The organism is Streptomyces sp. CB01201 (assembly GCF_002803085.1).
Lineage (GTDB): Bacteria > Actinomycetota > Actinomycetes > Streptomycetales > Streptomycetaceae > Streptomyces > Streptomyces hundungensis.
Window position 1 is genome coordinate 57672 of record NZ_NNBJ01000007.1, and the last position, 57671, is coordinate 115342.

At 71.7% G+C, this 57671-nt stretch carries 40 protein-coding genes and 2 pseudogenes (2 of these 42 cut by a window edge); 32 read left to right on the top strand and 10 right to left on the bottom strand.

Features of this window, described 5'->3' with window-relative positions; translation table 11 throughout:
- A protein-coding gene (locus tag CG740_RS16290) for a trypsin-like serine peptidase (protein ID WP_199846472.1) crosses the window boundary here: on the bottom strand, positions 1-80 show its beginning. 1144 nt of this gene lie to the left of the window's left edge; the window shows 80 of its 1224 coding nt (coding positions 1-80); the start codon lies at positions 78-80; the stop codon falls past the left edge of the window.
- Between the two features lie 447 nt (positions 81-527).
- Between CG740_RS16290 and CG740_RS16295 the strand changes: the two genes are divergently transcribed.
- Positions 528-1931, top strand: coding sequence for a diaminobutyrate--2-oxoglutarate transaminase family protein (locus CG740_RS16295; RefSeq protein WP_100575865.1), 1404 nt, complete (start codon positions 528-530; stop codon positions 1929-1931).
- Positions 1932-1999: 68 nt separating this feature from the next.
- On the top strand, positions 2000-3868 hold the full coding sequence (locus CG740_RS16300) for an IucA/IucC family protein (RefSeq protein ID WP_100575866.1): 1869 nt from the start codon (positions 2000-2002) through the stop codon (positions 3866-3868).
- A gap of 78 nt (positions 3869-3946) precedes the next feature.
- Here the strand turns inward: CG740_RS16300 and CG740_RS39670 are convergent, their stop codons facing one another.
- The gene (locus tag CG740_RS39670) at positions 3947-4105 is read right to left on the bottom strand and encodes a hypothetical protein (protein ID WP_159030306.1); all 159 of its coding nucleotides are present in this window, start codon (positions 4103-4105) and stop codon (positions 3947-3949) included.
- 567 nt (positions 4106-4672) lie between these two features.
- Here CG740_RS39670 and CG740_RS16310 point away from each other — a divergent pair.
- From CG740_RS16310 to CG740_RS16320, 3 genes are all read left to right on the top strand, one after another.
- Positions 4673-5590: a GNAT family N-acetyltransferase gene (locus CG740_RS16310; RefSeq protein WP_442802830.1), complete on the top strand. Its 918-nt coding sequence runs from the start codon at positions 4673-4675 to the stop codon at positions 5588-5590.
- A gap of 72 nt (positions 5591-5662) precedes the next feature.
- A complete protein-coding gene (locus CG740_RS16315; RefSeq protein ID WP_100575867.1) occupies positions 5663-7576 on the top strand; it encodes an IucA/IucC family protein in 1914 nt (637 codons plus the stop codon).
- A 37-nt stretch (positions 7577-7613) separates the two neighbouring features.
- Positions 7614-9584: an ATP-dependent DNA helicase gene (locus tag CG740_RS16320; protein WP_100575868.1), complete on the top strand. Its 1971-nt coding sequence runs from the start codon at positions 7614-7616 to the stop codon at positions 9582-9584.
- A gap of 190 nt (positions 9585-9774) precedes the next feature.
- On the opposite strand, the gene lexA is transcribed toward CG740_RS16320, so the two are convergent.
- Complete coding sequence (gene lexA / locus CG740_RS16325) at positions 9775-10566, bottom strand: transcriptional repressor LexA (protein WP_100575869.1); 792 nt, start codon at positions 10564-10566, stop codon at positions 9775-9777.
- A 567-nt stretch (positions 10567-11133) separates the two neighbouring features.
- On the opposite strand from lexA, the gene nrdR reads away from it, so the two are divergent.
- Together nrdR and CG740_RS16335 are read left to right on the top strand one after the other, a co-directional pair.
- Positions 11134-11655, top strand: a complete 522-nt coding sequence (gene nrdR, locus CG740_RS16330) for a transcriptional regulator NrdR (RefSeq protein ID WP_100575870.1) — start codon at positions 11134-11136, stop codon at positions 11653-11655.
- Between the two features lie 152 nt (positions 11656-11807).
- Entirely contained in the window at positions 11808-14702 is a 2895-nt protein-coding gene (locus tag CG740_RS16335; protein ID WP_100575871.1) for a vitamin B12-dependent ribonucleotide reductase, read from the top strand.
- Between the two features lie 143 nt (positions 14703-14845).
- Here the strand turns inward: CG740_RS16335 and CG740_RS16340 are convergent, their stop codons facing one another.
- Entirely contained in the window at positions 14846-15376 is a 531-nt protein-coding gene (locus tag CG740_RS16340; RefSeq protein WP_100576072.1) for a TerD family protein, read from the bottom strand.
- A gap of 404 nt (positions 15377-15780) precedes the next feature.
- Between CG740_RS16340 and CG740_RS16345 the strand changes: the two genes are divergently transcribed.
- From CG740_RS16345 to CG740_RS16365, 5 genes are all read left to right on the top strand, one after another.
- Positions 15781-16386, top strand: coding sequence for a YdbC family protein (locus CG740_RS16345; RefSeq protein ID WP_100575872.1), 606 nt, complete (start codon positions 15781-15783; stop codon positions 16384-16386).
- A 158-nt stretch (positions 16387-16544) separates the two neighbouring features.
- Positions 16545-17204, top strand: a complete 660-nt coding sequence (locus tag CG740_RS16350; protein ID WP_100575873.1) for a histidine phosphatase family protein — start codon at positions 16545-16547, stop codon at positions 17202-17204.
- A 12-nt stretch (positions 17205-17216) separates the two neighbouring features.
- A complete protein-coding gene (locus tag CG740_RS16355; protein ID WP_100575874.1) occupies positions 17217-18134 on the top strand; it encodes an ADP-ribosylglycohydrolase family protein in 918 nt (305 codons plus the stop codon).
- 159 nt (positions 18135-18293) lie between these two features.
- Positions 18294-19004 (top strand): ribonuclease HII, encoded by a 711-nt coding sequence (locus tag CG740_RS16360; RefSeq protein WP_100575875.1) that lies wholly within the window; start codon positions 18294-18296, stop codon positions 19002-19004.
- A 223-nt stretch (positions 19005-19227) separates the two neighbouring features.
- Positions 19228-19851, top strand: a complete 624-nt coding sequence (locus CG740_RS16365; protein ID WP_100575876.1) for a hypothetical protein — start codon at positions 19228-19230, stop codon at positions 19849-19851.
- A 177-nt stretch (positions 19852-20028) separates the two neighbouring features.
- On the opposite strand, the gene CG740_RS16370 is transcribed toward CG740_RS16365, so the two are convergent.
- Positions 20029-20670, bottom strand: coding sequence for a hypothetical protein (locus tag CG740_RS16370; RefSeq protein ID WP_100575877.1), 642 nt, complete (start codon positions 20668-20670; stop codon positions 20029-20031).
- Between the two features lie 217 nt (positions 20671-20887).
- On the bottom strand, positions 20888-23059 hold the full coding sequence (locus CG740_RS16375; protein ID WP_100575878.1) for a RecQ family ATP-dependent DNA helicase: 2172 nt from the start codon (positions 23057-23059) through the stop codon (positions 20888-20890).
- 170 nt (positions 23060-23229) lie between these two features.
- Here CG740_RS16375 and CG740_RS16380 point away from each other — a divergent pair, with 170 nt between their 5' ends.
- From CG740_RS16380 to CG740_RS16410, 7 genes are all read left to right on the top strand, one after another.
- Positions 23230-25170 carry a DUF4192 domain-containing protein gene (locus tag CG740_RS16380; protein WP_100575879.1) on the top strand — a complete coding sequence of 647 codons (1941 nt, stop codon included), beginning with the start codon at positions 23230-23232 and terminating at the stop codon, positions 25168-25170.
- A 189-nt stretch (positions 25171-25359) separates the two neighbouring features.
- Positions 25360-27390, top strand: a complete 2031-nt coding sequence (locus CG740_RS16385) for a glycogen debranching N-terminal domain-containing protein (protein ID WP_100575880.1) — start codon at positions 25360-25362, stop codon at positions 27388-27390.
- A gap of 95 nt (positions 27391-27485) precedes the next feature.
- Positions 27486-28250: an NUDIX hydrolase gene (locus tag CG740_RS16390; RefSeq protein ID WP_100575881.1), complete on the top strand. Its 765-nt coding sequence runs from the start codon at positions 27486-27488 to the stop codon at positions 28248-28250.
- 496 nt (positions 28251-28746) lie between these two features.
- The gene (locus tag CG740_RS16395) at positions 28747-30471 is read left to right on the top strand and encodes an ATP-binding cassette domain-containing protein (protein WP_100575882.1); all 1725 of its coding nucleotides are present in this window, start codon (positions 28747-28749) and stop codon (positions 30469-30471) included.
- 160 nt (positions 30472-30631) lie between these two features.
- On the top strand, positions 30632-31516 hold the full coding sequence (locus CG740_RS16400; RefSeq protein WP_100575883.1) for a FadR/GntR family transcriptional regulator: 885 nt from the start codon (positions 30632-30634) through the stop codon (positions 31514-31516).
- Between the two features lie 321 nt (positions 31517-31837).
- Positions 31838-33391, top strand: a complete 1554-nt coding sequence (locus CG740_RS16405; RefSeq protein ID WP_100576073.1) for an RNA polymerase sigma factor — start codon at positions 31838-31840, stop codon at positions 33389-33391.
- Between the two features lie 134 nt (positions 33392-33525).
- Positions 33526-34338 (top strand): S1 family peptidase, encoded by an 813-nt coding sequence (locus tag CG740_RS16410; protein WP_100575884.1) that lies wholly within the window; start codon positions 33526-33528, stop codon positions 34336-34338.
- Between the two features lie 114 nt (positions 34339-34452).
- Here the strand turns inward: CG740_RS16410 and CG740_RS16415 are convergent, their stop codons facing one another.
- Positions 34453-34683 (bottom strand): DUF7455 domain-containing protein, encoded by a 231-nt coding sequence (locus CG740_RS16415; protein ID WP_100575885.1) that lies wholly within the window; start codon positions 34681-34683, stop codon positions 34453-34455.
- A 432-nt stretch (positions 34684-35115) separates the two neighbouring features.
- Here CG740_RS16415 and CG740_RS16420 point away from each other — a divergent pair, with 432 nt between their 5' ends.
- The 6 genes and pseudogenes from CG740_RS16420 to CG740_RS16445 all read left to right on the top strand — a co-directional run bounded on the left by CG740_RS16420 (position 35116) and on the right by CG740_RS16445 (position 42307).
- On the top strand, positions 35116-37233 hold the full coding sequence (locus tag CG740_RS16420; protein WP_100575886.1) for a DNA gyrase/topoisomerase IV subunit B: 2118 nt from the start codon (positions 35116-35118) through the stop codon (positions 37231-37233).
- A 213-nt stretch (positions 37234-37446) separates the two neighbouring features.
- Complete coding sequence (locus tag CG740_RS16425; protein WP_100575887.1) at positions 37447-37962, top strand: DUF1453 family protein; 516 nt, start codon at positions 37447-37449, stop codon at positions 37960-37962.
- A complete protein-coding gene (locus tag CG740_RS16430) occupies positions 37959-39149 on the top strand; it encodes a sensor histidine kinase (RefSeq protein WP_100575888.1) in 1191 nt (396 codons plus the stop codon). The genes CG740_RS16425 and CG740_RS16430 overlap by 4 nt, the downstream gene beginning before the upstream one ends.
- Entirely contained in the window at positions 39146-39859 is a 714-nt protein-coding gene (locus tag CG740_RS16435; RefSeq protein WP_100575889.1) for a response regulator transcription factor, read from the top strand. The genes CG740_RS16430 and CG740_RS16435 overlap by 4 nt, the downstream gene beginning before the upstream one ends.
- 115 nt (positions 39860-39974) lie before the next feature.
- Positions 39975-40436: pseudogene (locus tag CG740_RS40935) on the top strand (DUF485 domain-containing protein); the annotation flags it as partial.
- 272 nt (positions 40437-40708) lie between these two features.
- Complete coding sequence (locus tag CG740_RS16445) at positions 40709-42307, top strand: solute symporter family protein (protein ID WP_234376292.1); 1599 nt, start codon at positions 40709-40711, stop codon at positions 42305-42307.
- Between the two features lie 751 nt (positions 42308-43058).
- On the opposite strand, the gene CG740_RS16450 is transcribed toward CG740_RS16445, so the two are convergent.
- Positions 43059-43742 carry a response regulator gene (locus CG740_RS16450; RefSeq protein ID WP_100575890.1) on the bottom strand — a complete coding sequence of 228 codons (684 nt, stop codon included), beginning with the start codon at positions 43740-43742 and terminating at the stop codon, positions 43059-43061.
- Between the two features lie 163 nt (positions 43743-43905).
- Between CG740_RS16450 and CG740_RS16455 the strand changes: the two genes are divergently transcribed.
- The 3 genes from CG740_RS16455 to CG740_RS16465 all read left to right on the top strand — a co-directional run bounded on the left by CG740_RS16455 (position 43906) and on the right by CG740_RS16465 (position 46766).
- The gene (locus CG740_RS16455; RefSeq protein WP_100575891.1) at positions 43906-44721 is read left to right on the top strand and encodes an ABC transporter ATP-binding protein; all 816 of its coding nucleotides are present in this window, start codon (positions 43906-43908) and stop codon (positions 44719-44721) included.
- On the top strand, positions 44711-45571 hold the full coding sequence (locus CG740_RS16460; protein WP_100576075.1) for an ABC transporter permease: 861 nt from the start codon (positions 44711-44713) through the stop codon (positions 45569-45571). The genes CG740_RS16455 and CG740_RS16460 overlap by 11 nt, the downstream gene beginning before the upstream one ends.
- 202 nt (positions 45572-45773) lie before the next feature.
- Positions 45774-46766 (top strand): ABC transporter substrate-binding protein, encoded by a 993-nt coding sequence (locus CG740_RS16465; RefSeq protein WP_100576076.1) that lies wholly within the window; start codon positions 45774-45776, stop codon positions 46764-46766.
- Positions 46767-46780: 14 nt separating this feature from the next.
- Here the strand turns inward: CG740_RS16465 and CG740_RS16470 are convergent, their stop codons facing one another.
- Both CG740_RS16470 and CG740_RS16475 read right to left on the bottom strand, forming a co-directional pair.
- Entirely contained in the window at positions 46781-47479 is a 699-nt protein-coding gene (locus CG740_RS16470) for a DUF7342 family protein (RefSeq protein WP_100575892.1), read from the bottom strand.
- On the bottom strand, positions 47476-49263 hold the full coding sequence (locus tag CG740_RS16475) for a sensor histidine kinase (RefSeq protein WP_100575893.1): 1788 nt from the start codon (positions 49261-49263) through the stop codon (positions 47476-47478). Before CG740_RS16475 ends, CG740_RS16470 begins: the two co-directional genes overlap by 4 nt.
- 311 nt (positions 49264-49574) lie before the next feature.
- Here CG740_RS16475 and CG740_RS16480 point away from each other — a divergent pair.
- The 4 genes and pseudogenes from CG740_RS16480 to CG740_RS16495 form a co-directional block, all read left to right on the top strand.
- Positions 49575-53881, top strand: a pseudogene (locus tag CG740_RS16480) (discoidin domain-containing protein).
- Between the two features lie 136 nt (positions 53882-54017).
- On the top strand, positions 54018-55025 hold the full coding sequence (locus CG740_RS16485) for a LacI family DNA-binding transcriptional regulator (RefSeq protein WP_100575894.1): 1008 nt from the start codon (positions 54018-54020) through the stop codon (positions 55023-55025).
- Between the two features lie 212 nt (positions 55026-55237).
- Complete coding sequence (locus CG740_RS16490) at positions 55238-56662, top strand: extracellular solute-binding protein (protein WP_100575895.1); 1425 nt, start codon at positions 55238-55240, stop codon at positions 56660-56662.
- 66 nt (positions 56663-56728) lie between these two features.
- Positions 56729-57671 carry the 5' portion of a carbohydrate ABC transporter permease gene (locus CG740_RS16495; RefSeq protein WP_100575896.1) on the top strand. It continues 2 nt past the right edge of the window, so only the first 943 of its 945 coding nucleotides appear in the window; its start codon is at positions 56729-56731; the stop codon is cut by the window's right edge — 1 of its three bases falls inside, at position 57671.

Here is a 57671-nt window from a genome sequence, read left to right on the forward strand (position 1 = left end):
AGGGCGGCGAGGGCCGGCGAGACCCTCCGGCGCGTTCCCTTCCCCGGATGCTCGGCACTCAACGGGCGTGTGGGTCGCATGTCGAATTCCCCCTGGAACTTCGTCTTCACAGCGTCTTTGTCTTCTGAACTCGTCGTCTTCTGAACTCGTCGCACCGGTCGCACCCGTCGCACCTGCCGAGCACGTCGAGCGCGTCCCGTCGAGCACGTCGAGCACGTCGAGCGCGTCCAGCGCGGCACCGGGGCCCGGTGCCGCGATGCGGCCCCCACTATGCCGGTGCCGGTGGAGACGGCCGTCGGCAGGGCCGCGGTTCCGTGCCCGCGGCCCTGCCGTGCGGCGTGCGAACCGTCCGGCCGCTCCGGTAAGGCGAACCTTGCTTCGGTGCAAGGAACTTGCCGTCGGCCCGTGATCCGGCGGTGTCGGCGTCGTTGGTACGTACGGGGGACATCAGCACAGCGTTCAGCGTGGGCGTACGAGCCGCGCAACGGACGCGACACGGAACCGTCACAGCGGGAGGAACAGCAGTCGTGGCCGTCACCGAACCAGCAATGACGGCGCCGCCCGGCGCCCACGAGGGAATCCTGCGCCGGCAGTCCCTGCGGGAGTCGGCGGCCCGCACCTATGCGCGGTCGCTGCCCATCGTGCCCGTGCGGGCGCGCGGGCTGACCATCGAGGGGGCCGACGGGCGGCGCTATCTCGACTGCCTCTCGGGCGCGGGAACGCTGGCGCTCGGCCACAACCACCCAGTGGTGCTCGAAGCGATCCGCACGGTCCTCGACTCGGGGGCGCCGCTGCACGTCCTGGACCTCGCGACGCCGGTCAAGGACGCCTTCACCACCGAGCTCTTCGCCACCCTGCCGCGCGAACTCGCCGAGAACGGACGCATCCAGTTCTGCGGACCGGCCGGCACGGACGCCGTGGAAGCCGCCCTGAAACTCGTGCGCACCGCCACCGGCCGCACCGGCATGCTCGCCTTCACCGGCGCCTATCACGGCATGACCGCGGGCGCCCTCGCCGTCTCCGGCGGGGCCCGCGACGTCCAGGTGACCCGGCTGCCCTACCCGCACAACTACCGCTGCCCGTACGGGATCGGCGGCGAGCGCGGGGCCGAGATCGCCGCCCGCTGGACCGAGAACCTCCTCGACGACCCCAAGGGCGGTGTCCCCGCACCGGCCGGGATGATCGTCGAGCCGGTGCAGGGGGAGGGCGGTGTGAACCCGGCGCCCGACGCGTGGCTGCGCCGGATGCGGGAGATCACCGCGCGCCGCTCCATCCCGCTGATCGCCGACGAGGTGCAGACGGGCGTCGGCCGCACCGGCACCTTCTGGGCCGTCGAACACAGCGGGATCGTGCCCGATGTGATGGTCCTTTCCAAGGCCATCGGCGGCTCGCTGCCGCTCGCCGTGATCGTGTACCGCGACAGTCTCGACGCGTGGAAGCCGGGCGCGCACGCCGGTACGTTCCGCGGCAACCAGCTCGCCATGGCGGCCGGCGCGGCCACGCTCGCGTACGTCCGTGAACACCGGCTCGCCGAGCGGGCGGCCGTCCTCGGGGCGCGCATGCTCGGCCAGTTGCAGGGCCTCGCCGCCGACCACCCCTGCATCGGTGACGTCCGGGGCCGGGGCCTGATGATCGGTGTCGAGCTCGTCGACCCCGAGCGCGAGGACCTCAGCTCCGGCAGCCCGCCGCCACCCGCCCCCGACCTCGCCGCCGTCGTCCAGCAGGAGTGCCTGCGCCGCGGGCTCATCGTCGAACTCGGCGGCCGGCACTCCAGCGTCGTACGGCTGCTTCCGCCGCTCACCCTCACCGACGAACAGGCCGTGGCCGTACTCGACCGGCTCGCCGACGCGCTGGCCGCCGCCCGCGCCCCGCACCCGGGGGCCGCGGAGGCCGGCGCGCACCGCCGCGCCGGGACCGGACCGACGCACTGATCCCGGACCAGCCCACGACCTCCCAGGACCTCCCAGGACCACCCGACGAACACCCGAGGAAGACCGCCGTGAATCGCACCCCCGCACCCGACGCGCACGAGGCCGAAGGCCCCCTCGGCGCCCACCGCGGCCCGGTCGTCGCCGAGTCGACGACGGTGCCGCGCCAGAAGGCCGGGATCCACGGCGAACGACTGACCTGCCTGTCCGAGCCGGACCCGCTGGACGCCGCCGACCCGGAGGCCGCCGCCGAAGCGGCCGCCGTCGAGAACCTGCTGCGCTGCTGGGTGCGCGAGAACGACCTGGCCGCACCCGACGGCCCGCTCCTGCGCATCGCGCTGCCCGCCAGCGGCACCGCCCTGCTCGTGCCCGTGCGGTACTGGTCGCCCACCGGCTGGCACCGGTTCGCCCGGCCCGCCCTGCACGGCGGCGCGGCCGACGCCCCGCCCGCCGACGCCGTCACCGTCGCCGCCCTCCTCGGCCGCGAGGCGGGCGGGAGCGGAGGCGCCGACCTGGTGGGGCGCGTCGCCGACTCGGTCCGCCGCACGGCGGAGTTCATCGCCGACCGACGCACCCGCCCCGGCCCGCGCGCGTGCGCCGACCTCTTCCTCACCGCCGAGCAGTCCCTCCTGCTCGGCCATCCCCTGCACCCCACCCCCAAGAGCCGCGAAGGCCTGTCCGACACCGAAGTGCGCCGCTACTCGCCCGAGTTGTACGGCTCCTTCGCGCTGCACTGGCTGGCGGCCGACCCCGCCGTCCTCGCCTGCGACTCCGCCTGGACCGAGGGCGGCCGTACCATCGGTGCCGCGCAGCTGGCCCTCCGGTTCGCCGACGGCCTCCAACTCCCGCCCGGAACCGTCCCGTTGCCCCTGCACCCCTGGCAGGCCCGCGACGTCACCCAACGCCCCGCCGTCGCCGCCCTCCTCGACGCCGGGCTCCTGTACGACCTGGGCCCGCACGGCGAGCCCTGGCACCCCACGTCCTCGGTGCGCACCGTGCACCGCCCCGGCGCCGACGCCATGCTCAAGCTGTCGCTCGGCGTGCGCATCACCAACTCCCGCCGGGAGAACCTCCGCAAGGAACTCCACCGGGGCGTGGAGGTCCACCGGCTCCTCCGGGCCGGCCTCGGCGAGGAATGGCAAGCCGCCCACCCCTGCTTCGACATCGTCCGCGACCCCGCCTGGCTCGCCGTCGACACCCCCGACGGCGAGCCCCTGCCGGGCCTCGACGTGGTGGTGCGCCACAACCCCTTCGCATCCGGCGACGACGCCGTCTGCATCGCCGCCCTCACCGCGCCGCGCCCCATGCCGGGCCGCGCCGCCATGCACTCGCGGCTCGCCGACATCGTGGGCCGCCTCGCCGCCCGCACCGGCCGCCCCACCACTGCCGTCGGCGCCGAGTGGTTCCTGCGCTACCTCGACCAGGTCGTACGCCCGCTGCTCTGGCTGGACGGCACGGCGGGCATCGCCCTGGAGGCGCACCAGCAGAACACCCTCGTCCTGCTCGACCCGGACGGCTGGCCCGTCGGCGGCCGCTACCGCGACAACCAGGGCTACTACTTCCGCGCATCGCACCGCGCGGCCCTGGAGCGCCGCCTGCCCGGCGTCGGTGCCACCAGCGACACGTTCGTGCCCGACGCCGTCACCGACGAACGCTTCGCCTACTACCTCGGCATCAACAACATCCTCGGCCTCATCGGCGCCTTCGGTGCCCAGCATCTCGCCGACGAACGCGTCCTGCTCGCCGCCCTGCGCCAGTTCCTCACCAAGGCCACCGGCCTCGGCTCGCCCCTGCCCGCCCAGTTGCTCGACAGCGCGACACTGCGCTGCAAGGCCAACCTGCTGACCCGGCTGCACGGCCTCGACGAACTCGTCGGCCCGGTCGACACCCAGTCCGTCTACGTCACCATCACCAACCCCCTTCACACCAACGGGACTTGACCCGTATCCACTGCTGAGAGGAGCGTCGCCGTGCCCCCCACCGATGCGAGCACCGACGCCGGCGCAGGCCCCGGCCCCCTACCGGGGGAGGCGGCCGACGACACCCTGGACCTGGAGCTGCCCGACGAACTGGTCGCCCTGTTCGACGCGGAGAACTCCGAACACTCCGGGCGTCCCGAGCAGCGGGAGCGCCCTGGGCAGGGCGAGCACTCGGGCCACTCCGGGCAGCCCGCGCACTCGGGCCCCTCGGAGCCGCGTGACCCGGACGCGCCCGCTCCCGGCAGCTCCGGGCCACCCCGCCCCGGGACGTCCGGCCCGAGCTGCCCCGAGGAGCCCGGCCCGGACCGGCGCACCGGACTCGCCCCGGCCGCGGAGCCGGCCCCGGAGCCCTTCCGGTTGGCCGGGCCGGGAGCGGGATCCCGGCCGGAATCCGCGCCGAACCGCGCGCCGGATTCGGCGGCAGCGACCAACCCGGTCCCATCACCGGCAACCAGGCCGGGCCCCGTGCCGTGTGGAGGCCCGAGCCGCGCCCCGGACTCGGCGGCAGAAGCCGACCCCCGGCCCGTACCGGCCACCGGTCCGGGCCCTGTTCCGGATGCCGGGGCTAGCGCTATGCCGGGTGCCGGGCCTGGCCCCGTACCGGCCACCGGTCCGGGCCTTGTTCCGGATATCGGGCCTGGCGCTATGCCGGGTGTCGGTCCGAGCCCTCTATCGGCCACCGGTCCGGGTCCTGTTCCGGATGCCGGGCCGAAGTCCGTACCGGTAATCGGTCCGAGCCTCGTACCGGATGCGGGGCCTGGCGCTATGCCGGATGCCGGGCCTGGCCCTGTGCCGGCCACCCGTCCGGGTCCTGTTCCGGATGCCGGGCCGAAGTCCGTGCCGGTAATCGGTCCGGGCCTCGTATCGGATGCGGGGCCTGGCGCTATGCCGGATGCCGGGCCTGGCCCCGTGCCGGCCACCCGTCCGGGTCCTGTTCCGGATGCCGGGCCGAAGTCCGTGCCGGTAACCGGTCCGAGCCTCGTATCGGATGCGGGGCCTGGCCCCGTACCGGCCACCGGTCCAAACCCCGTACCGAATGCCGGACCGGTCCCCGTGTCGGCGCCGGGGTTCCCCGGCGTCGTCCCCCGGCCGGGGGACGACGCCCCGGCGGTGGACCTGCTCGGCTCACCCGGTGACTGGGCCCCGGTCGTCACCTCCCTCGGCTCGTTCGGCCTCCTTCCCGTACGTCTCGAACGTGATCTCGTCCTCCTCGCCCAGTGGATGAACGACCCCGCCGTGGCCGCCTTCTGGGAGCTGGCGGGACCCCCATCCGTCACCGCCGCCCATCTGCGCGAGCAGCTGGACGGCGACGGCCGCAGCGTGCCCTGTCTCGGTGTGCTCGACGGAACTCCCATGAGCTACTGGGAGATCTACCGGGCCGACCTGGACCCCCTGGCCCGGCACTATCCGGCCCGCCCGCACGACACCGGCGTCCATCTGCTCGTCGGCGGTGTCGCCGACCGGGGCCGCGGCGTCGGCACCACTCTGCTCAGGGCCGTCGCCGACCTGATTCTCGACAACCGTCCGCAGTGCCCCCGTGTGATCGCCGAGCCCGATCTGCGCAACACCCCCTCCGTCTCCGCGTTTCTCAGCGCCGGCTTCCGCTTCCACGCGGAAGTCGACCTGCCCGACAAGCGAGCCGCCCTGATGGTCCGCGACCGCGCGCTCAGGAACCTGCTGTGAACGCCCCGCCGCTCCGCATACACCCCCGGATACACCCCCAGCCCCGAATCGGTCCCACCCCGAGGAGTCTTCGTGCCGAACCCTGCTTCCCCCCATGACTCCCGCGACGACTCCCGCGGGCTCCCCGACTCCCCGGTCCCGCCCGGGCTGCTGGCCCCGCCCGAGCTGAACCGCGAGGCCTGGGACCGCGCGGGACGCCTCCTCCTCGCGAAGACGATCGGCGCCTTCGCGTACGAGGAGATCGTGCAGCCAACGGTAGGACCCGCCACTGACAATCCCGGTCCGGCCCGGGAAGGCGCAGGTCAGTACGGGTTCACCCTGGACGACGGCAGCACCGTGACCTTCCTCGCCCGGCGCGGCGCCTACGGCGGCTGGCAGGTGGACCCCGATTCGATCCGGCGGACCGAGCGGGCCGAGGGCGCCGTACCGGCAGGTCCGACCGCCGCCCCCGAGCCCTTCACCGACCCCATCCGGTTCCTCGCGCTCGCCCGCCGGACCCTCGGCGTCGACGGCGCCACCTTCGGCCACCTCGTGCGCGAACTGACCGCCACCCTCGCCGCGGACACCCGGCTCCAGTCGACCGCACTGCCCGTGGCCCGCCTCGCCGACCTCGGGTACGCGGAGCTGGAGGGCCATCAGACCGGCCACCCCTGGCTCGTGCTCAACAAGGGACGCCTCGGCTTCTCCGCCGACGACGCCGCGCGCTGGAGCCCGGAGGCCCGCACCCCGGCCGCACTGCCCTGGATCGCCGTCCGCACCGACCTCGCCGGCTACCGGGGCGTCGCCTCGCTCGCCACCCCGGACCGGCTCTACGCACGCGAACTCGACGCCCCCGTCCGTGCGGCGTTCGCCGCCGCGCTGCGCGCCCGGGGCCTGGACCCGGCGGCGTACCTCTACCTTCCGATCCATCCCTGGCAGTGGACGGAGATGATCCTTCCGCTCTTCGCCCCGGCCGTCGCCGACCAGGCGATCGTGCCGCTGCCCAGCGACGGCGACGTACGCCTGCCGCAGCAGTCCATCCGCACCTTCCTCAACCTCTCGCGGCCCGAGCGGCACACCGTGAAGCTGCCGCTGTCCATCCTCAACACCCTGGTCTGGCGCGGCCTGCCGACCGAGCGCACCGTGGCCGCGCCCGCCGTCACGGCCTGGGTGCAGGGCCTGTGCGAGCGGGACGCCTTCCTGCGGGACGAGTGCCGGGTGATCCTGCTCGGCGAGGTCGCCTCGGTCGCGGTGGAGCATCCGGTGTACGACCGGGTGCCCGAAGTCCCTTACCAGTACAAGGAGTTGCTGGGGGCGATCTGGCGCGAGCCGCTGCCGCCCCGGCTCGCACCGGGGGAGCGGGCCCGCACCCTGGCCGCGCTGCTGCACACCGACCCCGAGGGCCGCTCCTTCACGGCCGAACTCGTCGCCCGCTCGGGCCTCGCCCCCGCGGTGTGGCTGCGGCGCCTGTTCGGCGCCCTGCTGCCGCCGCTGCTGCGCTTCCTCTACCGGTACGGGACGGTCTTCTCGCCGCACGGGGAGAACGCCATCGTCGTCTTCGACGACCAGAACGTGCCCGTACGCCTGGCGATCAAGGACTTCGTCGACGACATCAACGTGAGCGCCGAGCACCTGCCCGAACACGACTCGATGCCCGACGACGTCCGCGAGGTGCTGCTCACCGAGGAGCCCTCCTTCTTGACCCAGTTCATTCATTCGGGGCTCTTCGTGGGCGTCTTCCGGTTCCTGGCCCCCCTGTGCGAGGACCAACTGGGCCTCCCCGAGGCCGAGTTCTGGGGGCTGGTGCGCGAGGAGATCCTGCGCCACCAGTCCCGCTTCCCCGACGAGAAGGAGCGCTACGAGACGTTCGACCTGCTCACGCCCCGGATCGACCGGCTCTGTCTGAACCGGAACCGGCTGCACACCGACGGCTACCGGGACCGGCCCGAGCGGCCGCACGCCACCGTGCACGGGACCGTGGCGAACCCCCTCGCACCTGCGGAGTGATCCGATTGTCAGTGGCGAGCCTTAGGCTGGTCCGGCTATGACGAAGCCTTCACTCCCCGAGCTCCTGCACGCCGCCGTCACCGCCGTCGGCGGCGTGGAGCGGCCTGGCCAGGTCACCATGGCCACGGCTGTCGCCGACGCGGTCGACGACAGCTCCCACCTGCTGGTCCAGGCCGGGACGGGCACCGGAAAGTCCCTCGGCTATCTGGTGCCGGCCCTGGCGCACGGGGAGCGCGTCGTGATCGCGACGGCGACGCTCGCGCTCCAGCGCCAGCTCGTGGAGCGCGACCTGCCGCGCACGGTGGAGGCGCTGCAACCGCTGCTGCGCCGCCGCCCCCAGTTCGCCATGCTCAAGGGCCGCTCCAACTACCTGTGCCTGCACCGTCTGCACGAGGGTGCGCCGCAGGACGAGGACGAGGGGCTCTTCGACCAGTTCGAGTCGGCCGCGCCCACCAGCAAGCTGGGCCAGGACCTGATCCGGATGCGGGACTGGGCGGACGAGACGGAGACCGGCGACCGGGACGCTCTGACGCCGGGCGTCTCGGACAAGGCGTGGAGCCAGGTCTCGGTGTCGTCGCGCGAGTGCCTGGGCGCCTCGAAGTGCGCGTACGGGGCGGAGTGCTTCGCGGAGATGGCCCGCGAGCGCGCCAAGCTCTCCGACGTCGTCGTCACCAATCACGCGCTGCTCGCCATCGACGCGATCGAGGGCGCCCCGGTGCTGCCGCAGCACGAGGTGCTGATCGTCGACGAGGCCCATGAGCTGGTCTCGCGGGTCACCGGCGTCGCCACCGGTGAGCTCACGCCCGGCCAGGTCAACCGGGCGGTGCGGCGCAGCGCGAAGCTCGTCAACGAGAAGGTCGCCGATGGGTTGCAGACGGCCGCCGAGGGTTTCGAGCGGGTCATGGAGCTGGCCCTGCCCGGCCGTCTGGAGGAGGTCCCGGAGGACCTCGGCTACGCGCTGATGGCGCTGCGGGACGCCGCCCGCGAGGTCGTCTCGGCGCTCGGTGGCACCCGCGACAAATCCGTTCAGGACGAGGACGCCGTGCGCAAACAGGCCCTCGCCATGCTGGAGACGGTGCACGGCGTGGCGGAGCGCATCACCAACGGCTCCGAGTGGGATGTCGTCTGGTACGAGCGCCACGACCGCTTCGGCGCCTCGCTGCGGGTCGCCCCGCTGTCGGTGTCGGGTCTGCTCAGGGAGAAGCTGTTCGCGGACCGCTCGGTCGTGCTGACCTCCGCCACGCTCAAGCTCGGCGGTGATTTCAACGGGGTGGGCGCATCGCTGGGCCTGTCCCCGGAGGGCACCGAGGGCGAGGACGTCCCGCGGTGGAAGGGCCTGGACGTCGGCTCGCCGTTCGACTACCCGAAGCAGGGCATCCTGTACGTCGCGAAGCACCTGGCCACACCGGGCCGGGAGGGCTCGCGCGGCGACATGATGGACGAGCTGGCCGAGCTGGTGGAGGCGGCCGGTGGCCGCACGCTGGGTCTGTTCTCCTCGATGCGGGCGGCCCAGGCCGCCGCCGAGGAGCTGCGGGGCCGCCTCGACAATCCCATCCTGTTGCAGGGCGAGGAGACGCTGGGCGAGCTGATCAAGTCGTTCGCCGCCGATCCGGCGACGTGTCTGTTCGGCACGCTGTCGCTGTGGCAGGGCGTCGATGTGCCGGGGCCGAGCTGTCAACTGGTGGTGATGGACCGCATTCCGTTCCCGCGCCCGGACGACCCTTTGATGAGTGCTCGCCAGAAGGCGGTCGAGGAGGGCGGCGGCAACGGGTTCATGGCGGTGGCGGCCACTCATGCCGCGCTGCTCATGGCCCAGGGAGCCGGCCGACTGGTCCGGGCGACCGGGGACCGGGGGGTGGTCGCGGTGCTCGATCCGCGGCTGGCCAACGCCCGCTACGGCAGCTATCTGCGGGCCTCGCTGCCCGATTTCTGGTACACCACGGACCGCAACCAGGCGCGCCGCTCGCTCGCGGCCATCGACGCGGCGGCCAAGGCCGACGGCAAGTAGCCGGCCCGGTGCGGTGCTGCGACGGGCGGGCAGCGACGGGCAGGGAGCGACGGACGGGCAGCGTCCAGCGGGGCCGAGTGCCTCCGGGGCTGCCCCGCCCCCGTGAAGGGGCAGCCCCGGAGGCAGGTATGGCAGGGCCCCGGGACCGGCGCAGGAGGTCCCGGGGCCCGGTTCAGAGCCGGCGGAGGGGTCAGACCCGCCGGAGCACCGCCACGACCTTGCCCAGGATGGTCGCTTCGTCGCCGGGGATCGGCTGGTAGGCGGCGTTGTGCGGGAGCAGCCAGATGTGGTTGTCCTCGCGCTTGAAGCGCTTGACGGTGGCCTCGCCGTCGAGCATCGCGGCGACGATGTCGCCGTTCTCGGCGACGGGCTGACGGCGGACCGTGACCCAGTCGCCGTCGCAGATCGCGGCTTCGATCATCGAGTCGCCGACGACCTTCAGGACGAACAGCTCGCCGTCACCGACGAGCTGGCGGGGGAGGGGGAAGACGTCCTCGACCGACTCCTCGGCGAGGATCGGGCCACCGGCGGCGATCCGGCCGACCAGCGGCACATAGGAGGCGGCCGGCTTGCCTGCGGTGTCGGTGGGCTGGCTGCTGGGCTGGTCGGAGCCGCGGACCTCGTAGGCGCGCGGCCGGTGCGGGTCGCGGCGCAGGAAGCCCTTGCGCTCCAGGGCCATCAGCTGGTGGGCGACGGACGAGGTGCTGGAGAGGCCGACGGCCTGACCGATCTCCCGCATCGACGGCGGGTAGCCACGGCGCTGCACGGAGTCCCGGATGACCTCGATGACCCGCCGTTGCCGATCGGTGAGGCCCGAGCTGTCCGCCCTGATTCCTGGGGGCCGGCCTGGCAGGGAGCGGGCGGGCCTTGTGGCGTCCGCCCCCTGGTTCGTGACTGCGTCGTTCATGGCATGCACCGGCTCAAGTCGGGTCTGGGAGCGGTCCTGGGCAGTGATGGTGGCACTGTCTGCGGTGGTGGTCACGTCGGCCCCTCTCGAATTGGTCTCCCTAGCTGGACAACGGTAGTAGCTTTCGAAAGGTTGCGCCAAACACACGTTCGAGTGAAAAATCGCAGAACGCGCTACGCGGCTCTGAGGGTGGGTGTATGTGCGAGTCCCGATGAGGGGCCCGTCGAACGGCAATTCGGTCCATTACGGTACCCTTCACCGCTGAGGCGGACGCTCGGCGACCTGCCTCCAGGGGACCGTTCCGGCGGCCGCCGCGTGTCGCGTGCGACGACGGCGCCCCGCGGCACAGTCTGTCATCCGGCACCCCGCGATCCGGCGCTGCGACGCGCTTCCCGTAAGGTCCTCGACGGCCGGAAATCGGCGGCCCGGGGTCGTGCCCGAGGTCGGGGGCCCACGACACGCGGTAGGGCCGGATAAGCGGCCAAACCCTAGATCTAGTGGTTGGATTGGTGCAGCCACCCAGAAGTTGTGGTCCTGGTCCTTCAGGTCCGTGGTCATCGCCTATGCTGGTGGTCGCTTCGCGGGTGGATTTCCGGGCCTGGTGAGGCTATTCAGTCGTGCTGTGAAGGAGGGTTGGGAACCATGCACTGCCCCTTCTGCAGGCACCCCGACAGCCGTGTCGTCGACAGTCGTACGACCGATGACGGCACGTCGATCCGCCGGCGCCGCCAGTGCCCCGACTGCTCCCGTCGCTTCACGACGGTGGAGACGGCCTCGCTGATGGTCATCAAGCGCTCCGGCGTGACCGAGCCCTTCAGCCGTACCAAGGTCATCTCCGGCGTCCGCAAGGCGTGCCAAGGACGGCCGGTCACCGAGGACGCCCTTGCCAAGCTCGGCCAGCGGGTCGAGGAGGCGCTGCGCGCCACCGGAAGCGCCGAGCTGACCACCCATGACGTGGGTCTGGCCATACTCGGCCCGTTGCAGGAGCTCGACCTCGTCGCGTACCTGCGCTTCGCGTCCGTGTACCGGGCCTTCGACACCCTCGACGACTTCGAGGCGGCCATCGTGGAACTCCGCGAGCGGCAGCCCGGCGGGGACCAACCCGACGAGTGCGTGGCCGGCGTGACCCCCGAGGTCCCCGTGCCCGCCACCGCTGCCGACTGACCGGGGGGCCCGCGGCCCGCGGTCGCCGATCGGCGGCAATCCAAGACCTGCCAGGGGTGCGTTTCGGCTGCGCCCGTGGCAACAGACAAGCACCGTGCCTTGGGAACATTCAGGCACTTTTGGGCGTTTTTGCCCGCGTATGGGAGGCGGCAATGACAGAGACGGCGAGCGGCCCGGCACGAGGTTCCCGAGCCAAGGGATCCAAGGCCACCAAGGGTCTGCGTATCGAGCGCATCCACACCACCCCCGGCGTGCATCCGTACGACGAGGTGTCCTGGGAGCGCCGTGACGTCGTCATGACCAACTGGCGCGACGGCTCGGTCAACTTCGAGCAGCGTGGCGTCGAGTTCCCCGACTTCTGGTCGGTGAACGCGGTCAACATCGTCACCAGCAAGTACTTCCGCGGGGCCGTCGGCACCCCGCAGCGCGAGACCGGTCTCAAGCAGCTCATCGACCGGATCGTCAAGACCTACACGAAGGCCGGCGAGGACTACGGGTACTTCGCCTCGCCCGCCGACGCCGAGATCTTCGAGCACGAGCTGGCGTACGCCCTCCTGCACCAGATCTTCAGCTTCAACTCGCCGGTGTGGTTCAACGTCGGCACGCCCCAGCCGCAGCAGGTCTCGGCCTGCTTCATCCTGGCCGTCGACGACTCCATGGAGTCGATCCTCGACTGGTACAAGGAAGAGGGCATGATCTTCAAGGGCGGCTCCGGCGCCGGCCTGAACCTCTCCCGCATCCGCTCCTCCAAGGAACTGCTGTCCTCCGGCGGCAACGCCTCGGGTCCCGTCTCCTTCATGCGCGGCGCCGACGCCTCGGCCGGCACCATCAAGTCCGGCGGCGCCACCCGCCGCGCGGCCAAGATGGTCATCCTCGACGTCGACCACCCCGACATCGAGAACTTCATCGAGACCAAGGTGAAGGAAGAGGAGAAGATCCGCGCGCTGCGTGACGCGGGCTTCGACATGGACCTGGGCGGCGACGACATCACGTCCGTCCAGTACCAGAACGCGAACAACTCGGTCCGGGTGAACGACACCTTCATGAAGGCGGTCGAGCAGGGCGGAAAGTTCGGTCTGACGTCCCGTATGACGGGGGACGTCATCGAGGAGGTCGACGCCAAGTCGCTCTTCCGCAAGATGGCCGAGGCCGCCTGGGCCTGCGCCGACCCCGGCATCCAGTACGACGACACCATCAACCACTGGCACACCTGCCCGGAGTCCGGCCGCATCAACGGCTCGAACCCGTGCAGCGAGTACATGCACCTGGACAACACGTCCTGCAACCTCGCGTCCCTGAACCTGATGAAGTTCCTCAAGGACGACGGCCTGGGCAACCAGTCCTTCGAGGTCGAGCGCTTCGCCAAGGTCGTCGAGCTGGTCATCACCGCGATGGACATCTCCATCTGCTTCGCGGACTTCCCGACCCAGAAGATCGGCGAGAACACCCGCGCCTACCGCCAGCTGGGCATCGGCTACGCCAACCTCGGCGCCCTGCTGATGGCCACGGGTCACGCGTACGACTCCGACGGCGGCCGCGCCCTCGCCGGTGCCATCACCTCCCTGATGACCGGCACCTCCTACAAGCGCTCCGCCGAGCTCGCCGCGGTCGTCGGCGCGTACGACGGCTACGCCCGCAACGCCGAGCCGCACCAGCGCGTCATGAAGCAGCACGCCGACGCCAACACCGCGGCCGTGCACGTGGACGACCTGGACAACCCGATCTGGGCCGCCGCCACGGAGGCCTGGCAGGACGTGATCCGGCTCGGCGCGAAGAACGGTTTCCGCAACGCGCAGGCCTCGGTCATCGCTCCCACCGGCACCATCGGTCTCGCCATGTCGTGCGACACCACCGGCCTGGAGCCCGACCTCGCCCTGGTCAAGTTCAAGAAGCTGGTCGGCGGCGGCTCGATGCAGATCGTCAACGGCACGGTGCCGCAGGCGCTGCGCCGTCTCGGCTACCAGGAGGAGGCGATCGAGGCGATCGTCGCCCACATCGCCGAGAACGGGAACGTCATCGACGCCCCCGGCCTGAAGACCGAGCACTACGAGGTCTTCGACTGCGCCATGGGCGAGCGCTCCATCTCCGCCATGGGCCACGTCCGCATGATGGCGGCCATCCAGCCGTGGATCTCCGGCGCCCTGTCCAAGACGGTCAACCTGCCGGAGACGGCGACCGTCGAGGACGTCGAGGAGGTCTACTTCGAGGCGTGGAAGATGGGCGTCAAGGCGCTCGCCATCTACCGCGACAACTGCAAGGTCGGCCAGCCCCTCTCCGCGAAGACCAAGGAGAAGGAGAAGGAGGCGGTCACCGCCAAGGCCGAGGACACCATCCGCACCGCGGTCGAGAAGGTCATCGAGTACCGCCCGGTCCGCAAGCGTCTGCCCAAGGGCCGCCCGGGGATCACCACCTCGTTCACGGTCGGCGGCGCCGAGGGCTACATGACCGCCAACTCCTACCCGGACGACGGTCTGGGCGAGGTCTTCCTGAAGATGTCCAAGCAGGGCTCGACCCTCGCGGGCATGATGGACGCCTTCTCCATCGCCGTCTCGGTGGGCCTCCAGTACGGCGTGCCGCTGGAGACCTACGTCTCGAAGTTCACCAACATGCGCTTCGAGCCGGCCGGTATGACGGACGACCCGGACGTGCGGATGGCGCAGTCGATCGTCGACTACATCTTCCGCCGCCTGGCGCTGGACTTCCTGCCGTTCGAGACCCGCTCGGCGCTCGGTATCCACTCCGCCGAGGAGCGCCAGCGCCACCTGGACACCGGTTCCTACGAGCCGGCCCTGGGCGACGACGAGCTGGACGTCGAGAGCCTGGCCCAGTCCGCCCCGCGCCAGACCGAGCCGCTGAAGGCCGTGGCGGCCCCGAAGGCGGCCGAGACCGAGGCCCCCAAGGTCGCGCACAACTCGGCCGAACTCGCCGAGATGCAGCTCGGCGTCAGCGCCGACGCGCCGCTCTGCTTCTCCTGCGGCACGAAGATGCAGCGGGCCGGCTCCTGCTACATCTGCGAGGGCTGCGGCTCGACCAGCGGTTGCAGCTGACATCGCACCGGCACCTATGGGTGAGCGCACCGCGCTGACCTGAGCACACCGTCCTGAGGGGACCGGCACACGCCGGTCCCCTCAGTCGTGTCAGCTGTGCGCCGTCAGCCGTGCGCCCCCGACGGTGTGCTGCGGGCAGGGACTCAGGCGGGGGAGGCGCCCATGGCGGCGATGAAGGCGTCCGGGTCGAGGGTGAATCCGCGGACATCCCGATGGAACTCCCACGCACCCGAGGCCCCCCGGGCGAACTCGGCGACCGTCGCCGCCCGTGCTTCGGCGACCTCCTCGAAGCCGTGCCGGGACAGCTCGGTGTAGCCCTCGCGGATGCGGATGCCGGGATCGGCCACGTCGCCGAACACGAGGGGCCCGGCTGCCTGCTGGATGACCACGCCGACCACGACGCGCGTGTGCCTCTCGGGCATGCGGCCCAGATCCACGGTCATGACCTCGTCATAGCCGAGGCCCTGGCCCGTACGGCTGTCCCGGTCGAGGGAGATCGTGCCCTCGGGGGAGCGCCGGTCGAAGTACACCGAGTAGGCGGCCGGCCCCCGGGGCGCCGCCGCCGTATAGACCGCTGCCACCAGATCCAGGTCGTGGGCCGGGGAGCCGAGCGGGCTCGGGTCCCATCGCAGTGCCACCTCGACCGTGCCGAGCCCCTTGCCGATACCGCTCATGCCCACGCCCTCCCCAGGTCCGTCGCCGCCGCGCACCTCCATGCTGTCACGCTCCGTACGTCCTGCGGGGCGAAGTGGCCACCGCGTCACCGGGGTTGGCCCGCCGCGCCCGGGGTGCGCCGGGCGCTCGTCCGGGAGGCGCTCACCACCGTTCGTACGGACGGCACCGAAGAGCCCACCGGGTGGCCGCGGCGGAGCTCGCGGGGTGTTGTCAGTGGTCTTCGATATCGTGATGGACCAGGAAGATCTCGTACAACTGGGCTCGTCGGCAGGGGGTTTGGATGACCGCGAGGGCCGTCTTGGTGTTCGGTAGTGGACTGGGGTTCGGGACGCACGGCATATTCCTGCGGACATAGTCCGCCGGAGCCTGACGGGGGTGCGGTGGTGCGCCGTACGATGGCGCGGTGCTGGTCAAGTGGAGTCGCTGCACCGTGGTGGACCGCCGCGGTTTCGAGCGGGGACAGCGGAAATGGGCGGGGCTGCTCGGCGAGCCCGGTTTCCGGGGGCAGGGCGGCGGCTGGAGCCGGCGGCGGCCGGAAGTGGCCCATGTCTTCGGTTTCTGGGAGAGCCGGGCGTTCTACGACTCCTTCATGGCGCGGGCGCACGACCGGCTCGCCGCCGCCCAGTCCGGCACGTACAAGGACATCGAGACGAAGCTCTTCGACCACCGCTTCGACGTGAAGACCGGCTTCGAGCCGCGCTTCAGCGACGCGGACGTGGTCCGGGTCGCGCACTGCACGGTGCACGAGGACCGGGTCGAGCACTTCGCGCTGATGCAGCAGCGGGTCTGGAACCCGGCGATGGCGGGCTCTCCGGGCATGCTGCGCGGGGTGTTCGCCGAGGCCCCGGGCCAGGAGTTCCTGGTGCTCTCCATGTGGCGGTCGGCCGCCGAGCGCGGCAAGTACCGGGCCGACCGGGTGGAGCGGCTGTCCCTGCGCGCGGAGACCGAGACGGACGTCGCGGCCCTGACCGGCGACGTGGTGCAGCTCGACGCGGACTGGACGGTCTGACACCGGCCCCGCCGCAGAGCCGGCCCCTTCCCGCCGGCGGTCCGACCCCGGCCCCGCCGCCCGGAAAGAGGCGGTCCGGGGTGCTGTGTGCGGCGTCTACGCCGGATGGAGGCCGGACAGGTGCTCGATCACGGCGCGGGCGATCTAGGGTTTGTGTCATGGCAAGACCACGGCGCATCGTCCTCGTCCGGCATGGCGAGTCGGAGGGCAATGCCGACGACACCGTGTACGAACGCGAGCCCGACCATGCGCTGCGGCTCACCGAAGCCGGGCTGCGCCAGGCCGAGGCGACGGGGGAACGGCTGCGGGAGATGTTCCAGGACGAGGGCGTCAGCGTCTACGTCTCGCCCTACCGGCGCACCCACGAGACGTTCCGCGCCTTCGGCCTCGACCCCGCCCAGGTGCGCATCCGCGAGGAGCCGAGGCTGCGCGAGCAGGACTGGGGCAACTGGCAGGACCGCGACGACGTCAAGCTGCAGAAGGCCTACCGGGACGCGTACGGCCACTTCTTCTACCGGTTCGCCCAGGGCGAGTCGGGCGCCGATGTCTACGACCGGGTCGGGGCGTTCCTGGAGAGCCTCTACCGCAGCTTCGAGGCGCCGGACCACCCGCCCAACGTGCTGCTGGTGACCCACGGGCTCACCATGAGGCTGTTCTGCATGCGCTGGTTCCACTGGAGCGTGGCCGATTTCGAATCGCTGTCCAATCCGGGCAACGCCGAGACCAGGACGCTGCTGCTCGGACCGGACGGGCGGTACTCGCTCGACCGGCCGTTTCAGCGGTGGCGTGCCCCCGAGCCGTACGGGATCACCGGATAGAGTGGCTGCGCGATGACCGCTGACTCCTCCACAGAATCACTCGACACGCGCTTCGTACGCGCCCTGGACAGCCTGCGCGGCCTGTCCGTCGGGGACGCACTGGGCTCCCAGTTCTTCGTCCCCGCCCACTACCCCCTCCTCAAGCGCCGGGAACTGCCCGAAGGCCCCTGGCAGTGGACCGACGACACCGAGATGGCCTGCTCGGTGCTGGCCGTGCTCGCCTCGCACGGCCGGATCGACCAGGACGCGCTCGCGCTGTCCTTCGCCCACCACCACGACTTCGACCGCGGCTACGGCCCGGCGGTCAACCGGATGCTGCGCCTGGTCCGCGAGGGCGGCGACTGGCGGACGCTGGCCTCCGCCCTGTTCAAGGGCCAGGGCTCCTGGGGCAACGGCTCCGCCATGCGGATCGCGCCGCTCGGCGCCTGGTACGCGGACGATCCCGAACAGGCCACGCACCAGGCCGAGATCTCCTCGTACACCACCCACCAGCACCGCGAGGCGGTCGTCGGGGCGATGGCGGTCGCGGCCGCTGCCGCCCTGGCCGCGGCCCCCGCGGGTCCTCCCGCGCCGGGTGATCTCCTGGACGCCGTGATCGCGCTCGTGCCGCGCAGCGCGGTGGGCGCCGGGCTGCGCCGGGCGCGCGACATGCTCGACTACGACGACGCGGCGACGGTGGCCGCGGTGCTCGGCTCCGGGCGGCGCACCAGCGCGCACGACACCGTGCCGTTCGCGCTCTGGTCGGCGGCGCGCGGACTCGGCGACTACGAGCGGGCGTTCTGGACGACGGCGCAGGTCGGCGGGGACGTCGACACGACCTGCGCGATCGTCGGCGGAGTCGTCGCGGCGGCTCCCGCGGGGGCGCCCCCGGCCACCTGGCTGGAGCGCACCGAGGCCCTGCCGGAGTGGGTCCCGGCCGCCGCGGGCTGAGGACCGGCCCGGGCGGCCGTGCTCGGCCCGAGCGCTGTCTGGGAGCTGCCTCTGCGCTTCCTGGGAGCGCCCTGAGCGCCGGCTGGGAGCCGCTTGCGGGCGGTCCGGGGTGACCTGGGTGTCGCGCGCGGCCCCCGGCGGCGTAACCTTGCAGGCGCCATGCCGTACGAACCACCCACCCACAGCGTCGAGCGCTCGATTCGCGCCACCACCGGCGCCAAGATCGTCGCCGGTGTCGACGAAGTCGGACGCGGGGCGTGGGCCGGTCCCGTCACGGTCTGCGCGGCCGTCACCGGACTGCGCCGCCCGCCGCTCGGGCTCACCGACTCCAAACTGATCAGCCCCAAGCGCCGCACCGAGCTGGCCGCGGTCCTGGAGGGGTGGGTCACCGCCTACGGGCTCGGTGACGCCTCGCCCGAGGAGATCGACGAGCTCGGGATGACCGCGGCCCTGCGGCTCGCCGCCGTGCGCGCCCTGGAGGCGCTGCCGGTGCGGCCGGACGCGGTGATCCTCGACGGCAAGCACAACTATCTCGGCCTGCCCTGGCAGGTCCGTACGGTGATCAAGGGCGACCAGTCCTGCATCGCGGTCTCGGCCGCCTCGGTGATCGCCAAGGTGCGCCGGGACGCGATGATGGCCGAACTGACGGGCGCCGAGGGGGAGTACGCGGGATTCGGCTTCGCCGAGAACGCCGGTTACCCCTCGCCCGTCCACAAGGCGGCCCTCGAAGAGCAGGGCCCCACCCCCTACCACCGGCTGTCGTGGTCGTATCTGGACGCGCTGCCCCGGTGGCGGCATTTGAAGAAGGCGCGGCTGTCCGCTGAGGCGGCCGCACTCGAAAGCGGGGGACAGCTCGGCTTCGACTTCTGACCCCGAGGACGGGCGGGGACCCCTGGGTTCGCGCTCCGTTGTCCGCAGGGTGCGGCCCCGTTCGCGGAGCCTTCCGGTCCGTTTTCCGGACGCGCGAAAGTCCTCTCTCGCGTCCTGAAATCCCTGGACTTTCCCGCCCAGTTGCGGGGAGACTCCGCCACGATCGCACCTTTGTGCCCACCCGCCGGTGACGCCTTCACCGGCATTTGATAGACATCCACTCATGCCTCTCATCCCCGAGGAGCCTCAGATTCACGAGAGTGCCCAGGGTCCCCGCGTCACCCCGGCCGCCGGCCGCACCGCGCAGACCCCTCGCCCCGTACCCGGCCCGCGTACCGCGGCCGCACCGCGTCCCGGACGTCCGGGCCCCGGCCCGGCCCGGCCCACGCCCCCCGCGCAGCGCTCGCACACCTCCGCCGCGCCGACCCCGCCGTCCGGGCCGCCGAGCCCGTCCGGTCCGCAGATCCAGCTGATCCCGGCCCCCGCCGACGGCGCGCTCGACGCCGCGGGCGAGGCGGTGGACCTGCTGCTCGACACCGGCCGTGCGCCGGGCGACATCCTGGTCCTCACCACCGGTGAGCAGCACCCGTGGGCGGCGCACGAGCTGTCCTTCGGCGAGGACGCCTACTGGGCCCAGCACGACGCCCGGGACGACGTCTTCTACGCCGCCGCGGCCTCGGTCGAGCGGGCCTCGGCCCGCCCGGTGGTCGTCGTCGCCGTCAACGGCGACGGGGCCGGGGAACCGGCGGCCCGCGCGCTGCCGCTCGCCCTGGCCCGCGCCGGGACGCTGCTCATCGTGTGCGGCGACCCGCAGCGCGTCAACGCGGCGCTCGGCGCCGGAGTCTGACCGGCGCGACCGGTCGATCGCCGGGCCCCGCGCGCCCGACCGGGCGCGCGGGCCGGCCATTGCGGGCGATCGGGCATGCGGTGGCGAGCGGCTGAACGGTGACCACCGGCCGTGCCGCGAGGTCGGCCGGCCCGATGCGGGGCGGGCCGGGGTTCGCGGCCCCGCTGCCGAAACGGTTCAGCGTGCGGCGGTGCGCCGCAACATGTCCACCGCGGCCGCGCCCGGGCGCAACGGCAGCGGTTCGGCCAGCTCGTTGCCGACGTCCGCCAGGGAGCCGGGCCCCGAGACCGAGCTGGGGCGACGGCCGCCGCGCCCCTCGCCGAGCACCTGCCAGCCATCGCGCGTGAGCGTGATGTAGGCACCACAGCGCAGCCCGTGCAGCGTGCAGGCATCGCGCAGGCCCCACATCCAGGCCCCGTCCTCCTCCGTCCACCGCTCGTCGCCGTCACGGCAGTAGAGCAGTACGGCGGTACGCACCGGGGTCCGGCGGCGCAGATCGTGCGGGATGACCCGGCGCAGCTGTGCGAGCAGCGCGTTGCGGAACTCCCAGCCGTCGGCCGGAGCCGCGCGGCGGGCGAACGACGCGCTGGCGGCGAGCCGTTCCTCATGGTCGAGGACCGCGATGACGGCGGTCGTGGGCGTCGGACGGTGCCGGGCGTGCAGCCCGCTGACGACCTCGCGCGGATTGCGCAGCAGCGGAATGCCGGCGGCGGCCCACTCGGCGGGCTCCAGGATCCGCCCGAAGCGGTTCGCGGAGTCGGCCGATACGCGGGTGGACGCTGCTGCTGAGGCGGCGGACGGAGCGAATCCGAAGGTCACGGTCCTCCCTTCCGAATACGCGCCCACAGTGCGGGCGAAGCCGGGTGGGGGCGCACCACGGCACAGCCCTTCAGGACCACAGGGGGACCGTGCGGGGGCGGCTCCAATTCTTCCCGCCGCGAGGTCGGGCGGCAACGAGCAATTGACGTCGCTGACCTGAATCGACGGGTATGGCACTCATATCCCTGCCCAGCGGCACCCCCGGTCACCCCTGCTCTCACGCCTGGACCGCGAGGACCAGCGGGAACACCCCCTCGGCTCCGGAGCGGCGCAGCAGCCTGGCCGCGACCGCCAGCGTCCAGCCCGTGTCGGACGCGTCATCGACCAGGAGCACGGGGCCGCCGGTTTCGGACAGGGCGGCGGACAGTGCGTCGGGGACGACGAAGGCATGGTGCAACGCCCGCACCCGCTGGGCGCTGTTGGACTGCGCGATCCGTTCGCCCGCCGGGCCCGGCGCGTACTCCAGGGATCCGAGCAGCGGCATCCGGCCGATCTCCGCGATCCGTGCGCCGAGCGAGGAGACGAGCGCGGGCCGCGTGCGCGAGGGGAGCGTCACGACACCGGCCGGCCGGGACGGCGCGTCGGGACCGCCCGAGGCCCAGCCGCCCCTGCCCTTCGCCCAGTCGGCGAGGACGCTCACCACGGCCTGGACCACGTCGTCGGGCACCGGCCCGTCCGGGGCGCCGGGCGCCAGCATCGGGCGCAGCCGGTTGCCCCAGCCGATGTCCGAAAGCCGCCCCAACGCCCTTCCGGAGAAGGCCTGTTCACCCGCCGGGATGCGGCCCTTCAGATCGATGCCGATCGCCGCGAGCCCGGTGGGCCACATCTTGCGGGGCTCCACCTCCACGCCGGGCCGGGTCAGCTCGCCGCGCGCCTCGTCCAGCGCCATGCCCGACACGTCGGCCGTGAAGCGGGCACCCGCGCAGTTGTCGCAGCGCCCGCACGGCGCCGCCTGGTCGTCGTCGAGCTGGCGGCGCAGGAACTCCATCCGGCAGCCCGTCGTGGAGGCGTAGTCGCGCATCGCCTGCTGCTCGGCCGAACGCTGGCGGGCGACCCACGCGTACCGCTCGGCGTCGTACGTCCAGGGCCGTCCCGTGCTCGTCCAGCCGCCCTTGACCCGGTGGACCGCGCCGTCCACGTCGAGCACCTTGAGCATGGTCTCCAGACGCGTCCGCCGCAGCTCCACCAGGGGCTCAAGGGCGGGCAGCGACATCGGGCGCTCGCTGTGCGCCAGCACGTCCAGGGTGCGCCGCACCTGCTCCTCGGGCGGGAAGGCCACCGACGCGAAGTACTTCCAGATCGCCTCGTCCTCGCGGCCGGGCAGCAGCAGGACCTCCGCGTGGTCCACACCGCGGCCGGCACGGCCGACCTGCTGGTAGTAGGCGATGGGCGAGGAGGGCGAACCGAGGTGGACGACGAAGCCCAGGTCCGGCTTGTCGAAGCCCATGCCGAGCGCGGAGGTGGCGACCAGCGCCTTGACCCGGTTGGCGAGCAGGTCGTCCTCGGCCTGCTGGCGGTCCGCGTTCTCCGTCTTGCCGGTGTACGAGGCGACGGTGTGCCCGCGCCGGCGCAGATATGTGGTGATCTCCTCGGCCGCCGCGACGGTCAGCGTGTAGATGATCCCGGAGCCCGGCAGCTCGTCGAGGTGGTCGGCGAGCCAGCCCAGGCGGTGCGCCGCGTCCGGCAGTGAGACCACGTTGAGGCTGAGGCTCTCGCGGTCCAGCGGGCCGCGCAGCACCAGCGCGTCCGAGCCGCCGCCGGTGCCGAGCTGCTCGGCCACGTCCGCCGTCACACGGGCGTTCGCGGTCGCGGTGGTGGCCAACACCGGGACGCCCGGAGGCAGTTCGGCGAGCATCGTACGGAGCCTGCGGTAGTCGGGGCGGAAGTCGTGGCCCCAGTCGGAGATGCAGTGCGCCTCGTCCACCACGAGCAGGCCGGTGGCCGCGGACAGCTTCGGCAGCACGTTGTCCCGGAAGTCCGGGTTGTTGAGGCGCTCCGGCGACACCAGGAGCACGTCCACGGCGCCCGCCGCGACCTCCTCCTGCACGGTGTCCCACTCCTCGGGATTGGCCGAGTTGATCGTCCGGGCCGTGATGCCCGCCCGGGCCGCCGCGTCGACCTGGTTGCGCATCAGGGCGAGCAGCGGCGAGACGATCACGGTGGGGCCGGCGCCCTGGGCCCGCAGCAGCGCGGTCGCCACGAAGTACACCGCGGACTTGCCCCACCCGGTGCGCTGCACCACGAGCGCCCGCCGCTTGTCGGCGACCAGCGCCTCGATCGCCCGCCACTGGTCCTCGCGCAGCCGCGCGGTGCCGGTGGCGTCCCCGACCAGACGGGCGAGGACGGTATCGGCCTCGGTACGCAGTTCCGCGTTGCTCGTGTGCTCCATGCCCCCATACAACAGGACGGGTCCGACAATCGCGGACCGGAGCGTTCCCGAGCGGCCCGAGGAGCTGTGGGAGCGGGGTGGCCGGTACTTGTATGACCAGCACTTTTGTCCTGTGGACAACGTTATCCACAGGGGTGGTGGGAGCTTCGTCGCCGCGCGACCCTCGGGACATGCGAGACATCAACGAGCACGACAATTCCCACGACTCCGAGGCCCCCCAGGACTCCCGGGCCTCCCACGACTCCGAGGCCTCCCGGGCCTCCCGTGACGCCTCGGCCTCTCCTGCCCAGGACTCCGGGCTGCGGGCGCCCGGGCTTCGCGACCCGGAGCAGCCGGGGCCCGAGCCCCACCGCGCCGAGGTCCACGGGCCGCGCGAGGCCGAGGTCCACGGACCTCACGGCGCCGAGGTCCACGGGCCCAGCGGCGTCGAGGGCCGCGGACCTCGGCACTGCGGGCCCGAAACTCCCGAGCCCGCTTTCCACGACCCCGCCGCCCATGGCTCGTCCGCCGAGCCCCGGATCACCCTGCGCGGCCCGGCCGAACTGGCCGACGCGCTGCCGTACTTGCTGGGCTTCCACCCGACCGACTCGATCGTGTTGGTCGCACTGCACGGCGAGAGCGGGCGGTTCGGCGGCCGGGTCAGGGTGGGGCTGCCGGCCTCGCCGCAGGAGTGGCCCGACCTCGCCGACCAGCTCGCCGACTGCCTGGTGACCGGAAGCGAGCGGCGCGGGCCCCGGCCGGACGGCATCGTCGTCTTCCTCTGCCAGGACCCCGCGGCGGACGGTACCGGGCGCCAAGTGATGCAACGGCTGCGGCCGTTGGCCCAGCGGCTGCGCATCGCGTGCGGCAGCCTCGACGTTCCCGTACGCGAAGCGCTGTGCATCTCCGACGGCCGCTACTGGTCCTACTGCTGCCCCGACACCCGCTGCTGCCCCGCCGAGGGCAATGTGCTCGCCCTGCCGGGCACCTCCGTGATGGCGGCGGCCGCGACCTACGCGGGCATCCAAGTCCGGGGATCCTTGCGGGAGATGGAGGAACGGCTCACGCCCTGGCGGTCCCCGGCTGCGGTGGCCGAACAGGAACGAGCACTGGACGCGGCGGCCGCCGCGATGTTCCCCCGCATCCTGGGTGACGGCGACCGGCGGACCGTGGCCGACGAGACGCTGGACCTGGCGTCCCGGCTCATCCGGCGCATCGCGGACGCACCGATGCCGCCCCGCGGCACGGACGCCGCCCGCGCGGTCGGCCGGAGCTCCGGCGCGCTGCTGCTCGGGGGGAACGCGGCGGACGAGCTGGACGACGGGCTCATCGCCCACGACGAGGCGGCGGCCGTCATTCTGGGCCTCCAGGACCGTACGACCCGTGACTGGGCCGCCGAATGGATGGAGGAACCCGACGCCGGGCCCGCCCTGCGCCTGTGGCGAGCACTGGCCCGCCGCTGCGTCGGGCCGTACGGGGACCATGCTGCCGCGCTGCTCACCCTGGCCGGCTGGGTGTCCTGGTCCACCGGCGACGAACCCCACGCCCGGGTCGCCTTCGGCCTCGCGCTGCGGGCCGACCCCGACTACCGATTCGCCTATCTCCTGCATCAGGCCTGCAACCAGGGCCTCGACCCGGAGGAACTGCGCGTCTGCCTGCGGGAGGAACGCGCCGCGCGGCTCGCCGGGCCGGGCGCCCCCGCTGCGTCCGGAGCATCCGGGGTGCCCGGGGGCGGGCACTCTAGGGATGCCGCTCCTGTGGCCGAGGTGCTTTCCGCGCCGCCGGAGGCCGCTCCCTCGTCCAAGGCCACTGCGGAGTCCTCGCCCGAGGCCACTGTGGAGCCCGCGTCCGAGGCCGCCGCACCGTCGGCGGGATCCGGCGCCCGCCCGAGGTCCCGTCCCAAGCCCCGCCGCGACGTCACCGAGGCATCGCGCCACCATGGCTCCAACGGGCAGCGCCAGAAAGGGAGTTCGGGCCGCCCTGTTGGGGCCTCCCGGCCCGACACCTCCCGGCCTGACGCCTCCCGGCCTGACGCCTCCCGGCCCGACGTCGCCGGCCCCCGGCCGGAGAAGGCGCGGGTGCGGGTGCGTCGCCGGGGCGGGGAGCCGGTGGCGGAGGAGGGGACGGGGTGAGCGGTGAACGGCCGGCCGGCCCCGGGGCGGGGGCCGGGAGGGCGACCCGTCCGTGACCCGGCCGTGGCCCGGGGCGTTCACGTGGAGGGCGGCGCGGCACCGGGCACCGCATCGCGCCGACGGACGGCGGCATCCGCGCCCGGCGACCGCCCTCGTCTCCGTCGCCCGGACCGCGCAGAAGGGTACGTAATGGCGCCCACCGCACCTCCCACTCCCGGTAGCGGGGCCCCGCCGGGGCCGCTCGCGGCGAAGCCCGCCGGGCCACCCGGCGAGCTGCCCGCCGTGCACGCCGCCGTGATCTGCGTGGCCCTGCCGGGACTCGCGGTGTCGCCCGAACACGGGCAGCTCACCGGCCACGGCCTCGAAGGCTTCTACCAGCACGGTCGGCGGCTGCTGTCCCGCTGCCAGTTGAGAGTGGCGGGCCGGGACCCGATCGCCGTTCAGGGCAGGCCGATATCGGCCGACCGTGCCCGGTTCCTCGCGGTGGTGCGCACGGCATCGGACGGCGGGCCCGACCCGGAGATCACCGTCGAGCGGATCCGCCAGGCGGACGGCACCGAACGCATCACCCTGACCAGTTCCTCGGCACGGCCACTGCGGCTGCCGGTGGAGATCGCGCTCGGCAGCGACCTGGCCGACCTCGGTGCGGTCGCCGCGGGGCGCGCCGGACCCGAACTACCCGCCAGCGTGCACGACTCGGGCATGCGCTGGACCTCGGGCACCGCGCACTGCACGGTGACCGCGCAGCCGCCGCCGACCGACGCGCTGGCCTCCGCGGGGGTGCTGCGCTGGGCGGTGGAGCTGCCGCCGGGCGGCTCGTGCACGATCCAGCTGAGCATCAGGAACGGGCGGCCCGTACGACCGCCCGGTCAAGGAGCGGGCCCGCTGCCCACCCCGCAGGAGGCCAGGGCCGAGGGCGACGACCCACGGGTGGCGGCGCTGCTGCACCGCAGCATCGACGACCTGCGGGCCCTGCTGATCCGCGACCCGGCCCGCCCGTCCGATCTGTACGCGGCGGCCGGGGTCCCCTGGCGGTGCGGGCCGGCGCCCGCGGAGGCGCTGTGGGCGGCACGGATGGCGCTGCCCCTGTCCACGCGGCTCGCTGCCGCTACCCTGCGCACCCTCGCCAGGACCCAACTAACCGCCCCAGAAACGGAGTTGGGGCGCATTCCGGGCCCGTTCAGGGACGCGGGGCCCTATCTGCCCCCGGGCTGCACGGGGGTGGAGGCCACGCTCGCCTTCCCGGTCGTCCTGGCGGAGGCGCGGCGCTGGGGCCTGCCCGAGCCGGAGGTGGCCGAACTGCTGCCCGCCGCCGAGCGGTGTCTGCACTGGCTGGCAACCGCCCTCGGCGACGACGGCTACCTCGCCGAGAGCGGCCCCGTCGCCGCCGGCCTTGTGCGGGCCGAGACCCAGGCGCACCTCCACCGGGCCGCGCTGCTCGGCGCGGAGCTGCTGAGCGAGTGCGGCAGGCCGGGAGCGGACGACTGGCGGGCGCGGGCCGGGGCACTCCGGGAACGGTTCCGGGCGGAGTTCTGGCTGGACGACCTGGGGGGCGGGCGGCCCGCCGCCGCCCGTACCGCCGACGGGCGCCCGGTGCCACTGCTCGGCGCGGGCGCGGCCCATCTGCTGGACACCGGCCTGCTCGGCGGTGGGCGCCTCGCCCCCGGGTTGCTCGACAAGGTGCAGACCGAACAGCTGGCCCGGCTGCTCGGGAGCCCCGCGATGGACTCGGGGTGGGGGCTGCGCGGGCTCGCCGCCAAGGAGCCCGGATACAACCCGTTCGGACACCGGGCCGGCGCGGTGCGGGTCCACGAGAGCGCGGTCGCCGTGGCGGGCCTGGCCGCCGCCGGTTACGAGAAGGAGGCCGTCGCCCTGCTGCGGGGCGTTCTGGCCGCCTCGGAGGCCTTCGGGCACCGGCTGCCCGAGATGTACGCGGGGGAGCAGCGGACGGCGGGCGGCGTGCCCGTGCCGCATCCGGCCGCCTGCCGTCCCGCGGCGGTGGCGGCCGCGGCCGGTATCCAGCTGCTCACCGCCCTGGCCGGGATCCGTCCGGACGCGCCGGCCGGCTCGGTGGCGCTCGATCCGATGCGCTCGGCCCCGCTCGGCGCGGTCCGGCTCGCGGGCCTGAGCGTCGCGGGGGAGCCGTTCACCGTACGTGTCAGCAGGCTCGGCGTCGGCATGGTCGAGCAGGCCGCCGCGGGACTCCAGTTGGGAGGCTGAGCGCGACGGGTGCCCCGGGAGGTGTGCCGGGAGAAGAAGTGCCGGACGGTGTCGAAGGGAGTGTTTATCGTCAAGCAGACGACTATGATCGCCGCATGTCGCCCTACGACCCGTCGGCCTACCCGCCCTTCGCCGTGACCGTCGACCTGGTCGTGCTGACCGTGCGCCGCCACGCGCTCTGCGCGCTCGTGGTGCGCCGCAGGGAGCAACCGTTCCAGGGGCGCTGGGCGCTGCCCGGCGGATTCGTCCGCGACGACGAGGACCTCTCCATGGCGGCGGCCAGGGAGCTGGGCGAGGAGACGGGTCTGTGCGCCTCGGATCCGTCGGCCCCCGCGCTCGACAACGGCGCCCACCTCGAACAGCTCGCCACCTACGGCGACCCCCGGCGCGACCCCCGGATGCGGGTGGTCAGCGTGGCCCACCTCGCGCTCGCCCCCGATCTGCCCGCACCGCGCGCCGGCGGCGACGCGCACAGCGCGCGCTGGGCTCCCGTCGAGGACCTGCTGGGCCAGGAGGGCGGCTTCGGCCGCGACGGCGAACAGCCCGCGCCGCTCGCCTTCGACCACGCCCGGATCCTGGCGGACGGGGTCGAACGCGCCCGGTCGAAGATCGAGTACTCCTCGCTGGCCACCGCGTTCTGCCCGGCCGAGTTCACGGTCGGTGAGCTGCGCCGGGTCTACGAGGCGGTGTGGGGTGTCGCGCTCGACCCGCGCAACTTCCACCGCAAGGTGACCGGCACCCCGGGGTTCCTGGTCCCGGCCGGCGGCACCACGACCCGCCAGGGCGGCCGCCCCGCCCAGCTGTTCCGGGCCGGCGGCGCCACGCTCCTCAACCCGCCGATGCTGCGCCCCGAGGTCTGAAGTCACGGCCTGACGGCGCGGCCTGCGCCGCCGTCCGACACGGCGGGGCCCCCGGGGCCGCGCGCCCGACGCCGTCGCCGTCGCCAAGGGATGCCTCGATGGCGACGCCCGCTGCCGTGGCCGCACGCGTCGCCTGCCCGCCGTGGCCGTCGGCGACGCTTGCCCGCCGTGGCCGTAAGCCCGCCCGCTCGCCCTGCCGTCTTGTGCGCGGCCCTCGTCCGGCCCGACGCCGAGGCCGCGGCCATCGGGTACGCCGTGGACGTTCCTCCGGGTTCGGCCGATCGCCGTCGTACGGAGGGTGGCTGCGCTGCCGCGGCCTTGTGTGCGGGCCCGCTCGGTGGCCCGCACTTGCCGCCGCGCGGCCCCTTGCGCGCCCAAAGGCCCGACATCCGGGGCCACATCGCCCCGCCCTTGCGCCAAAAGTCCGAAATGTCGCGTTATCTTGCTCCGGTACCCGCCGTGCCGCCGAGCGGTCTCAACTACCGCGAGAGAAGCGATGCTCCAGGCAATCGGACTCACCAGCGCCCCCCGTCGAGACCTACCGCCCGCCGTGGACGACCTCACGTTCGAGGCGCGCCCCGGGCAGCTCACCGCGCTGCTCGGAGCCCCGGGCTCGGGCCGCACGACGGCCCTGCGCCTGATGCTCGAACTCGAACCGGGCCGGGGCGTGACCTACTTCCGTGGCCGCCCCCTGCACCAACTCGCCCACCCCGCCCGCGAGGTGGGCACCTTGCTCGGTGATGTGCCCGGCCATCCCGTACGCACCACGCGGGGCCAGCTCAAGCTCATGTGCGCCGTGGCCGGGGTCCCGGTGTCGCGCGCCGAGGAGATGCTGGAGGTCGTCGGCCTCTCCGGCGTCGCCGACCAGCGCCTGGGCACGCTCTCGCTCGGCATGGACCGCCGCCTCGGTCTCGCGGCCGCCCTGCTCGGCGATCCCCACACCCTCGTACTCGACGAACCGGCCGAGGGGCTCTCACCCCGCGAGAACGCCTGGCTCTACGGCCTGTTGCGCGGCCACGCCGACCATGGCGGCACCGTCCTGTGCACCTTCGCCGACCCCAAGGAGGCGGCTCGGGTCGCCGACCGCGTGGTCACCCTCGACGGCGGCCGACTCGTCGCCGACCAGGACGCCACCGCGTTCGCCCGCACCCGGCTGCGGCCGCGCGTCGCGGTCGCCACCCCGCACGCCGCCCGCCTCGGCGCCCTGGTCAGCCGTGAGGCGCGCGCCGCCCAGCGCTCGGTCGAAGTGGTCGCCGAGGACGGCAGCCACCTGTCCGTCTACGGCAGCAGCTGCGCGGAGGTCGGGGAGACGGCCTTCCGCAACGGCGTACTGCTGCACCGGCTCGCCGACGAGGTCGGGGACGCCGGCCCGAGCGTCACCGTCCCACCCCAGGAACGCCCCGAGCGGCCCCCGAGTTCCCCCTCGCTGCCCATCGCCCCGCGCCCCGCCCGCACCCCCCTGCGCCCCCTGCGTTACGAGCTGCGCAGGTTGCTGGGCGTGCGCACAACGTTCCTTCTGGCGGCGGGCGTTCTGGCTTCGTCGGCGGTGCTCGTCGTCCTGCTCGCGCGGTCCGGGCAGACCGAGCCGCCCCGGCTCCTCGCCGCCTGGCCCGCCCTGCTGCCGCTGCCGCCCGCCGCGCTCGGCGCCGGCCTGTTCGGCGCCCTCGCCTTCGGGGACGAGTACCGCTACCCGGCGCTCGCCGCCGACCGGGGCACGGTCCCGCGCCGGCTCGGCCTGCTCGTCGCCAAGCTGGTGGTGACCGCCGCGACGGCCCTGCTGCTCGCGGCCCTCGCGGTCGGCGTCGACCACCAGGCCCTGCGCCTCGTGTACGGCGCCGGCGTGATGGGCCCGGCGCGCGATTGGCTCGGCCTGGGCGCGGGTTGGGCCGCCCTCACCGTCGGCTGCGCCTGGGCCGGGCTGCTGGCCGCCGGGATCTTCCGGGCCACCAGCGCGGGCCTCGCCGCCGTGCTTGCCGTGCCCGTCGTCGTCGTACCGCTCCTGCGGAGGGCCGTGGCCGGACACTCGGTGCGGTCCGTCGCCGGCCTTCCCGACCGGCTGCGCGACCTGGCCTGGGTGCGCTGGCCGCACGCGCTCGACCACTGGCTCCTCGCCGCTCTGCACCTGGTCGCCGAACCGGTCGGAGCCGCGCTCGCACTGTCGCTGGCCGTTCTGGTCTGCGCCTATCTCCTCACCGGCCTGCGGGCCAGGGCCCGTTGGTGAGCCGCGCACGGCCATCGAGCGAGGTTCTGTCCACAACTCCCTTGGGAATGCCCGCTTCTTTCCGATAAAGCGTCAATTGCGGGGGTGGCGGTGATCACCCTTTCGTGTGCTTTTCACCAAAGACCTCAAGGGCCACGGGAGTCCCGCCGACAAAGGGTGCATGAGCACCCTTGCGCACACCATGATGACCGCCCGCACCGCCGACGCCGGCCTCGCGGCCCCGGGCGAACTCGACCGCTACCCCTACGGAGAGGCGCGTCCCTCCGACCGGATCGGCGCCCCTTCCTGGGACGGCGGGGACACCGAACTGGGCCGGGTCGGCCGGCGCGCGGCGGGCAGCCGCGGCCGTGGCCTCCACGGTCAACTCGTCCAGCAGCTCGGCCAGATGATCGTCTCCGGCGACCTCGGCGCGGACCGTCCGCTCGTCCCCGAGGAGATCGGCCAGCGCTTCGAGGTCTCCCGCACGGTCGTCCGCGAATCCCTGCGCGTGCTTGAGGCCAAGGGTCTGGTCAGTGCCCGCCCCAACGTCGGCACCCGGGTCCGCCCGGTCGCCGACTGGAACCTGCTGGACCCCGACATCATCGAGTGGCGCGCCTTCGGCCCCCAGCGTGAGGACCAGCGCCGAGAGCTGGCCGAACTGCGCTGGACCATCGAGCCGCTCGCCGCCCGCCTCGCCGCGGGGCACGGACGCGAGGACGTCCAGCAGCGCCTCGGGGACATGGTGGAGATCATGGGCCACGCCCTGGCGCAGGGTGACTCGGTCACCTTCTCGCGGGCCGATGCCGAATTCCACTCGCTCCTCATCCAGCTCGCCGGCAACCGGATGCTGGAGCACCTCTCCGGCATCGTCTCGGCCGCCCTCCAGGTGTCCGGCTCCCCGATCACCGGCTGTGACCGCCCCTCGGACGGTTCCCTCGCGCACCACGGGCGGATCGTGGACGCCCTCGCCAACGGCGACCCCATGGCGGCCGAGGCGGCCATGCGTCAACTGCTCACCGTCCACCCCGAGGTGGAGCGAGTCGTTCCCGCCCCGCGCGAGCACTGAGCTGAGCCCCGCCGCACCAGGCGTGCCGCCGGATCCCCGTAGGGGTCCGGCGGGCTCGAATGCGGGGTATCTGTCCCTTGTGGGCCCTTGGTCGCCTTTGCGGTGTGACTCGGGCCACGAAGATTGCGCGTAACACTCCTCGGAACCATGCGATGACTTAAGAGGTAACAGCCGAGGAGGGAATGCAGCGGCCACGCGTGGCGCTGTACAGCTCCGAGGTTCAGCCCGCGCCCCCGGCACATCCCCAGCCGGTGGTCGTCGGCTCCGGCCTGATCCTGGGCGGGGCCGGAAGCCGTTTTCCATCGTTTCGAGAGGTTGTTCGTGTCGGCCAGCACATCCCGTACGCTCCCGCCGGAGATCGCCGAGTCCGAGTCTGTGATGGCGCTCATCGAGCGGGGAAAGGCTGATGGACAGATCGCCGGCGATGACGTGCGTCGGGCCTTCGAAGCCGACCAGATTCCGCCGACCCAGTGGAAGAATGTTCTGCGCAGCCTCAACCAGATCCTCGAGGAAGAGGGTGTGACGCTGATGGTCAGTGCCGCGGAATCACCGAAGCGCACCCGCAAGAGCGTCGCAGCGAAGAGCCCGGCGAAGCGCACCGCCACCAAGACGGTCGCGGCCAAGACGACCGTGACCACCACCAGGACCGTCGCCGCCTCCGCGGCCCCGGCCGAGAGCGTGGACGTGTCGGCCGACGAGGCCGACGACGCCCCCAAGAAGGCCGTCGCCAAGAAGGCGGCCGTGAAGAAGACCGCCGCGAAGAAGACGGTGGCCAAGAAGACCGCGGCGAAGAAGACCGCCGCCAAGAAGGGCGACGACGAGGAAGTCGTCGAGGGCGAGGAGCTGCTTGAGGACGCCGCGCCGGGCAAGGGTGACGACGAGGAGCCCGAGGGCGAGAGCAAGGGCTTCGTCCTGTCCGACGAGGACGAGGACGACGCTCCGGCCCAGCAGGTCGCCGTCGCCGGAGCCACCGCGGACCCGGTCAAGGACTACCTGAAGCAGATCGGCAAGGTCCCGCTCCTCAACGCCGAGCAGGAGGTCGAGCTCGCCAAGCGCATCGAGGCCGGTCTGTTCGCCGAGGACAAGCTGTCCAACGCGGACAAGCTCGCCCCGAAGCTCAAGCGCGAGCTGGAGATCATCGCCGAGGACGGCCGCCGCGCCAAGAACCACCTCCTGGAGGCCAACCTCCGTCTGGTGGTCTCGCTGGCCAAGCGCTACACCGGCCGCGGCATGCTCTTCCTGGACCTCATCCAGGAGGGCAACCTCGGTCTGATCCGCGCGGTCGAGAAGTTCGACTACACCAAGGGCTACAAGTTCTCCACGTACGCCACCTGGTGGATCCGTCAGGCGATCACCCGCGCCATGGCCGACCAGGCCCGCACCATCCGTATCCCGGTGCACATGGTCGAGGTCATCAACAAGCTCGCGCGCGTCCAGCGCCAGATGCTCCAGGACCTGGGCCGTGAGCCCACCCCGGAGGAGCTGGCCAAGGAACTCGACATGACCCCGGAGAAGGTCATCGAGGTCCAGAAGTACGGCCGCGAGCCGATCTCGCTGCACACCCCCCTGGGTGAGGACGGCGACAGCGAGTTCGGTGACCTCATCGAGGACTCCGAGGCGGTCGTGCCGGCCGACGCGGTCAGCTTCACGCTCCTCCAGGAGCAGCTGCACTCGGTGCTCGACACCCTGTCCGAGCGCGAGGCGGGCGTGGTCTCCATGCGCTTCGGCCTCACCGACGGCCAGCCGAAGACGCTGGACGAGATCGGCAAGGTCTACGGCGTGACCCGCGAGCGGATCCGCCAGATCGAGTCCAAGACCATGTCGAAGCTGCGCCACCCGTCGCGTTCGCAGGTGCTGCGCGACTACCTCGACTAGTCGCGGTCGTCCCGTACGCCATCGAGGGCCCGGTCTCTTTGCGGAGGCCGGGCCCTCGTGCGTTGCAGAGGTGCGGCGGGAGGCGCCCTGAATGACGCTGGGTCTGCTTGTGTCACCGAGAGTCAGGAGACCGTATGCCCCGCTGCATCGCCCGGGCCGTCTCAGGGGCCGCTGCCCTGGGGATCATCGCACTGGGGGCGCCGCTGCCCGCGGCCGCCGACGAGGTCGTCATCGGTGGGCAGCCCGTCAAGATCTCGGACAGCCCGTGGGTGGTGGCGCTGTCCAGCCGTGACCGGTTCGGAGGTACGCGAGCGGGCCAGTTCTGCGGGGGAGTGGTGGTGGGGCCCACCACCGTCCTCACCGCGGCCCACTGCCTGCGCAGCGACGTCCTGGGTGCGGACGTGTCGAAGGTACGGGACCTCGTCGTCATCGCCGATCGCACCGAGCTGCGCTCGACGGCGGGCGAGGAGATCCCGGTGAGCGCCACCTGGACCAACCCGGGCTACGACCCGGGGACCAACGCGGGCGACCTGGCGGTGGTGACCCTGTCCCGGCCGCTGCCCGCGGCCTCCGCGATCCCGGTGGCCGCGGCGGGCGACCCGGGCTACCAGCCCGGCACCCGCGCCACGGTCTACGGCTGGGGCGACACCTCGGGCGCCGGCAGCTATCCGACGGCGCTGCGGGCGGCGCCGGTGTCCGTCCTGCCGGACGCGGCCTGTACGCGCGCCTACCCGCCGAACTCGGACGGGACGTATCAGGCGTCCACCATGGTGTGCGCAGGCGATCCCAGGGGCGGCCACGACGCTTGCCAGGGCGACAGCGGCGGGCCGCTGGTGGCCCAGGGGCGGCTCATCGGCCTGGTGTCGTGGGGCAACGGCTGCGGCCAGGCCGACAGCCCCGGGGTCTACACGCGGGTCTCGGCCATCGCACGGCCCTCGGGCAGCTAGCGGCGCGGCCCTCCGGACGTCCGGACATGAGAACGGGCGGCCACTCCCCCTGCACGGGGAGTGGCCGCCCGTCGCCGGTCCTGGACCGGCCCTGGCTCGTCGTGATGCGAGGTCTCAGCGATCCTCGTCGCCTGTGGACTCGGGCACCGCCGTGAGGCGGTCCGTCTCGTCCTGTATGTCAGCGGCGATCTTCTTCAGTTCCGGCTCGAACTTACGTCCGTGATGAGCGCAGAAGAGCAGTTCGCCGCCGCTGGTCAGGACTACGCGAAGGTAGGCCTGTGCGCCGCAGCGGTCGCAACGGTCGGCGGCCGTCAGGGGGCTCGCGGGGGTCAGAACAGTAGTCACGTCGCCTCTTCTCTAGCTCGACGAGCTGTCGTACCAGGGTCAACATCCAACCAGGCCGAAAACGTTCCCGCTCGTGGCTTTTCCTCGAAAGTTCTTGGTCAAGGTGGCTGTCTGCTGCCGGTTGGCGGCGAATGAGCCGTATTGCGGAGCTTTACGGGTTTCGCGTTGCTTGTCTTGTTTGGCCCTCCCGGCGGTTGCCGGTTGTTCATGAGGACGTGCCCGGAGCCTAAATGGTTCATGCCCGAATGGGAACGTGATATCCGCATCACCCCAACGAGGGATCGAACATGTTTGCGACGCTGGACTAGCATGAGGATTCGCGAGGGTTGCGTGACAACGGCTCTACCAGGCCTCGGTACCCTCTGACCGGCGACCGACGCCGGCCCCTTACCCATCGGGGGCGCAATTGAAATTCAGCGAGGAGCGAACTGCGTGACCGCCGAGACGTCCGTTCCGTCCACTGCGCTGCTGAGCGGGGCAGACCGCGACGGCTCCAACTACACCGCTCGGCATCTGCTCGTGCTCGAAGGCCTCGAAGCGGTCCGCAAGCGGCCCGGCATGTACATCGGGTCCACCGACAGCCGCGGCCTGATGCACTGCCTCTGGGAAATCATCGACAACTCGGTCGATGAGGCCCTGGGTGGCCACTGCGACCACATCGAAGTGATCCTGCACGACGACGCCTCCGTCGAGGTGCGGGACAACGGCCGGGGCATCCCCGTCGACGTCGAGCCCAAGACCGGGCTCTCGGGCGTCGAGGTCGTCATGACCAAGCTGCACGCCGGCGGAAAGTTCGGCGGCGGCTCCTACGCGGCCTCCGGCGGCCTGCACGGCGTGGGCGCCTCCGTGGTGAACGCGCTCTCGGCCCGCCTGGACATCGAGGTGGACCGGGGCACCACCCACTCGATCAGCTTCCGGCGCGGCGTCCCCGGCATCTTCACCGAGCAGGGGCCCGACGCACCCTTCGACCCGGGCAACGGGCTGCTCAAGGGCAAGCGCGTGCCCAAGGGCCGCACCGGCACCCGCATCCGTTACTGGGCCGACCGCCAGATCTTCCTGAAGGACGCGAAGCTGTCGCTGGACACGCTGTACCAGCGGGCGCGGCAGACGGCGTTCCTGGTGCCGGGTCTGACCATCGTGGTGCGGGACGAGCGGGGTCTTGACGGCGAGGGCAAGACGGAGGAGACGTTCCGCTTCGACGGCGGGATCAGTGAGTTCTGCGAGTACCTGGCGCAGGACAAGGCCGTGAACGACGTGCTGCGGCTGTCCGGGTCGGGGACGTTCAAGGAGACGGTCCCGGTCCTGGACGACCGCGGGCACATGACGCCGACCGAGGTCACCCGCGAGCTGGGGGTGGACATCGCGCTGCGCTGGGGGACGGGCTACGACACGAACCTGAAGTCGTTCGTGAACATCATCGCCACGCCCAAGGGCGGCACCCACGTCTCCGGGTTCGAGCGGTCGGTGACCAAGACCGTGAACGAGGTCCTGCGGTCGGTGAAGATGCTGCGGGTCGCCGAGGACGACGTCGTCAAGGACGACGCGCTCGAAGGCCTCACCGCGGTGGTCACCGTGCGGCTCGCGGAGCCGCAGTTCGAGGGCCAGACCAAGGAGGTCCTCGGTACCTCGGCCGCCAACCGGATCGTCGCGAACGTGGTCGCCAAGGAACTGAAGGCGTTCTTGACGTCGACGAAGCGGGACGACAAGCAGCAGGCCCGGTCGGTGATGGAGAAGATCGTCGCGGCCGCGCGGACCCGGATCGCGGCGCGTCAGCACAAGGAGGCGCAGCGGCGCAAGACGGCGCTGGAGTCGTCGTCGCTGCCGGCGAAGCTGGCGGACTGCCGCAGTGACGACGTGGAGCGCAGCGAGCTGTTCATCGTCGAGGGGGACTCGGCGCTGGGCACGGCGAAGCTGGCGCGGAATTCGGAGTTCCAGGCGCTGCTGCCGATCCGGGGCAAGATCCTCAACGTTCAGAAGGCGTCGGTCTCCGACATGCTGAAGAACGCCGAGTGCGGAGCGATCATCCAGGTCATAGGGGCGGGCTCGGGCCGTACCTTCGACATCGACGCGGCCCGTTACGGCAAGATCGTCCTCCTGGTGGACGCCGATGTGGACGGGGCGCACATCCGGATCCTGCTGCTGACGCTGTTCCAGCGGTACATGCGGCCGATGGTGGAGGCGGGCCGGGTGTTCGCGGCGGTGCCGCCGCTGCACCGGATCGAGCTGGTCCAGCCGAAGAAGGGCCAGGACAAGTACGTGTACACGTACTCGGACAACGAGCTGCGCAGCACGCTGCTGGAGTTCCAGCGCAAGAACGTCCGCTACAAGGACACCATCCAGCGGTACAAGGGCCTGGGCGAGATGGACGCCGACCAGCTCGCCGAGACCACGATGGATCCCCGCTTCCGTACCCTGCGGCGGATCAACATCGGTGACCTGGAGGCCTCCGAGCAGGTCTTCGACCTCCTCATGGGCAACGAGGTCGCCCCCCGCAAGGAGTTCATCACCAGCTCCGCCGCCACCCTCGACCGCTCACGCATCGACGCCTGAGACCGGTCCGCCGGGCCTGACGAGCGCCGGTCCGCGGAACTCCCCGCGGACCGGCGCTCGTCGTCTCCACCCCAGGGTGGAGAGGAGATCTCCACCCGCGTTCCACCCCTGGCTCGATGTGTCTGACCAGCCGTTTCCGTAGCGTTTTAGACGTACCGCAGGAGCCGCTCCCGGCTTCTACCCGCTTCGTCTTCTCGTCCTCCGGAGGCTTCGATGTCCGCGCTCAACGTGCTGGTGGCAGTCGCGGTGGTGGCGCTGATCCTGGTCCGCCAGGTGAAGCCGCAGCAGCTGGGCGGCTCCGGCCGCAAGTGGTGGCTGGTGCCCGCGCTGCTGGCGTTCTTCGCCGTGAAGGACGGCGGGCTCATCGACCATCAGCACCAGGTGGGATCCGCGACCCTGCTCGGCGCCGAGCTCGTGACCGGTGTGCTCATGGGCATCGGCTGGGCCCTGACGTCGCGGATATGGACCGAGTCCGACGGCACGGTGTGGTCCCGCGGCACCAAGGCCACCGCCGGGATCTGGGTCCTCGGCATAGCCCTGCGCCTCGGGCTCGCCGGCCTCGGCGCCCTGGCCGGGATCCACATGGGCACCGGCGCCATCCTGCTGGCGCTCGCCGCCTCCCTGCTCGTCCGCGGCGGCATCCTGATGTGGCGGGCCCAGCCGGCCCTCGCGTCGTACGGTGTTGCTGCCGCAAGCCCCGCCCCGCAGGTGTGGAAGGACCGCGTGTGACCCTGGAGACCTGGCGCAGCTGGCCTTCGCGGGAAGCACTGTCCCGCGAAGGCCTCACGCGTGCCAGACGCAATCTCGCCCGGGCCATCCGGGCCGTGGTGTTCGGCGCCCTGCTCTGGTCCACGTTCACCAAGGAGCGAGCGCCGGGGGACTGGGCCTGGGTCGGCGGCATCGTGCTCGTGCTCGGCTGCGCCCTGCTGGCCCGTGCGTTCTTCCGCTTCACCTACGACCACCGGCTCTGGCCCTCACTGGCCACGCTGCTGCTGGTGATGGGCGCGGCCGCCGGGGCCAGGGCCGCGGGCTGGCCGGTGCTCGCCCTGGTCATGTTCTGCGGCTGTGCGGTGACCGCACTGGAGCGGCTGCCGCTGGGAGCCGCCGTGCCCTGCACCGCGGTGGCCCTGGCGGCGTACTCCCTGGTCAACAACGACAATTGGCTGACCACCGTGGTGACCGTGGCCGGGCTCGGGCTCGCCGGATATGTGCTGCGGCTCGATGCGGAGGCCCGCGGCAGCGCGCAGCGGCTCCTGGCTCAGGAGCGGGCCGCGCGGGCCGCCGAGGCCGAGTCCGCCGCGCTCGACGAGCGGGCCAGGATCGCCCGCGAGATCCATGACGTACTGGCCCACAGCCTCTCGGCCCAGCTGGTGCACCTGGAGGCGGCGCGGCTGCTGATCGAGCGCGAGCCGCCGGGGGAGTTCCGGGAGAAGATCCTGGAACGGGTGGTGGCCGCCCGGGGCATGGCGCGCGAGGGGCTCGCCGAGACGCGGCAGGCGTTGTCCGCGCTGCGCGGTGAGATGAGCCCGGTGGAGGACTTCCTGCACACGCTGATCGAGGGGGCGGGCGTCGGCACCGGGTTCGCTCCGGGCACCGGCGTCGAGGTGGCGGGCGAACGCAGGGCGCTGCCCGCGGAGGCGTCCCAGGCCGTGCGCCGGGTGGCGCAGGAGGCCCTGACCAATGTGCGCAAGCACGCGCCGGGTGCGGCCGTCGCCGTGCGGCTCCAATACCTGCCCGACGAAGTCGCCCTGGAAGTAAGAGACTCGGGCGGACGCAACCGGGCGGGGGAGCTCGCTGTCAGTGGCGGCGGTTACGGTCTTCTGGGGATGAGGGAGCGCGCCGAACTGCTCGGCGGCACCCTGGAGGCCGGGCCGGAGGAGGAGGGCTTCGTGGTGCGACTGAGGGTGCCCGCATGACCGGGAACGGGCCCGGGGTGCCCGGTGCGGAGGCGCGGGGGACGATCAAGGTGGTCGTGGCCGACGACCAGTCCGTGGTGCGCGAGGGCATCGTGATGCTGCTGGGGCTGCTCCCCGGCATCGAGGTCATCGGCTCGGCGCGGGACGGCGAGGAGGCGATCGCCCTCACCGGCCGACTGGCGCCGGACATCGTCCTGATGGACCTGCGCATGCCGCGCTGCGACGGCGTCGAGGCGACCCGTCGCATCCGCGCCGAGTACCCCGGCACGGAGGTGGTGATCCTCACGACGTACGCGGACGACGACTCGCTCTTCCCGGCCCTGAAAGCCGGCGCGCGTGGCTATCTGACCAAGGACGCCGGGGGCGACGAGATCGTCAAGTCGATACAGGACGTGCTGGCCGGGCAGGCGGGCCTCGCCCCCTCCGTTCAGCGCCGCCTCCTGGAAAGGGTGACGGCGCCGCCGCCCGCCCCCGTCGCACCGGCGGAGCTGCCCGACGGGCTCACCGCGCGCGAGGGCGAGGTGCTGGGGCTGGTCGCGGAAGGGATGTCCAACTCCGAGATCTCCCACGCCCTGCACATCTCGACGGCCACGGTGAAGACCCACATCAACAACATCTTCGGCAAGACGGGCATGCGCGACCGTGCCCAGGCCGTGCGCTACGCCTACCGGCACGGCCTCTCCCGGCCGCCGGGCCGTTCCCACTCCTGAGGCATCTTCATCACCTGATGGGGTGACGTGGGAGGCCTAGCGGGGTCTGAGCCCTCCGGCACCCCCCATCCTTGGCACGCGGCCGAACGCGGCTGTGGGCAAGGAGAGTTGTTCGGTGGAGAAGCAGGAGGGGCGTGATCCCGCGGCGGCGCGGATCGACGACCCCTGGTACGACGCCCTGGCCTCCGGCTGGGGCGAACTGGACGGCGAGCCGGCGCCCGCGGCCGTGCCCGCCCAACAGGGCGCCGACGCGGGTGAACGCCTCAGTCCGGCGGAGATCTATCTCGAAGTGCACCGCAGCGCGGCCTTCCAGGAGGTGCGACGCCGCTACCGCCGGTTCGTCGTCCCGGCGGGCGCCGCCTTCTTCGCCTGGTACCTCGCCTATGTGATCACCGCCGTGAGCGCTCCCGGCCTCATGGCCCGTCCGGTGGCCGGTGCGGTGAACGTGGCGATGGTCGCCGGACTGGCCCAGTTCCTGTCCACCTTCCTGCTGACCTGGGCATACGCCCGCCACGCACGGCTGCGTCGGGACCGGGCCGCATTGGAGCTGCGCTGGGTGGTGTTCGAGCAGAACCAGCAGAACCTGAACCAGCAGAACCTGAACCAGCAGCACCAGCACCAGCACCAGGAGAGCCTGCACCAGGAGGTTCAGAGCCAGCCGGTGCCGAGCCGGCAGGACCTGCCCCCGCAGGACCAGCCCCCGCAGGACCGGAACGGGCGCAGTGCCCCGCCCGCTCCCGGTGTCAACGGCAGCCTGCCCGGCCAGGGCGACCAGCACGGCCGACGGGCCGAACCGGGGCGTGGAGCCCGGCGGAACGACGGACAGGGAACGACCCGGGGAGCCCACACGTGATCGTCGGCGGGGACCATCAGACTCTGGCGCTGCTGCTGTTCAGCGCGTTCGTGGCGGCCACGCTCGCCATCACCACGTGGGTGAGCCGCAACCGGCGCGGCTCCGCCGAGGAGTTCTACACCGGCGGGCGACTCTTCTCTCCCCTGGAGAATGGTTTTGCCATCGCGGGCGACTACATGTCGGCCGCCTCCTTCCTCGGCATCTCCGGGCTGATCGCCCTGTTCGGCTACGACGGGATGCTGTATTCGGTCGGCTTCCTCGTCGCCTGGCTCGTGGTGCTGTTCCTGGTCGCCGAACTGGTCCGCAACTGCGGCAAGTTCACGCTCGCCGACGTGGTCGCGGCCCGGATGAGTGAGCGCCCGGTGCGGATCGCCGCGGGAACTTCTTCGGTCACCGTGTCCGTTCTCTATCTGGTGGCGCAGATGGTCGGCGCTGGCAGCCTGGTCGCCCTGCTGCTCGGCGGCACCAGCGACGCCGCGCGGAACTGGACGGTCATCGGGGTCGGGGCCCTGATGGTGGTCTATGTGTCGCTCGGCGGGATGCGGGCCACCACCTGGATCCAGATCGTGAAGGCCGTGCTGCTCATGGCCGGCACGATCACCCTCACCGTCCTGGTGCTGCTGCGCTTCCACGGCAACATCAACGCACTGCTCGACTCGGCGGCCGACCACAGCGGCCACGGAAAGGAGTTCCTCGCACCCGGCCTCAAGTACGGCGGGGACTGGACGGCGCGGTTCGACTTCATCAGCCTGGGCCTGGCCCTGGTCCTGGGCACGGCCGGGCTGCCGCACATCCTGTCGCGCTTCTACACCGTGCCGACCGCGCGGGCGGCACGCCGTTCGGTCGTCTGGTCCATCGGGCTCATCGGCGGCTTCTATCTGATGACGATCGTGCTCGGCTTCGGCGCGGCCGCGCTGGTCGGCACGGCCCAGGTCAAGGCGTCAAACCCGGCCGGGAACACGGCTGTTGCGCTGCTCGCCTACGACCTGGGCGGCGGTGCGGGATCCACCGGCGGGACGGTCCTCTTCGCCGTCGTCGCCGCCGTCGCCTTCGCGACCATCCTCGCCGTGGTCGCGGGCATCACCCTGGCGTCCTCGGCGTCCGTCGCCCACGACCTGTACGCCTCGCTCCGTCGGCGGCACGCGAAGCAGCGCAGCGAGGTGGCGGTGGCGCGGGTGGCGTCGGTGGGGATCGGGGTGGTGGCCATCGGGCTCGGCCTGCTGGCCCGGGACCTCAATGTGGCGTTCCTGGTGGGCCTGGCCTTCGCGGTGGCTGCCTCGGCGAACCTGCCGGTGCTGCTGTACTCGTTGTTCTGGCGGAACTTCACGACGCGGGGGGCCGTGTGGTCCGTGTACGGGGGGCTGGTTCCGGCGCTTGTTCTGGTCCTGGTCTCGCCGGTCGTCTCGGGCAGCCCCGAATCGCTGTTCCCCGGCGTGGACTTCCAGTTCTTCCCGCTGCAGAACCCGGGACTTGTCTCCATTCCTCTGGGCTTCCTTGCGGGGTGGCTCGGCACGGTTACGTCTCGTGAGGTGCCGGATGAGGTGCGGCATGCGGAGACGGAGGTGCGGGCCCTGACGGGGGCGGGGGCCGCCTAGGCCCCCTTGGGCTCCGCCCCTGGCCCCGGGGGTTTCGCCCGCCCGTGCAGCGGGTTGGATCAGCTGAGCCCTGGGGCTGCGCCCCAGACCCCCTTGAGGGGCTGCGCCCCTCGAACCCCCGCAGGGGGCTCCGCCCCCTGCACCCCGGTTCGGGGCTCCGCCCCGGACCCCGTATCGCGCCTGAACGGCGCTCGTCCTCAATCGCCGGACGGGCTGGGAATGCCTGCGCTGGCCAGCACCGAGGCATTCGGGGCCACCTACAGGGGCGCGGGGAACTGCGCGAGAAGCGACCACGGTCCGCAGACGGAAACGGGGTTGGGGGCGCGGGGAACTGCGCGACCAGCCACGCACGATCCGCACCCAAGACCGCACCGAGCAATCCGCACCAAGCAAGCACCAGGCAACCCGCACCAAGCACTTCCACACCCCCGGAGGGTCTCGGGAAGGGGCGGGGTGGGGAAACCAAACCCTGAAGCGGGCGCAGGAAGCCACGCAAAAAGCGGGCTCGGCCCCCACCCGCAAGGGGGATCGGCCCCGCGCCCAAGCCAAGGCCCGCAGGGGATTGGGCCGCACTAAAACCAAGGCCCCCGCAGCCGATCGGGCCGAGCGCAAGCCAAACCCCCCCAGCCGATCGGCCCCGCGCCCAAGCCAACCCCCCAGCCGGGTCACGCCGAGCCCAAGCCAAGGCCCGCAGGGATTTGGGCCGCGCCCAAGCCAAGCCCCCGGGCCGGTTGGAAGGTGGGGCAGGGGTTCATGCCGGCCAGGCGTAGCGGTGTTCGGGGCGGCCCGTTTCGCCGTAGCGCAGGGTCAGGGACAGGCGGCCCGACTGTTCCAGGAGGCGCAGATAGCGCTGGGCCGTCGAGCGGCTCAGGCCGGTGCGGTCGGCCACCTCGTGGGCGGACAGCGGGTGATCCGCGGAGTGCAGCACCTCGCGGATCAGCTCGGCCGTCGGCACCGAGTGCCGGCTGGGTAGCCCGGTGCGCAGGGCCGCGAAGATCCGGTCGACCTGATCCTGGTCCTGGGCCGCGCACGGACCGCCGCCCGAGCCGGTCGCCCGGTCCACCGTGCGGCGCAGCGTCGCATACGAGTCGAGCTTGGCCCGCAGCCCGGCGAAGGTGAAGGGCTTGACCAGGTAGTGCAGGGCGCCGTGGCGCATCGCGGCCTGGACGGTCGCCACATCGCTCGCCGACGTCACCATGATCACGTCGCTGCGATGGCCCCGCTCCCGCATCGTGCGGACCAGGCTGAGCCCCGTCTCGTCGGGCAGGAAGTGGTCGAGCAGGACGAGATCGACCCGATGGCGTTCCAGTGCGGCCAGCGCCTGGGCGGCGCTGTGCGCACGCGCCATCACGCGGAACCCGGGAACCTTCCCGACATACGCCGCGTTGATCTCGGCGACACGGAAGTCGTCGTCCACGACCAGGACGTCGATCAAGGCGCTCTCCTCACTTCCCCCGCAGGCGGGACGGCTGCTCCCCGGCGGGACCCCGCAGTTGTATCGCGCGCAAAACGAGCACAACAGGGGTCAGCGCACAGAAGTGTGTCCAGCGCACACAAGGCTGACGTCCGGGCGCGGGCCGCGCCTACGGTCCCGCTCCATGAACATTGACACCAGCCCCGCCATCGAGCTGCGGGGTGCCGGCAAGGCGTTCCGTACGCCGTCGGGGGCGCTGCACACCGCTGTACGGAACCTCGATCTGACCGTCGGACAGGGCGAGTTCGTGGCCGTCGTGGGCCCGACCGGCTGCGGGAAGTCCACCACGCTGACCCTGGTGAGCGGCCTTGAGGAGCCCACGGAGGGCGAGGTGCTCGTGGCCGGGGAGCCGGTCGAGGGCATCGGCGACAAGGTCGGTTTCGTCTTCCAGCAGGACGCCGTCTTCCCCTGGCGCACCGTGTTGTCCAACGTCATGGCGGGCCCGCGCTTTCGTGGCGTACCGAAGGCCGAGGCGAAGGAGGCGGCGCGTGCCTGGCTGTCACGGGTCGGCCTCTCGGCCTTCGAGGACCGCTATCCGCACCAGCTCTCCGGCGGTCAGCGCAAGCGCGTCGCCCTCGCCGCGACGTTCGTCAACGACCCCCGCATCCTGCTGATGGACGAGCCGTTCTCGGCGCTCGACGTGCAGACCAGGGCCCTCATGTCGGACGAGCTCCTGGACCTGTGGTCCGGCACCGGGGCGTCCGTCGTGTTCGTCACGCACGATCTGGAGGAGTCCATCGCGCTCGCCGACCGGGTCGTCGTGATGACGGCGGGGCCCGCCACCGTGAAGCGGATCTTCGACATCGACCTGCCGCGCCCGCGCAAGGTCGAATCGGTCCGCCTGGAGCCCCGGTTCATCGAGATCTACCGGGAGATATGGGAATCCCTCGGCGAAGAGGTCCGCATCACCCGGGAGCGGGGTGCCGCCGATGTCGCCTGACACCGTCGCCGCGCTCGGGGTGAAGCCCGGAACCCGTACGCAGGAGCGTGCCCGGGCCGCCCGCACCCGCAGACTCCTCGTGCAGGGCAGCCGGGTGCTGCTGCTCGTCCTGGTCGTCGCGCTCTGGGAGGTCCTGGCCCGCGCCGGGGTCATCGACCCGTTCAACTTCTCGATGCCGTCCGCGATTTGGGACCAGATCCGGGAGTGGGGCGCCCACGGCACGGCGCAGGGGCCCCTGTGGGAACAGATCTGGTACACGCTCTACGAGGCACTGCTCGGCTGGATCCTGGGCGTGACGGCGGGGGTCGTCCTCGGCATCACGCTGGGCCGCATCCGCTTCCTGGCCGATGTCCTCGGCCCGTACATCAAGGTGCTCAACGCGATTCCGCGGATCGTGCTCGCGCCCGTCTTCCTGATCTGGTTCGGGCTCGGGCCCGCTTCGAAGATCGCCTCCGCCGTCGTCCTCGTCTTCTTCCCGGTCTTCTTCAACGCGTTCCAGGGGGCGCGCGAGGTGGACCGGAACCTGGTGAACAACGCCCGCATCCTGGGCGCGAGCAACCGCCGGGTCACCCTCCAGGTGGTCGTCCCGTCGGCCACCTCCTGGATCTTCACCAGCCTCCACGTCAGCTTCGGCTTCGCGCTGATCGGCGCGATCGTCGGCGAGTACATCGGTGCGACCAGGGGCCTGGGGCTTCTGGTGGCGGCCTCCCAGGGGACGTTCAACGCGGCCGGGGTGTACGCGGCGATGGCCATCCTCGCGGTGGTCGCGCTCTGCACCGAGGGGCTGCTCACCTTCGCCGAACGGCGGCTGTTCCGCTGGCGTCCGGCCGAGCCGGGCGCCGAGCGCTGAGACCCGCCCATTTCCTTCTCCTTCTCCGTACGCCACCCACGATCACCGGGACGTGATGATCATGCCGAGCACCCCTGCCACCCCACCGCACGACGCCAACTCGCCTGCCGCGCAAGCCCGTTCGCGACGGACCGGCGCCGTGCACCGGCTGCGCGACGCGCCGTCGGCCCTCGTGACCGGCGGGCTCTGTGTCGCCCTCCTGATGACGCTCTCCGGATGCGGCGGCCACTCCGCGTCGGACGCCAAGAGCGCGTCCGGCGCGGCCACGGTCAAGGTGATGGTCGGCGGCCTCGACAAGGTCATCTACCTGCCCGCGATGCTGACCCAGCGGCTCGGCTACTTCAAGGCCGAGGGCCTCGACGTGGAACTGCTCACCGAACCGGCCGGCGTGCAGGCCGAGACCGCGCTGATCTCGGGCGACGTCCAGGGCGCCGTCGGCTTCTACGACCACACCCTCGATCTTCAGGTCAAGGGCAAGAAGGTGGAGTCGGTGGTGCAGTTCTCGCACGCCCCCGGCGAAGTGGAGGTCGTCTCCAACCGGGCCGCGGGCAGCATCGCCTCGCCCAAGGACTTCAAGGGCAAGAAGCTCGGTGTCACCGGGCTCGGTTCCTCGACGGACTTCCTCACCAAATACCTCGCCGTGCGGGACGGGGTGAAGACGAGCGAGTTCACTCCGGTCGCGGTGGGGGCGGGGCAGACGTTCATCGCCGCGCTGAAGCAGGGCTCCATCGAGGGCGGCATGACGACCGACCCGACGGTCGCCACCCTGGTGGACCAGAAGCTGGGCAAGGTCCTGATCGACATGCGGACCCCCGAGGGCTCGCAGGAGGCCCTCGGCGGCCCGTATCCGTCCTCCAGTCTGTACATGAACGCCGACTGGGTCGACAGCCACAAGCAGACGGTCCAGAAGCTGGTCAACGCCCTGGTGAAGACGCTGCGTTGGATGTCCGCGCACAGTCCTGAGGAGATCGCGGCGAAGATGCCCGCCGACTACGCGCAGGGCGGCAAGGCCCTCTACGCCCAGTCGATCAGGAGCACCCTGCCGATGTTCACGAAGGACGGCGTCATGCCCGAGAACGGCCCGGAGACGGTCGAGAAGGTACTCAAGGCGTTCAACCCCAACCTCAAGTCCGCCAAGGTCGATCTGTCCCGGACCTTTACGACGGAATTCGTGAAGAAGGTCCCGCAAGGCTGAGCCTCGCCCCCGGCTCACCTCTGGAGCGACGCCGCCCACGCGTAGCGGTGTTCCGGCCGGCCCGTCTCGCCGTAGCGCAGGCCCAGGCGGACGCGGCCGGCCCGCTCCAGGAGTTTCAGGTAGCGCTGGGCGGTCTGCCGGCTCACCCCGGCGCGCTCGGCGATCTCCTGTGCCGAGAGCGGTCCTTCGGCCTCCTTCAGGACGCGGCGCAACAGGTCGGCCGTGGTGGGGGAGTGGCCCTTGGGGAGATCGGGTTCGGCGGGCACGGACAGGGCGCCGAAGATCCGGTCCACCTCGGCCTGTTCGGCCTCGCCGCCGCCGTCCAGGGTGCGGCGCAGCACGGCGTACGCCTCCAACTTCGCGCGCAGGCCGGCGAAGTTGAAGGGTTTCACCAGGTACTGGAGGGCGCCCTGGCGCATCGCCGCCTGCACGGTGGCGATGTCCCGGGCCGCCGTCACCATGATCACGTCGGTCTGGTGGCCGAGACCGCGCAGCTTCCGTACGAAGGCCAGGCCGTTCTCGTCGGGCAGATAGTGGTCGAGGAGGACCAGGTCCACCGGGCGCTCGGTGATCCGGGCGAGCGCCTCCGCGGCCGAATGCGCCTGGGCGACCACCCTGAATCCGGGAACCTTCCTGGTGTAGGCGGCATTGATGTCGGCGACCCTGGGGTCGTCGTCCACCACCAGTACGTCGATCGAGGCCTGCCCGGTCATCGGCTCTCCTCGGCGAGCGTGCCCCGGCCTCGGTCCCGGCCCTGGCCCGGCTCGGGCACCTCGCCCGGTGCGTCGCCCGGCAGGCCGCCGGGCCCATCACCCGCCGCGGCGCCCGGACCGGCGCACGGCACCTCGCCCGACGCCTCGCCCGACGCCTCTCCCAGTGCCTCGCTCAGCGCGTCCGGCAGCACCACGGTGAACTCCGCGCCGCCCTCGGGGCTCGTCCCGACCCGGGCGCTGCCGCCCATCCGCTCGGCGAAGCGGCCGACCAGGGCGAGGCCCAGGCCGCGCTTGCCGTGCGCGGGCGGCTCCTTCGTCGTCCATCCTTCGGTGAAGACCAGCTCGCGCAGGGCCGCGGGAATGCCGGGGCCGTTGTCGCGGACGCGCAGGACGACCGTGCGTCCGCGGGCGTGCAGCTCGACCTCTACCGCGGCGCCGGGCGTTCCGGCCGTCGCGTCGAGCGCGTTGTCGACGAGGTTTCCGGTGACCGTGACCAGGCCGCGCGGATCGACGAGCCGGTCGGGCAGACCGGTGGCCGGGGACAGGCTCAGCGCCACCCCGCGCTCGGCCGCGACGGTCGCCTTGCCGACCAGGACCGCGGCGAGCAGCGGGTCCCTGACCTTCTCGGTGACCTGCTCGGCCGTCGCCCGGTGCACCCCGACGACCTCGGTGATGAACTCGACGGCCTCCTCGTACAGCTCCAGTTCGAGCAGCCCGAGCAGGGTGTGCAGCCGGTTGGCGTGCTCGTGGTCCTGGGCGCGCAGCGCGTCGATCAGGCCGCGCGTCGAGTCCAACTCCCGTCCCAGGCGCTCCAGTTCGGTGCGGTCGCGCAGGGTGGCGACGGCGCCCCCGTCCTCGGTCGGCATCCGGTTGGCGACGAGCACGCGGTGGCCGCGCACGGTCAGCAGGTCGGTGCCCTCGGCCCGGCCCGCCAGCACATCGGTCGTGCGGCCCGCTCCGAGCACCTCGTCCAGGGCCCGGCCCCGGGCCTCGGGACCGACGCCGAGCAGGCGCATCGCCTCGTCGTTGAGCAGCCTGACCCGGCCGGCGCGGTCGAGCGCCACCACGCCCTCGCGGATGGAGTGCAGCATCGCCTCGCGCTCCGCGAGCAGCCCCGAGATATCGGAGAACGCCAGGTCGCGGGTCTGCCTGTGGACGCGCCGCGCGATCAGATACGCGGCGAGTGCGCCCACCGCGAGCGCGCCGCCCGCGTACGCGAGCAGGCCCGGGATGGCATGCAGGAGCCTGGCCCGCACGCTGTCGTACTCGATGCCCACCGAGACGGCGCCCACGATCGTGCCGTCGGCCCGGCGCAGCGGGACCTTGCCGCGGGCCGAGCGGCCCAGGGTGCCGTTGTCGATCTCCCTGACGTCGTGCCCGGCCAGTACGTCGTCCGGGTCGGTGGAGACGACCCGGCCCAGTTCGGCGAGGTCGGGGTGCGACCAGCGGACCCCGTGGGTGTCCATGACGACCACGTACTCGGCACCGGTCGCCTGCCGGATCCGCTCCGCCTCCCGCTGCACCGGCCCCTCGGGGGACGGCCGTGAGGTGAGCAGGTCCTCGGTGATCCGGGGCTGGGCGGCGGTGGCCGCCGCGATGGCGAAGGCGCGCTGCATGGCCTGGTCGTCGAGCTGGGCGCTGAGCGGGGCGAGGAACAGCCCGGTCGCGAGGACGGCGACCCCGGCGGCGACGGCCAGCTGCATCAGCAGCACCTGCGAGAACACCCGCCGGGGCCAGCCGAGGCGCAGCCGGCGCACGGCGGTCCTGGGCGGTGGGGCGGTCATGGACAGGCACGTTAGACGGCCCCGCTCGCATCCCGAAATCCCCGGCGGCCCACCGGTTCCGGCCGACGAAAATCGCTTGCGTTGTTTGCGGATATCTTGCGGGCGCCTGTCGTGACGGCGAGAAAACCGCAGCATGCGCGATGACAGGGAGGAAAGCGATCGTTCCGGTTCCCCGGACGGCCGGGGGCCGGGATATTCCGGGGTGGTTGCGGGGATGGACGCGCTAACACATCTCTGCAACTCTCTCACCGCTCAGCGCAAATTATGGAGTTCTTCCGTGCAGAAACCCTAGTCGCGCAGATCGGGGATACATGAGAACGCACCGTTGGAGAGGGCGAACCCGGATGAGGGTGCTCGCCGGGACACTCGCCACCAGCCTGTTCATGATCGGTTGGCCCGCGCTCACCGCCTCGGCGGCCGGCGGTCCGGACCTGGCCGCCGGAAAGCCCGCGGCGGCCTCCGGCGCGAACGGCGCCTATGTCGCCAAGAACGTCACCGACGGGGACCAGTCCACCTACTGGGAGAGCGCCGGCAGTTCCTTCCCGCAGTGGGTGCAGGCCGACCTCGGCGGCACGAACAGCATCGACGAGGTCGTCCTGAAGCTCCCCGCCGGCTGGGGCGACCGCAAGGAGACCCTGTCCGTGCAGGGCAGCGCGGACGGCACCACCTTCAGCACGCTGGTGGGCTCCACCGCGTACAGCTTCGCGCAGGCCTCGGCGAACACGGTGAAGATAGGCTTCGCCGCCGCTCAGGCCCGCTTCGTACGCATCGACATCACGGCGAACACCGGCTGGCAGGCAGCCCAGCTCTCCGCCCTGGAAGTCCACGCGGCCGCCGGGTCGGGCAGTACCAACCTCGCCCTCGGCAAGACCCTCACCGCGAGCAGCAGCACCCAGAACTACACGGCGGCCAACGCCAACGACGGCAACAAGGCGAGCTACTGGGAGAGCGCCAACAACGCCTTCCCGCAGTGGATCCAGGCCGACCTCGGCGCGACCGTGCCGGTCGACAAGGTGGTGCTCAAGCTGCCGGACGGCTGGGGCGCGCGCACCCAGACCCTCAAACTCCAGGGCAGCGTCAACGGCACCGACTTCACCGATCTGACCGCCTCGCAGGGGTACGACTTCACCGCCGGCAACGGTCTCACCGTGCCGATCGCGTTCAACGCGGTCACCACGCGCTACGTCCGGGCACTGATCACCGCCAACACCGCCCAGCCCGGCGGCCAGCTCTCCGAGCTGGAGATCTACGGGCCCACGAGCGGTGACACCCAGCCGCCGACCGCACCCAAGAACCTGGCCTACACCGAGCCCGGCACCGGCCAGATCAAGCTGACCTGGGACGCGGCCACCGACAACACCGCCGTCACCGGCTACGACGTCTACGCCAACGGCGAGCTGCGCACCAGCGTGGCCGGCAACGTCACCACGTACACCGACAGCCAGCCGGCGAGCGCCACGGTCGCCTACTACGTGCGGGCCAAGGACGCGGCGGGCAACCAGTCGCCGAACAGCAACACCGTCACCCGCAAGGGCAGTTCGGGCGACACCCAGGCGCCGACCGCGCCCGGCTCGCTCGCCTACACCGAGCCGGCCGCCGGACAGATCAAGCTCACCTGGACGGCCTCCAGCGACAACGTGGGCGTCAGCGGCTACGACATCTACGCCAACAACCAGCTGCTCAAGAGCGTGGCGGGCGATGTCACCACGTACACCGACAGCCAGCCGGCCACGGTGACCGTCTCCTACTACGTGCGGGCCAAGGACGCGGCCGGAAACCAGTCCGGTGCCAGCAACACCGTGACGCGCAACGGGACGTCGAGCGGTGACGGATCCAACCTGGCGGTCGGCAAGCCGATCACGGCCTCCTCGTCCACCTTCACGTATCTCGCCGAGAACGCCGACGACAACAACACGGCGACCTACTGGGAGAGCGCGGCGGGCGGCTACCCGAGCACCCTCACCGTGAAGCTCGGCGCCAACGCGGACACCAACACCGTGGTCCTGAAGCTCAACCCGGACAGCAGCTGGGGCAGGCGCACCCAGAACATCGAGGTGCTCGGGCGCGAGCAGAGCGCGTCCGGGTACACCTCCCTGGTCGCGGCCAAGGACTACACCTTCGATCCGGCGGCCGGGAACACGGTGGCCATCCCGGTCACGGCGCGCGTCGCGGACGTCCAGCTCAAGTTCACCTCCAACACCGGGGCGACGGGCGGCCAGATCGCCGAGTTCCAGGTCGTCGGCGTGCCCTCGCCCAATCCGGACCTGGAGGTCACCGCGCTGACGGCGGCGCCCGCCGCGCCGGTCGAGTCGGACGCCGTGACGCTCTCGGCGACCGTGCACAACAAGGGGACCAGCGCCTCGCCCGCGACCACCGTCGCCTTCCAGCTCGGCGGCTCCACGGCGGCCACCGCGAACGTCGGCGCCCTCGCCGCCGGCGCCTCGCAGACGGGAGCGCCTCGATCGGCACGCACGACGCGGGAACCTATCCGCTGAGCGCGGTCGTTGATCCGGACAACACCGTCATCGAGCAGAACGACACCAACAACAGCTTCACGGGCAGCCCCCTGGTCATCAAGCCGGTCGACTCCTCCGACCTGATCGCCTCCGGGGTCAACTGGACGCCGAGCGCCCCCTCGGCAGGCCAGGCCGTCACCTTCTCCGTGACGCTGAAGAACCAGGGCACGATCGCCTCGGCCGGCGGCGACCACGCCATCACGCTCACCCTGCTCGACGACAAGGGCGCCACGGTCAAGACCCTCACCGGCGCGTACACGGGGACGCTGGCGCCCGGTGCCACCGCCGCCCCGGTGAGCCTCGGCGGCTGGACGGCCGCCAACGGGAAGTACACGGCGAAGGTGGTGATCGCGGACGACGCCAACGAACTTCCGGTCAAGCGCGCCAACAACACCAGCCAGCAGGCGTTCTTCGTCGGGCGCGGCGCCAACATGCCGTACGACACCTATGAGGCGGAGGACGGGGTGACCGGCGGCGGCGCCCAGGTCATCGGGCCCAACCGCACCATCGGCGACCTCGCGGGCGAGGCGTCGGGCCGCAAGGCAGTCACCCTCAACTCCACCGGAAACTATGTGCAGTTCACGACCCGGGCCGACACCAACAGCCTGGTGACGCGCTTCTCCATCCCGGACTCGGCGGGCGGCGGCGGCACCAGCGCCAACCTGGACATCTACGTCGACGGCGTCTTCCGCAAGGCCATCGACCTCAGCTCGAAGTACATGTGGCAGTACGGCGCCGAGGCGAGCCCCAACAACTCGCCAGGCTCCGGGGGACCGCGCCACATCTACGACGAGGCCAACGTGCTGCTCGGCGACACCGTGAAGGCGGGCAGCACCATCCGCCTCCAGAAGGACGCCGCGAACACCTCCACGTACGCGATCGACTTCATCAACCTGGAGCAGGTCACCCAGGTACCCAACCCCGATCCGGCGGCCTATGCGGTGCCCGCCGGCACCGCGCAGCAGGACGTGCAGAACGCGCTGGACAAGGTGCGGATGGACACCACGGGCAAGCTCGTCGGCGTCTATCTGCCGCCCGGCACCTACACCACCAGCAACAAGTTCCAGGTCTACGGCAAGGCCGTGAAGCTGGTCGGCGCCGGCCCCTGGTTCACCCGCTTCGCCACCCCGCCCGACCAGGAGAACACCGACGCCGGCTTCGACGTCCAGTCCTCCGCCAACGGCTCCTCCTTCACCGGGTTCGGCTTCTTCGGCAACTACACCTCCCGCAACGACGGCCCCGGCAAGGTCTTCAACTGGTCGAACGTCGCCAACATGACGATCGACAACGTGTGGGTCGAGCACATGATGTGCCTGTACTGGGGCACCAACACCGACCACATCACCATCAAGAACACCCGGGTCCGCGACCTGTACGCGGACGGGATCAACCTCACCAACGGCAGCAGCGACAACACCATCAGCAATGTCGAGGCCCGCTCCACCGGCGACGACAGCTTCGCCCTGTTCCCCGCCACCGACATCAACAACGCGGACGAGACCGGCAACGTCTTCGAGAACCTCAGCGCCCTGCTCACCTGGCGGGCCGCGGGATTCGCCGTCTACGGAGGCACCGCCAACACCTTCCGCAACCTGTACGCGGCGGACATGCTGACGTACCCCGGACTGACCATCGGCACGCTGAAGTTCGGCTCCATCCCGGCCCTCGGCTTCGGGACGGATCCGACCACCTTCCAGGGCATATCGCTGGTCCGATCCGGCGGCCACTTCTGGGGCGCGCAGGCGTTCGGCGCGCTGTGGATGTACTCCGCGGAGTACGAGTTCCAGGGGATCCGCATCACCGACCTCGACATCACCGACCCGACGTACTCGGGAATCATGTTCCAGACGAAGTACAACGGCAGCACGCCGCTCAATCCCATCAAGGACAGCGTGCTCACCCATGTGAGCATCAGCGGGGCGAAGAGGAGCGGGGACGCCTTCGACGCCAAGTCCGGCATCGGGATCTGGGCCAATGAGCTGCCCGAGCCGGGCCAGGGGCCCGCCGTCGGCGAGGTCACGTTCAACGACCTCAAGCTGAGCGGCAACGCGCAGGACATCAGGAACACCACCTCCACCTTCAAGATCAACACGAACCCGTAACGGAGGCCGCCACGGCAGCCGCCCCGGGGCTCCCGGGGCGGCCTGCCGCATGCCCGCGGACCGGTCCCGGCCGCGTGTGCACTTCGGCCCGTCATCAACGCAAACCGCTTGCATGGCTTGCGCTAGTCTTGCGCTCATGACGCGACGACTTGCTCAGGTGGCGAAGAAGGTTGGAGTCAGCGAGGCCACGGTCAGCCGGGTGCTCAACGGCAAACCGGGAGTCTCCGAATCCACCCGGCAGGCCGTGCTCACGGCACTCGACGTACTCGGCTACGAGCGCCCCACCCAGCTGCGCGGCGAACGCGCGCGCCTGGTCGGCCTCGTCCTGCCCGAGCTCCAGAACCCCATCTTCCCGGCGTTCGCCGAAGTCATCGGCGGAGCCCTCGCCCAGCAGGGCCTGACCCCGGTCCTGTGCACCCAGACCAAGGGCGGTGTCTCGGAGGCGGACTACGTCGACCTGCTCCTCCAGCAGCAGGTCTCCGGCGTCGTCTTCGCGGGCGGGCTCTTCGCGCAGATGGAGGCCCCGCACGGGCACTACCAGCAGCTCGCCGACCGCAAGGTGCCGGTCGTGCTCATCAACGCGGCCATCGAGCACCTCGACTTCCCCGTGGTGGCCTGCGACGACGCGGTGGCGATGGAACAGGCCTGGCGCCACCTCGCCTCCCTCGGCCACCAGCGCATCGGCCTGGTGCTCGGACCGCCCGACCACGTCCCCTCGCGCCGCAAGCTGGACGCGGCCCGCGCGCTCGCCGCGACGGCGGGAACCGACTTCGCCGAGGACCGCGTCGAGCGCGCGATGTTCTCCCTGGAGGGCGGCCAGGCCGCGACCTCCCGGCTCCTGGAGCGCGGCGTGACGGGCATCATCTGCGCCAGCGACCCGCTCGCCCTCGGCGCCGTACGGGCCGCCCGCAGGCGCGGCCTCGACGTGCCCCGGGACGTCTCCGTGGTGGGCTACGACGACTCCGCGTTCATGAACTGCACCGAGCCCCCGCTGACCACCGTGCGCCAGCCCATCGAGGCGATGGGCCGGGCCGCCGTCGAGCTGCTCTCCGCGCAGATCCAGGGCGGCGTGGTGCCCCCGGGCGAGCTCCTCTTCGAGCCCGAACTCGTGGTGCGCGGCTCGACCGCACAGGTGCCGCGCTGACCGTTTGCGTGTAGCTGTCATCCAGCGCGCCGGGCGATGCGGCCCGGCGCGCTGTTGCATGCGCCCCGGACGCCTCTTGCGTACAACGAACTGTCGAAGTTTTACGAAATCGGCGCGAGATATTGCGCAGTTGTGGCGCCGGTGGTTGAGTGTGCCGCGCCCCGCTGCCGTCAGCGACGGGCCTTCCACGCTCCTCCCGAAGGGGTCCTCCGATGAGACGCACCTCGTTCAGCCCCGCACGACAGATACGCCGCGGCGCCGTCGGCGCCCTGGCCGGCGCCCTCGCCCTCACCGCCCTCGCCGCCTGCGGAACCAGCAGCAGCGACAGCGGCAACGGCGACAGCAAGCCCGGCACCGGATCGAGTGACCCCGCGGCCCCGCTCGACCCGAAGACCAAGGTGGACCTCACCATCGACTGCATGCCGCCGGCCGCGAAGGCCGCCGAGCTGAAGGAGTGGAAGCAGGACGTCGCGACGTTCAACCAGACGTACCCGAACGTCAAGATCATCGGTAAGTCGACACCCGGACAGTGCGAGGAGCCCCCGCGCTTCACCGCCGCGCTGAAGGCGAAGTCCCAACCCGACGTCTTCTACTCGTACTTCACCGATCTCCAGCAGGTCCTGGACAACAACGGCGCCGCCGACATCTCGGCCTACGTCACCGACAAGTCCGTCCCCGCCCTGAACAGCATCGACCCGGCCGTGATGGGGGTGTACAAGAAGGACGGCAAGATGTACGGCCTGCCCACCAGCAATTACCAGATGGGCATCATGATCAACCGGAAGCTGTTCAAGCAGGCTGGGCTCGACCCCGACAAGCCGCCCACCACCTGGGAGGAGGTCCGCACCGACTCGCAGGCGATCGCCAGACTCGGGAACGGCGTCTACGGCTACGGCGACTACAGCGCCGAGAACACCGGCGGCTGGCACTTCACCGCCGCGGTGTACAGCCTCGGCGGCGATGTGGTCGGCAGCGACGGCAAGGCCGCCTTCGACAACGCCACCGGCAAGCAGGTCCTCCAGCAGCTGCACGACATGCGCTGGACCGATCAGAGCATGAGCAAGACCCAGCTTCTGAAGTGGGGCGACCTCCAGAAGCAGATCACCGCCGACAAGCTCGGCATGTTCCTGGCCGCACCCGACGACATCGCGTACATGGTCCAGCAACTCGGCGCCAAGTACGAGAACTTCGGCATGGGCCCGATCCCCGGCGGCAAGGCCACGCTCACCGGCGGCAACGGCTACATGATCAAGCAGGGCAGCTCGCCCGACAAGATCAAGGCCGCGATCGCCTGGCTCAACTTCAAGAACCTCAGCCCCGGCAAGGGCCAGTTCGAGTGGGCCCGTACCAAGGCCGACCAGCTGCCCGTCGGAGTGCCGCAGCCCAACTTCTTCACCGGTGACGTCAAGGCCGCCGACCTCAAGTCGCGCACCGACAACGCCACCATGCCGGTCGCCAACTTCGCGCCGTACCTCGCCAACCCGATCCCGGGCAAGGCCGAGCCGCCGAAGGCGCAGGAGGTCTACAAGGTCCTCGACAACGCGATGTCCGCGGTGCTCACCAACAAGGACGCCGACATCGCCAAGCTGCTCTCGACCGCCCAGACGCAGGTCGACCAGGTCCTGGCGAACCAGTAGCGCGCACGGCGGCAGGGGCCGGAGTCACACCCTCCGGCCCCGCCCGCCCCGGATTCAGGAGTGACGATGTCGGCCTCCACACTGCCCACCCGGGAAGCGACCCGGCCGCACCCGGGCGCCGAGCTGCCCAGGCAGAGCGGATTCGCCCGAGCGCTGCGGCGCAACCTCACCGCGCACGGCTTCCTGATCGGCGCCGTGCTCTGCTTCGCGTTCTTCTCCTGGTACCCGATGGTGCGGGAGTTCCTGCTCGCCTTCCAGAAGACGAAGGACGGCCGCACCACCTGGGCCGGCTGGTCCAACCTCTCCTACGTCTTCCACGACCCGGCGTTCTGGCAGGCCTGGCGCAACACGCTGCTCTTCACCGGCCTCGCCCTGATCCTCGGCTTCGTGCTGCCGTTCCTGGTGGCCGTGCTGCTCAATGAATTCCGGCACGGCCAGGGCTACTTGAGGCTCCTCGTCTACCTCCCGGTGATGCTCCCGCCGGTCGCCTCGGTGCTGCTCTTCAAGTACTTCTACGACCCCGGGTACGGCCTGTTCAACCGGATCTTCGAGCTGTTCGGGCTGCCCGCGCAGCAGTGGCTCCAGTCCACCGACACCGCGATGCTGTCGGTGGTGATCGCCGCGACCTGGATGAACATGGGCAGCGCCACCCTCGTCTACCTCGCCGCCCTCCAGGGCATACCCGGCGAGCTGTACGAGGCCGCCGAACTCGACGGCGCCGGGCTGCTGCGCAAGATCTGGCACGTCACCGTGCCGCAGACCCGGCTCGTGCTCTCGCTGATGTTCCTGATGCAGATCATCGCGACGATGCAGGTCTTCACCGAGCCGTTCCTGCTCACCAACGGCGCGGGCCCCGAGGGCTCCACGACGACGGTGGTCTACCTCATCTACCAGTACGCCTTCAACTTCAACAACTACGGCGGCGCCGCTGCCCTCGGCCTGTGCCTGCTCGTCCTGCTCGCCGGCTTCTCGGCGATGTACGTGCGCCTGAGCCGGGACAGCGACGGCT

Excerpts from the sequence above, each read along its gene's own strand:
- CG740_RS16310 (WP_442802830.1), top strand. The coding sequence starts at position 4,673 with ATGCCGGATGCCGGGCCTGGCCCTGTGCCGGCCACCCGTCCGGGTCCT.
- CG740_RS16320 (WP_100575868.1), top strand. The coding sequence starts at position 7,614 with ATGACGAAGCCTTCACTCCCCGAGCTCCTGCACGCCGCCGTCACCGCC.
- nrdR (WP_100575870.1), top strand. The coding sequence starts at position 11,134 with ATGCACTGCCCCTTCTGCAGGCACCCCGACAGCCGTGTCGTCGACAGT.
- CG740_RS16335 (WP_100575871.1), top strand. The coding sequence starts at position 11,808 with ATGACAGAGACGGCGAGCGGCCCGGCACGAGGTTCCCGAGCCAAGGGA.
- CG740_RS16340 (WP_100576072.1), bottom strand. The coding sequence starts at position 15,376 with ATGAGCGGTATCGGCAAGGGGCTCGGCACGGTCGAGGTGGCACTGCGA.
- CG740_RS16350 (WP_100575873.1), top strand. The coding sequence starts at position 16,545 with ATGGCAAGACCACGGCGCATCGTCCTCGTCCGGCATGGCGAGTCGGAG.
- CG740_RS16355 (WP_100575874.1), top strand. The coding sequence starts at position 17,217 with ATGACCGCTGACTCCTCCACAGAATCACTCGACACGCGCTTCGTACGC.
- CG740_RS16360 (WP_100575875.1), top strand. The coding sequence starts at position 18,294 with ATGCCGTACGAACCACCCACCCACAGCGTCGAGCGCTCGATTCGCGCC.
- CG740_RS16365 (WP_100575876.1), top strand. The coding sequence starts at position 19,228 with ATGCCTCTCATCCCCGAGGAGCCTCAGATTCACGAGAGTGCCCAGGGT.
- CG740_RS16375 (WP_100575878.1), bottom strand. The coding sequence starts at position 23,059 with ATGGAGCACACGAGCAACGCGGAACTGCGTACCGAGGCCGATACCGTC.
- CG740_RS16380 (WP_100575879.1), top strand. The coding sequence starts at position 23,230 with ATGCGAGACATCAACGAGCACGACAATTCCCACGACTCCGAGGCCCCC.
- CG740_RS16385 (WP_100575880.1), top strand. The coding sequence starts at position 25,360 with ATGGCGCCCACCGCACCTCCCACTCCCGGTAGCGGGGCCCCGCCGGGG.
- CG740_RS16390 (WP_100575881.1), top strand. The coding sequence starts at position 27,486 with ATGTCGCCCTACGACCCGTCGGCCTACCCGCCCTTCGCCGTGACCGTC.
- CG740_RS16395 (WP_100575882.1), top strand. The coding sequence starts at position 28,747 with ATGCTCCAGGCAATCGGACTCACCAGCGCCCCCCGTCGAGACCTACCG.
- CG740_RS16400 (WP_100575883.1), top strand. The coding sequence starts at position 30,632 with ATGAGCACCCTTGCGCACACCATGATGACCGCCCGCACCGCCGACGCC.
- CG740_RS16410 (WP_100575884.1), top strand. The coding sequence starts at position 33,526 with ATGCCCCGCTGCATCGCCCGGGCCGTCTCAGGGGCCGCTGCCCTGGGG.
- CG740_RS16425 (WP_100575887.1), top strand. The coding sequence starts at position 37,447 with ATGTCCGCGCTCAACGTGCTGGTGGCAGTCGCGGTGGTGGCGCTGATC.
- CG740_RS16435 (WP_100575889.1), top strand. The coding sequence starts at position 39,146 with ATGACCGGGAACGGGCCCGGGGTGCCCGGTGCGGAGGCGCGGGGGACG.
- CG740_RS16455 (WP_100575891.1), top strand. The coding sequence starts at position 43,906 with ATGAACATTGACACCAGCCCCGCCATCGAGCTGCGGGGTGCCGGCAAG.
- CG740_RS16460 (WP_100576075.1), top strand. The coding sequence starts at position 44,711 with ATGTCGCCTGACACCGTCGCCGCGCTCGGGGTGAAGCCCGGAACCCGT.
- CG740_RS16465 (WP_100576076.1), top strand. The coding sequence starts at position 45,774 with ATGACGCTCTCCGGATGCGGCGGCCACTCCGCGTCGGACGCCAAGAGC.
- CG740_RS16470 (WP_100575892.1), bottom strand. The coding sequence starts at position 47,479 with ATGACCGGGCAGGCCTCGATCGACGTACTGGTGGTGGACGACGACCCC.
- CG740_RS16475 (WP_100575893.1), bottom strand. The coding sequence starts at position 49,263 with ATGACCGCCCCACCGCCCAGGACCGCCGTGCGCCGGCTGCGCCTCGGC.
- CG740_RS16485 (WP_100575894.1), top strand. The coding sequence starts at position 54,018 with ATGACGCGACGACTTGCTCAGGTGGCGAAGAAGGTTGGAGTCAGCGAG.
- CG740_RS16490 (WP_100575895.1), top strand. The coding sequence starts at position 55,238 with ATGAGACGCACCTCGTTCAGCCCCGCACGACAGATACGCCGCGGCGCC.